The sequence below is a fragment of the Mesorhizobium sp. M7A.F.Ca.US.002.01.1.1 genome (genome assembly GCF_004022955.1).
GTDB classification, from domain to species: domain Bacteria; phylum Pseudomonadota; class Alphaproteobacteria; order Rhizobiales; family Rhizobiaceae; genus Mesorhizobium; species Mesorhizobium ciceri.
Genome location: NZ_RZQE01000009.1, coordinates 1 through 45,115, shown reverse-complemented (window position 1 = coordinate 45,115; position 45,115 = coordinate 1). Strand labels below are relative to the sequence as shown.

At 64.2% G+C, this 45,115-nt stretch carries 54 protein-coding genes and 1 pseudogene; 26 read left to right on the top strand and 29 right to left on the bottom strand.

Translation table 11 applies throughout. The annotated features are described in order from the left end of the window. Positions 1-405, top strand: a 405-nt coding sequence (locus EN932_RS02700; RefSeq protein WP_128368711.1) for a hypothetical protein, incomplete at its 5' end; no start/stop codon positions are given. A 307-nt stretch (positions 406-712) separates the two neighbouring features. Here EN932_RS02700 and EN932_RS02695 read toward each other — a convergent pair. Together EN932_RS02695 and EN932_RS02690 are read right to left on the bottom strand one after the other, a co-directional pair. After that, complete coding sequence (locus tag EN932_RS02695) at positions 713-1,372, bottom strand: response regulator transcription factor (RefSeq protein ID WP_013528674.1); 660 nt, start codon at positions 1,370-1,372, stop codon at positions 713-715. Continuing rightward, entirely contained in the window at positions 1,369-2,763 is a 1,395-nt protein-coding gene (locus EN932_RS02690; RefSeq protein WP_127368938.1) for a sensor histidine kinase, read from the bottom strand. The genes EN932_RS02695 and EN932_RS02690 overlap by 4 nt, the downstream gene beginning before the upstream one ends. Before the next feature lie 169 nt (positions 2,764-2,932). Here EN932_RS02690 and EN932_RS02685 point away from each other — a divergent pair, with 169 nt between their 5' ends. From EN932_RS02685 to EN932_RS02660, 6 genes are all read left to right on the top strand, one after another. Further along, positions 2,933-3,274: a hypothetical protein gene (locus EN932_RS02685; protein WP_013528672.1), complete on the top strand. Its 342-nt coding sequence runs from the start codon at positions 2,933-2,935 to the stop codon at positions 3,272-3,274. A 14-nt stretch (positions 3,275-3,288) separates the two neighbouring features. Beyond that, positions 3,289-4,002 carry a phosphatase PAP2 family protein gene (locus EN932_RS02680; protein ID WP_027161239.1) on the top strand — a complete coding sequence of 238 codons (714 nt, stop codon included), beginning with the start codon at positions 3,289-3,291 and terminating at the stop codon, positions 4,000-4,002. A gap of 266 nt (positions 4,003-4,268) precedes the next feature. Then, positions 4,269-4,547 carry a helix-turn-helix transcriptional regulator gene (locus EN932_RS02675; RefSeq protein ID WP_013528670.1) on the top strand — a complete coding sequence of 93 codons (279 nt, stop codon included), beginning with the start codon at positions 4,269-4,271 and terminating at the stop codon, positions 4,545-4,547. 69 nt (positions 4,548-4,616) lie between these two features. Further along, positions 4,617-6,350 (top strand): SulP family inorganic anion transporter, encoded by a 1,734-nt coding sequence (locus EN932_RS02670; RefSeq protein ID WP_127370244.1) that lies wholly within the window; start codon positions 4,617-4,619, stop codon positions 6,348-6,350. Positions 6,351-6,631: 281 nt separating this feature from the next. Beyond that, positions 6,632-7,861: an AAA family ATPase gene (locus EN932_RS02665; RefSeq protein WP_127385256.1), complete on the top strand. Its 1,230-nt coding sequence runs from the start codon at positions 6,632-6,634 to the stop codon at positions 7,859-7,861. Further along, positions 7,830-8,423: a hypothetical protein gene (locus tag EN932_RS02660; protein ID WP_127370052.1), complete on the top strand. Its 594-nt coding sequence runs from the start codon at positions 7,830-7,832 to the stop codon at positions 8,421-8,423. The genes EN932_RS02665 and EN932_RS02660 overlap by 32 nt, the downstream gene beginning before the upstream one ends. 284 nt (positions 8,424-8,707) lie before the next feature. On the opposite strand, the gene EN932_RS02655 is transcribed toward EN932_RS02660, so the two are convergent. Further along, positions 8,708-9,568 carry an ATP/GTP-binding protein gene (locus EN932_RS02655; protein WP_127370051.1) on the bottom strand — a complete coding sequence of 287 codons (861 nt, stop codon included), beginning with the start codon at positions 9,566-9,568 and terminating at the stop codon, positions 8,708-8,710. A gap of 112 nt (positions 9,569-9,680) precedes the next feature. Here EN932_RS02655 and EN932_RS02650 point away from each other — a divergent pair, with 112 nt between their 5' ends. Further along, entirely contained in the window at positions 9,681-10,481 is an 801-nt protein-coding gene (locus EN932_RS02650) for a helix-turn-helix transcriptional regulator (protein WP_127366869.1), read from the top strand. Between the two features lie 21 nt (positions 10,482-10,502). On the opposite strand, the gene EN932_RS02645 is transcribed toward EN932_RS02650, so the two are convergent. Genes EN932_RS02645 through EN932_RS02630 form a run of 4 tightly spaced genes read right to left on the bottom strand, consistent with a single transcriptional unit; the run spans position 10,503 to position 11,976 of the window. After that, positions 10,503-10,943: a hypothetical protein gene (locus EN932_RS02645; protein ID WP_164890420.1), complete on the bottom strand. Its 441-nt coding sequence runs from the start codon at positions 10,941-10,943 to the stop codon at positions 10,503-10,505. A gap of 22 nt (positions 10,944-10,965) precedes the next feature. Continuing rightward, the gene (locus tag EN932_RS02640; RefSeq protein ID WP_024502204.1) at positions 10,966-11,484 is read right to left on the bottom strand and encodes a hypothetical protein; all 519 of its coding nucleotides are present in this window, start codon (positions 11,482-11,484) and stop codon (positions 10,966-10,968) included. Continuing rightward, positions 11,477-11,821 (bottom strand): hypothetical protein, encoded by a 345-nt coding sequence (locus EN932_RS02635; RefSeq protein WP_013528664.1) that lies wholly within the window; start codon positions 11,819-11,821, stop codon positions 11,477-11,479. The genes EN932_RS02640 and EN932_RS02635 overlap by 8 nt, the downstream gene beginning before the upstream one ends. An 11-nt stretch (positions 11,822-11,832) precedes the next feature. Then, positions 11,833-11,976, bottom strand: coding sequence for a hypothetical protein (locus EN932_RS02630; RefSeq protein WP_023813481.1), 144 nt, complete (start codon positions 11,974-11,976; stop codon positions 11,833-11,835). Between the two features lie 179 nt (positions 11,977-12,155). Here EN932_RS02630 and EN932_RS02625 point away from each other — a divergent pair, with 179 nt between their 5' ends. Further along, positions 12,156-13,127, top strand: a complete 972-nt coding sequence (locus EN932_RS02625; protein ID WP_013528662.1) for an AraC family transcriptional regulator — start codon at positions 12,156-12,158, stop codon at positions 13,125-13,127. A gap of 65 nt (positions 13,128-13,192) precedes the next feature. On the opposite strand, the gene EN932_RS02620 is transcribed toward EN932_RS02625, so the two are convergent. From EN932_RS02620 to EN932_RS02610, 3 genes are all read right to left on the bottom strand, one after another. After that, on the bottom strand, positions 13,193-13,999 hold the full coding sequence (locus tag EN932_RS02620; protein WP_128368709.1) for a lipo-like protein: 807 nt from the start codon (positions 13,997-13,999) through the stop codon (positions 13,193-13,195). A gap of 91 nt (positions 14,000-14,090) precedes the next feature. Further along, the gene (locus EN932_RS02615; RefSeq protein ID WP_127369661.1) at positions 14,091-15,023 is read right to left on the bottom strand and encodes a CHAD domain-containing protein; all 933 of its coding nucleotides are present in this window, start codon (positions 15,021-15,023) and stop codon (positions 14,091-14,093) included. Beyond that, positions 15,020-15,493, bottom strand: a complete 474-nt coding sequence (locus EN932_RS02610; RefSeq protein WP_127385255.1) for a CYTH domain-containing protein — start codon at positions 15,491-15,493, stop codon at positions 15,020-15,022. The genes EN932_RS02615 and EN932_RS02610 overlap by 4 nt, the downstream gene beginning before the upstream one ends. A 90-nt stretch (positions 15,494-15,583) precedes the next feature. Here EN932_RS02610 and EN932_RS02605 point away from each other — a divergent pair, with 90 nt between their 5' ends. Genes EN932_RS02605 through EN932_RS02590 form a run of 4 tightly spaced genes read left to right on the top strand, consistent with a single transcriptional unit; the run spans position 15,584 to position 19,282 of the window. Then, positions 15,584-16,282: a CerR family C-terminal domain-containing protein gene (locus EN932_RS02605; RefSeq protein ID WP_063169644.1), complete on the top strand. Its 699-nt coding sequence runs from the start codon at positions 15,584-15,586 to the stop codon at positions 16,280-16,282. Further along, positions 16,279-17,232 carry an HlyD family efflux transporter periplasmic adaptor subunit gene (locus tag EN932_RS02600; RefSeq protein WP_027161228.1) on the top strand — a complete coding sequence of 318 codons (954 nt, stop codon included), beginning with the start codon at positions 16,279-16,281 and terminating at the stop codon, positions 17,230-17,232. Before EN932_RS02605 ends, EN932_RS02600 begins: the two co-directional genes overlap by 4 nt. Continuing rightward, positions 17,229-18,149 (top strand): ABC transporter ATP-binding protein, encoded by a 921-nt coding sequence (locus tag EN932_RS02595; protein ID WP_127365454.1) that lies wholly within the window; start codon positions 17,229-17,231, stop codon positions 18,147-18,149. Before EN932_RS02600 ends, EN932_RS02595 begins: the two co-directional genes overlap by 4 nt. Then, complete coding sequence (locus tag EN932_RS02590) at positions 18,146-19,282, top strand: ABC transporter permease (protein WP_127385254.1); 1,137 nt, start codon at positions 18,146-18,148, stop codon at positions 19,280-19,282. The genes EN932_RS02595 and EN932_RS02590 overlap by 4 nt, the downstream gene beginning before the upstream one ends. Positions 19,283-19,387: 105 nt before the next feature. On the opposite strand, the gene EN932_RS02585 is transcribed toward EN932_RS02590, so the two are convergent. The 3 genes from EN932_RS02585 to EN932_RS02575 all read right to left on the bottom strand — a co-directional run bounded on the left by EN932_RS02585 (position 19,388) and on the right by EN932_RS02575 (position 21,682). Beyond that, complete coding sequence (locus EN932_RS02585; RefSeq protein WP_127365453.1) at positions 19,388-19,987, bottom strand: DNA-3-methyladenine glycosylase; 600 nt, start codon at positions 19,985-19,987, stop codon at positions 19,388-19,390. Positions 19,988-20,078: 91 nt separating this feature from the next. Beyond that, positions 20,079-21,062: a threonine/serine dehydratase gene (locus EN932_RS02580; protein ID WP_027161221.1), complete on the bottom strand. Its 984-nt coding sequence runs from the start codon at positions 21,060-21,062 to the stop codon at positions 20,079-20,081. 296 nt (positions 21,063-21,358) lie between these two features. Next, entirely contained in the window at positions 21,359-21,682 is a 324-nt protein-coding gene (locus EN932_RS02575) for a hypothetical protein (protein ID WP_024502197.1), read from the bottom strand. Between the two features lie 175 nt (positions 21,683-21,857). Between EN932_RS02575 and mbfA the strand changes: the two genes are divergently transcribed. Then, entirely contained in the window at positions 21,858-22,841 is a 984-nt protein-coding gene (mbfA, locus tag EN932_RS02570; protein WP_013528652.1) for an iron exporter MbfA, read from the top strand. A 13-nt stretch (positions 22,842-22,854) separates the two neighbouring features. Here mbfA and EN932_RS02565 read toward each other — a convergent pair whose 3' ends face one another. The 3 genes from EN932_RS02565 to EN932_RS02555 all read right to left on the bottom strand — a co-directional run bounded on the left by EN932_RS02565 (position 22,855) and on the right by EN932_RS02555 (position 23,808). Beyond that, positions 22,855-23,199, bottom strand: a complete 345-nt coding sequence (locus tag EN932_RS02565; protein WP_013528651.1) for an antibiotic biosynthesis monooxygenase — start codon at positions 23,197-23,199, stop codon at positions 22,855-22,857. Continuing rightward, positions 23,196-23,528 carry an NIPSNAP family protein gene (locus EN932_RS02560; RefSeq protein WP_127369863.1) on the bottom strand — a complete coding sequence of 111 codons (333 nt, stop codon included), beginning with the start codon at positions 23,526-23,528 and terminating at the stop codon, positions 23,196-23,198. The genes EN932_RS02565 and EN932_RS02560 overlap by 4 nt, the downstream gene beginning before the upstream one ends. A 64-nt stretch (positions 23,529-23,592) precedes the next feature. Beyond that, positions 23,593-23,808, bottom strand: coding sequence for a DUF1127 domain-containing protein (locus EN932_RS02555; RefSeq protein WP_127369862.1), 216 nt, complete (start codon positions 23,806-23,808; stop codon positions 23,593-23,595). A 68-nt stretch (positions 23,809-23,876) separates the two neighbouring features. Here EN932_RS02555 and EN932_RS02550 point away from each other — a divergent pair, with 68 nt between their 5' ends. Then, on the top strand, positions 23,877-24,551 hold the full coding sequence (locus EN932_RS02550; RefSeq protein ID WP_013528648.1) for a winged helix-turn-helix domain-containing protein: 675 nt from the start codon (positions 23,877-23,879) through the stop codon (positions 24,549-24,551). Between the two features lie 76 nt (positions 24,552-24,627). Here the strand turns inward: EN932_RS02550 and ligD are convergent, their stop codons facing one another. From ligD to EN932_RS02535, 3 genes are read right to left on the bottom strand one after another with little or no spacing between them, the layout of a single operon-like run. Further along, on the bottom strand, positions 24,628-27,141 hold the full coding sequence (gene ligD, locus EN932_RS02545) for a DNA ligase D (protein WP_127368648.1): 2,514 nt from the start codon (positions 27,139-27,141) through the stop codon (positions 24,628-24,630). Positions 27,142-27,154: 13 nt separating this feature from the next. Then, on the bottom strand, positions 27,155-28,024 hold the full coding sequence (locus EN932_RS02540) for a Ku protein (RefSeq protein ID WP_013528646.1): 870 nt from the start codon (positions 28,022-28,024) through the stop codon (positions 27,155-27,157). A 12-nt stretch (positions 28,025-28,036) separates the two neighbouring features. Next, complete coding sequence (locus tag EN932_RS02535; protein WP_127218916.1) at positions 28,037-28,252, bottom strand: hypothetical protein; 216 nt, start codon at positions 28,250-28,252, stop codon at positions 28,037-28,039. Between the two features lie 149 nt (positions 28,253-28,401). On the opposite strand from EN932_RS02535, the gene EN932_RS02530 reads away from it, so the two are divergent. Further along, on the top strand, positions 28,402-28,542 hold the full coding sequence (locus tag EN932_RS02530; RefSeq protein WP_013528645.1) for a hypothetical protein: 141 nt from the start codon (positions 28,402-28,404) through the stop codon (positions 28,540-28,542). Positions 28,543-28,796: 254 nt separating this feature from the next. After that, the gene (locus EN932_RS02525; protein WP_275953346.1) at positions 28,797-29,183 is read left to right on the top strand and encodes a DCC1-like thiol-disulfide oxidoreductase family protein; all 387 of its coding nucleotides are present in this window, start codon (positions 28,797-28,799) and stop codon (positions 29,181-29,183) included. A 13-nt stretch (positions 29,184-29,196) separates the two neighbouring features. On the opposite strand, the gene EN932_RS02520 is transcribed toward EN932_RS02525, so the two are convergent. Genes EN932_RS02520 through EN932_RS02510 form a run of 3 tightly spaced genes read right to left on the bottom strand, consistent with a single transcriptional unit; the run spans position 29,197 to position 32,671 of the window. Then, entirely contained in the window at positions 29,197-29,580 is a 384-nt protein-coding gene (locus tag EN932_RS02520) for a DUF1850 domain-containing protein (RefSeq protein ID WP_063173466.1), read from the bottom strand. After that, positions 29,577-31,697 carry a TRAP transporter permease gene (locus EN932_RS02515; RefSeq protein WP_127368649.1) on the bottom strand — a complete coding sequence of 707 codons (2,121 nt, stop codon included), beginning with the start codon at positions 31,695-31,697 and terminating at the stop codon, positions 29,577-29,579. The genes EN932_RS02520 and EN932_RS02515 overlap by 4 nt, the downstream gene beginning before the upstream one ends. A 14-nt stretch (positions 31,698-31,711) precedes the next feature. After that, positions 31,712-32,671 carry a TAXI family TRAP transporter solute-binding subunit gene (locus EN932_RS02510; protein WP_024502189.1) on the bottom strand — a complete coding sequence of 320 codons (960 nt, stop codon included), beginning with the start codon at positions 32,669-32,671 and terminating at the stop codon, positions 31,712-31,714. Positions 32,672-32,927: 256 nt separating this feature from the next. Between EN932_RS02510 and EN932_RS02505 the strand changes: the two genes are divergently transcribed. Both EN932_RS02505 and EN932_RS02500 read left to right on the top strand, forming a co-directional pair. Next, entirely contained in the window at positions 32,928-33,281 is a 354-nt protein-coding gene (locus EN932_RS02505; RefSeq protein ID WP_013528640.1) for a YciI family protein, read from the top strand. After that, positions 33,281-34,525, top strand: a complete 1,245-nt coding sequence (locus EN932_RS02500) for an RNA polymerase sigma factor (RefSeq protein WP_127365457.1) — start codon at positions 33,281-33,283, stop codon at positions 34,523-34,525. Before EN932_RS02505 ends, EN932_RS02500 begins: the two co-directional genes overlap by 1 nt. Before the next feature lie 3 nt (positions 34,526-34,528). Here EN932_RS02500 and EN932_RS02495 read toward each other — a convergent pair whose 3' ends face one another. From EN932_RS02495 to hrcA, 6 genes are all read right to left on the bottom strand, one after another. After that, positions 34,529-35,155, bottom strand: a complete 627-nt coding sequence (locus EN932_RS02495; RefSeq protein ID WP_127368650.1) for a glutathione S-transferase family protein — start codon at positions 35,153-35,155, stop codon at positions 34,529-34,531. A 129-nt stretch (positions 35,156-35,284) separates the two neighbouring features. Continuing rightward, on the bottom strand, positions 35,285-36,265 hold the full coding sequence (gene cysK / locus EN932_RS02490) for a cysteine synthase A (RefSeq protein ID WP_013528637.1): 981 nt from the start codon (positions 36,263-36,265) through the stop codon (positions 35,285-35,287). 196 nt (positions 36,266-36,461) lie between these two features. Continuing rightward, positions 36,462-37,079, bottom strand: coding sequence for a LysE family translocator (locus EN932_RS02485; RefSeq protein WP_013528636.1), 618 nt, complete (start codon positions 37,077-37,079; stop codon positions 36,462-36,464). Positions 37,080-37,351: 272 nt separating this feature from the next. Continuing rightward, the gene (locus EN932_RS02480) at positions 37,352-38,704 is read right to left on the bottom strand and encodes a sorbosone dehydrogenase family protein (RefSeq protein WP_128368708.1); all 1,353 of its coding nucleotides are present in this window, start codon (positions 38,702-38,704) and stop codon (positions 37,352-37,354) included. Positions 38,705-38,802: 98 nt separating this feature from the next. Next, positions 38,803-39,000, bottom strand: a complete 198-nt coding sequence (locus tag EN932_RS02475; RefSeq protein WP_013528634.1) for a hypothetical protein — start codon at positions 38,998-39,000, stop codon at positions 38,803-38,805. 24 nt (positions 39,001-39,024) lie between these two features. After that, the gene (hrcA, locus tag EN932_RS02470; protein WP_027161211.1) at positions 39,025-40,122 is read right to left on the bottom strand and encodes a heat-inducible transcriptional repressor HrcA; all 1,098 of its coding nucleotides are present in this window, start codon (positions 40,120-40,122) and stop codon (positions 39,025-39,027) included. Positions 40,123-40,279: 157 nt separating this feature from the next. Here hrcA and rph point away from each other — a divergent pair, with 157 nt between their 5' ends. From rph to EN932_RS02435, 6 genes and pseudogenes are all read left to right on the top strand, one after another. Beyond that, a complete protein-coding gene (gene rph, locus EN932_RS02465; protein ID WP_013528632.1) occupies positions 40,280-40,996 on the top strand; it encodes a ribonuclease PH in 717 nt (238 codons plus the stop codon). Between the two features lie 183 nt (positions 40,997-41,179). After that, on the top strand, positions 41,180-41,590 hold the full coding sequence (locus EN932_RS02455; protein WP_127369521.1) for a VOC family protein: 411 nt from the start codon (positions 41,180-41,182) through the stop codon (positions 41,588-41,590). Further along, a complete protein-coding gene (rdgB, locus tag EN932_RS02450; RefSeq protein ID WP_024502184.1) occupies positions 41,590-42,237 on the top strand; it encodes an RdgB/HAM1 family non-canonical purine NTP pyrophosphatase in 648 nt (215 codons plus the stop codon). Before EN932_RS02455 ends, rdgB begins: the two co-directional genes overlap by 1 nt. Continuing rightward, on the top strand, positions 42,234-43,397 hold the full coding sequence (gene hemW / locus EN932_RS02445) for a radical SAM family heme chaperone HemW (protein ID WP_127369520.1): 1,164 nt from the start codon (positions 42,234-42,236) through the stop codon (positions 43,395-43,397). The genes rdgB and hemW overlap by 4 nt, the downstream gene beginning before the upstream one ends. A gap of 3 nt (positions 43,398-43,400) precedes the next feature. After that, complete coding sequence (locus tag EN932_RS02440; RefSeq protein WP_127369519.1) at positions 43,401-43,724, top strand: low molecular weight protein tyrosine phosphatase family protein; 324 nt, start codon at positions 43,401-43,403, stop codon at positions 43,722-43,724. Positions 43,725-43,749: 25 nt separating this feature from the next. After that, positions 43,750-44,186: pseudogene (locus EN932_RS02435) on the top strand (EamA family transporter). Positions 44,187-44,259: 73 nt separating this feature from the next. On the opposite strand, the gene EN932_RS02430 reads toward EN932_RS02435, so the two are convergent. Then, positions 44,260-44,448: a hypothetical protein gene (locus EN932_RS02430; RefSeq protein ID WP_013528626.1), complete on the bottom strand. Its 189-nt coding sequence runs from the start codon at positions 44,446-44,448 to the stop codon at positions 44,260-44,262. Positions 44,449-44,582: 134 nt separating this feature from the next. On the opposite strand from EN932_RS02430, the gene rsmI reads away from it, so the two are divergent. Then, positions 44,583-45,115 (top strand): 16S rRNA (cytidine(1402)-2'-O)-methyltransferase (rsmI, locus tag EN932_RS02425; protein WP_128368707.1); only part of this gene is annotated, 533 nt, incomplete at its 3' end.

Here is a 45,115-nt window from a genome sequence, read left to right as displayed (position 1 = left end):
GTCCTGGACGGCTCCGTTTCCGGCATCCACACCGCCAGCGCATACGCCAAGGGTGGCGGTAACAGTGGCGGCGGTGGTGGTGGCAACAGTGGGGGCGGCAACGGCGGCAATTCCGGCGGAAGCAATAGCGGGAACAGCGGCAACGGCAATGGGAATAACGGCAACAGCGGCAATAACGGCAACAACGGCAAATCAGGATCCAGTCAGGGTAAGAGCGGGAGCCATGTCAATGCAAAGACCGGTGACAAGGTCGACGTGACCGGCAACAAGATCACAGTCAGGCATCCCGACGGCATAACGGAAAAGCTCGAGAACGGTCGTTTCAGCATGAAGGACGCTCTCGGTCGCACGATCATCGACCGCCAGGCCACGCCGGCCGATGCCAATCGTCTCAAGGCCTTGTGAAGCTGGCCAACAGGCAACGGTCAGCTTTGCACGTCACCTCCGCCGCCCCCCGGCGGAGGTGACCTCGTTTCCGGCCGGCATCGTCCCGGTTTTCGGCACCGCAATGGCTGCGGTCCCGAGGCGCGACGCGCTTTTGCGCAATCCGGGACGGGAAACCGCTGCGCATTTCCCCAGACCTGACCCAAGCAGTTCTAGAAAAAGTGTGAAGCGGTTTTCCCGGGAAATGCGCGTAGCGCTTTTCCCTTGGGAATTGCGTCAAAACAAAGAGTTAGAGCAGCTCGCCGTTTCCGTGAAACGGTGAAATGCTTTAGGAGGGCCTGTCGCGGTCGCGCCACTCACGCATCATCAAGGCCGCTTCGGTGCGATTTCGCACATTGAGCTTCGACAGCACTCCGGTCATGTGATGTTTGACGGTCTTCTCCTGCAACTCAAGCCGCAAGGCGACTTCCTTGTTGCTCAGCCCCTCCGCCACCAGCCGCAGGATTTCCGTTTGCCGATCGGTGAGCTGCCGCAGCCGTTCCGCCAAGCCGTCGGTCGGCTGCTGGGACTGGAGATCCGAAAGCAGCCGGGCCGATAGTGTCGGCGAGAGATAGCTTTCGCCGGCTGCGACATTGCGCAGGATGTCGGCGAGGCCGCGCGATCCGACGCCTTTGAGGACATAGCCATTCACCCCTGCGTTCAGCGCCTTGGTCACATCGGCATTGGCCTCCGAGACGGTCAGCATGACGATCTTCTGGGCGGGATGGTTGGCGAGGATGCTTGCGACCGCGCTCAGCCCGCCGCCCGGCATCGAGATGTCGAGCAGCAAGATGTCGGGCCGCATCGTCGCGGCGAGGCGTTCGGCATCCTGCGCCGTGGCGCCCTCGCCAACCATCTCGAAGCCTCCGATCTCCGACAGGCTGCGCGTCACACCTTCGCGAAAGAGGGGATGATCGTCGACAATGGCAATGCGAATGGTCCCAGTCATGCTTGCTCCTCGACCGACAGACGGATCACCAAACGCGTACCTTGCGGCCCGGTCAAGGTTTCGAACTGTCCGCCAATGCTTTCGACCCGTTCCCTGAGGCCGGCGAGCCCGAGGCCCTCGACCCGTGCCGTCGGATCGAAACCCGGCCCGCGGTCCGACACTTCGACAAAAAGCCTGCCACCTTTCATCCCGGCACTCACCGCCTGATCCTTGCCTAGCCCGTGGTGATAGGCATTGTTCAGCCCTTCCTGGACGAAACGATAGATGCTGATCTTCTCGGAGGCGCCGGGTTCAGGCAACTGTCCGGCCAGCGTCAGCGTCACCGACGTTCCCGTCCTCTGTTCGTGTTCCTTGACGGCCAGCCGCAGAATGTCGGTTGCGGCAGCCGTCTCGATCTGCGGCAGGACAAGGCCGGTGCAGATGCCGCGTATTTCGCGCATCGCATCCTCCAGCGTCTTGCGAATCATCGTGACCTCGGTCGAGCGGCTTGCGCCTGAATGGCCATCGCTGGAAAATATCGGGCTGTCCATGCGCAGCGCCGCCAGGGCCACGAGTTGGGCCGGGCCGTCATGCAGGTCGGCGCCGATGCGGCGCAGATATCTTTCGTTGAGCGCGGTGGCGCGGCGCGAGGCCTGTTGCACGCGCAGTCGCAAGGCACTGTTTTGCGCCACCAGGCCCTGCAGTTCCGACACCTGGCGGCGCAGCGCCCCACGCTGGTCGTCGATGGTGCGGCTGCCGCGCACGACGATGCCCGACAGGAGCAGGAATGCCGCCAGGGTCGCGCCGGCCACGATCAGCCAGCTCGACCACAGAGCGGAAGCCAGGGTGGCCTGGAAATCGTCGGCGATCTCATAGAACTCGGTAACCGCCACCACCTCGCCCGACCAGGGCTCGCGCACGGGATTGTAGATCTCCAGCAATGGCAAGCCGGTCGCCTTCTCCTCGCTCTCATCCTCATCGAAAGTATTGAATTCAGCGACGACATTGCCTTCGAAAGCGGAACGCAGATTGTCGCTCGGAGCGAAGCGGCGGCCGATCAGGGCCGTCTCCTTGGCATAGAGGACCGTCCCGTCGCGGCGCCAGAGCATGAACGATTCGAGGCGCTTGCCGAGCGCGCCCTGGCCAAGCGTCTCGTCCAGCGCCTGCTTGACGGAATCGCTGAGCTCCTGCTCCTTGCGCAAGTCGGGAAGCAGCGGCGCAATCACGCTGTCGACATAGAGCGCCGTCGTGGCGGCCGAATTGCGGATGACGCCCTCTCTGATCTGCGCCGTCACCCAGGCGCCCACCACCAGCATGACGGCCAGCAGGCCAAAACCGCCGGCAACGACGAATTGCAAGGCAAGAGAGAGTTCGCTCCAGCGTCGCGTCAAGTTCTGCAGAATACGAATCATGAACCCCTGACCGCCCTTCAATCGACTGGCTGGACGATGTCGGTACATTGAGCCTCCGTCTTGCCATTGCCAAGAGCTTCGTTTGGTCGAGCGCTTGACGTCCCGGCGCGCTTCGGAAACAACGTCCGCGACACATGCGGCGGGAGCCGCTTCGAGAGGGGACGGAACGTTGAGTTTTTCGGGACTGCTGCAGCTCGGCTTTTCAACGGTCATTTTCCTGCTGGCGGCGACAGCCGCCAAGCAATGGGGCCTGGCGCCGAGCCTCGGCAAGATCGCGCTGACGCTGGCGCTCTATTCGCTGGGCAATTTGATCATGCTGCGGCTGATCCGCGAATTCGGCATGTCGGTGTCGTTCAGCCTGTCTGCCGTCATCCAGCTGGTCTCGGTGAACGTCGTGGCACTGGTCTTCTTCGGCGAGCGCGTCAACGCGCTGCAGGCGACCGGCATCATGCTGGCGATCGCCGCAGTGGCGCTGATCACGCTCGGACCCTATCTGCAAGGCCGGCTGTAACGGGCGGATTGCCGATGAAGAATGCCGCGAACGCTTTGCTCAACCGGGTCGAATTCCCGGTGCTGCTGGCCGGCTTGGTCATCGCGGCCGGCCTTTGGGGATTCGAGGAGCTGATGGAGATGGCGCGCGCCACCACCCCGCACGCCTTCGACACCGAAATCCTGCTCGCCTTCCGCCAGGCGGGGCGGCCTGACAGCCCGATCGGCCCGCTGTGGCTGCAAGGGGCGATGCGCGACATCACAAGCCTTGGCAGCGGCAGCGTGCTGGTGCTGATCGTGACGGCGGTAATCGTCTATCTCCTGCTTATCCGCAGGCCGGCGACCGCCCTTTTCATCTTCGTGGCGGTGGCCGGCGGTCAGGTGCTGTCGAGCCTGCTGAAAGCCGGAATCGACCGGCCGCGCCCCGAACTCGTCTCGCATCTCGTCAACGAAACGACGCTGTCTTTTCCCAGCGGCCACGCCATGCTGTCGGCGGTGACCTATCTGACGCTCGGCGCGCTGGCGGCACGCTTCCTGCCCGGTCGAACGACGAAGATCTATGTGCTGTCGCTGGCGGTGCTGACGACGCTGCTGGTCGGCATCAGCCGCGTCTATCTCGGCGTCCACTGGCCGTCGGATGTGCTGGCCGGCTGGTGCGCCGGCTTCGTCTGGGCGATGCTGTGCTGGCTCGCTGCCCGGACGTGGCAGCGATGGCGTGGGCAGCACCCGGACGGCGAGACTGGAGACTAGATCAGCCGGTTGATCAGCCCGTGCCCGCAGCCGGCCAACAGGAAAACCGCCGACAGCAAGGCTGCCGATGTCATGAAAGTCTTGAAGATATTCAACCGCGTTACTCCCTGCCCAGATGGAAGACCTTAGCGCAATCCCGGGAAAGTATCTAAAAATGGTCAGTCAGGCGCCGCCCCTTACGTCTCAAACATTCATCCTAATGCTTGAAACATCAGAATAATGATATTATACCTTACTCCTGCAGACTCAGACGGGGATTCCGGCCGATGATCACTGCCGCGCAGATGCGCGCCGCAAGGGCGCTGGCCGGCATCGATCAGAAGACGCTCGCCGAGCGCGCCGGCGTTTCGCTTCCGACTATCCAGCGCATGGAGGCGAGCGATGGCGTGGTCAGGGGCGTGGTCGACACGCTGATGAAGGTCATCCAGGCCCTCGACGAGGCCGGGGTGGAGCTGATCGGCGAGAATCAGGCCAGCGAGCGCGGCGGCCGGGGCGTGCGCCTCAAGCCTGCCGTGCCGCCGGATCCCAAGGCTGAGCCGGCATAAAGTCGCGACGGCGACCGCCGACAGCCCTGCCGACGATCCCGCCGCCTTTCAGGGTGCGAAAGGCAGTCCATGGATCAGACGCAGCGGGCAGGGCATGAACCGGCCCACAGATCGGCCCAAAGGTCGGCAAAGCCGACATTTTCCGAATTGTTCACGCCAAAACTCGTGACGGTCTGGCGCGAGGGCTACACGTTCGCCGACTTCAAGGCGGACGCCATTGCCGGGCTGACGGTGGCCATTGTCGCGCTGCCCTTGTCGATGGCCATCGCGATCGCCTCGGGAGTCACGCCCGAGCGCGGCCTCTACACCTCGATTGTCGGCGGCTTCATCATTTCGGCGCTCGGCGGCAGCCGCTTCCAGATCGGCGGCCCGGCCGGCGCCTTCATCGTGCTGGTGGCCGCGACGGTTGCCCGGGTCGGTATCGACGGGCTGCTGCTGGCAACGATGATGGCAGGGGGCTTCCTGCTCGCCATCGGCTATCTCCGTCTCGGCACCTACATCAAGTTCATTCCCTATCCGGTGACGGTCGGCTTCACCGCCGGCATCGCCGTCATCATCTTTTCCGGACAGATCGTCGAACTGTTCGGGCTGAAGCTTGCCGGCAAGGAGCCCGGACCGCTGGTGCCGAAGCTGATCGCGGTCGGCGAGGCGGCCGGCACCATCAACCCGGCGGCGATCTTGGTGGCGGTGTTGACCATCGCCACCATCGCCGGCCTGAAGCGCTGGCGGCCGACATGGCCCGCAATGCTCATCGCCATCGGGCTGGCATCGCTGGTCGTGGCGCTTCTCGCGCTCCCGGCGGAGACGATCGGCACCCGCTTTGGCGGTATACCGCGCAGCCTGCAAATGCCCGCTTTGCCGCCGATCAGCCTGGACCGGATGATTGACGTGCTGCCGGATGCGATTGCCTTCGCCTTGCTGGGCGCCATCGAATCGCTACTTTCGGCGGTGGTCGCCGACGGGATGACGGGCCGCCGGCATCGTTCCAACTGCGAACTGGTGGCGCAAGGCTTCGCCAACATCGCATCCGCCCTGTTCGGCGGCATTTGCGCCACCGGCACCATCGCCCGCACGGCGACCAATGTGCGGGCCGGCGCCCACGGACCGGTTTCGGGCATCGTCCACGCCGCCATCCTGCTCGCCTTGATGCTGGTGGCGGCGCCGCTCGCCAGCTATATCCCGCTCGCCGCCCTGGCCGGCGTGCTGGCGGTCGTGTGCTGGAATATGTTCGAGAAACAGGCCTTCGCCACCTTGCTGCGTGCCTCGCGCGGCGATGCGCTGGTGCTGATGGCGACCTTTCTGCTCGTCATCTTCCGCGATCTCACCGAAGGCATCGTCGTCGGCTTCGTGCTGGGGTCGATCCTGTTCATCGACCGCATGGCCAAGTCGATTGCGGTCGAGGCCGATCAGCCGCTGGTGCAGGAGGATGTCGCCGACAGCACCAAGGCCTACGATGCCAGCGAGGCGACCGACGCCGACACCGTCGTCTATCGCATTTCGGGCGCCTTCTTCTTCGGCGCCGCATCGACCGTCGGCACCGTGCTCGACCGCATAGCCGACCAGCGCAGGAACTTCATCCTCGACTGCTCGGCCGTACCGTTCTTCGATTCGACGGCGGCCAACGTCATCGAAGGCGCCGCCCACAAGGCGAAACGCGCCGGTGTCCGCTTCATCATATCAGGCGCCGCGCCGCAGATACGACGCATGCTGATCACCCACGGCGTCAAGCGCCCGCTGGTGACCTACGCCGCCTCGATCAAGGATGCGCGGGCGCAGCTGAAAGGGAAGCTGGAGGCGGGATAGGGGCCGGGATTTGCCGGCCGGTGGCCATTGTCAGGACAAGGTGTCCACCTGTTGAATGCCAACTTCTTGACGTTGAGCTGACTCACGCACGGCGCGACGTGAACAACCGCACTGCGCCTCTTTTTGGTCATTTCGAGAACCAACCTCCGATTCCGAAAGCTGGCATCCATCCACGTTGCGCCGCCAATGCTCAATCCTCGGTGAGCATGAAGCGATCCTGTAATCGAATTATTGACGAAATGTCGTTATAGATTCTATTATATCCCCAAGTGAGGTATCCCATGCTCTACAAGCTAGAGGTCGAAAACTTCTTCTCCATCCGCGATCCGCAGGTGCTCGACCTGTCGGTGGATGGAAAAGTGCCCGATCCTGAAGGCCGTTATGCCCCCATCTTCGAGGGTGCGGACGTGCGCGCGCCGAAGGTCGTCGCCCTCTATGGCGCGAACGCCTCGGGTAAAACGACGGTGCTGCGCGCGCTCGAATTCGTCGTGACGATGATCCGCGACAGCGTAGCGCGCACGGTGCCAGGCTTCGCTGGCATCGAGCGGTTCAACGACGTGGAATCCGGCAGTCGGCCGATCCGGTTCGCGATCGAGCTGGGCGGCATCATAAACCTGACGCCGGAAGTCTTTCAGCGCGCCACGAGCGGCGAAAAGGTCGAGCAAGGCACTTACCGCTACGAACTGGAAATCGAACTCAAAGAAGGGCTCGCGGTGCGGATCGCGTCCGAGTCGCTGCGCCAGAGGCCGAACGGCCAAGGGAAATGGCAGCGCGTCTATGAGCGCGATGCCGAGGGCAAGGTGAAGGACTCTAAAACCTTCAGCCTCTCGGGCTTCCAGCACCTCGTGAAGACGCTCGCCGGCAATCACACGGTGCTGTCATCATTCGCGAAATTCCAGCACCCGACCGCGCAGCTTCTTGTGGATACGGCGCGCAAGGCCTTCTTCCAAATTGAGCCTGTGCACTCCTTCGTCGATCGCGACGTGATCGACTATCTAAAGAACCAGCCCAACGTCGTCTCGCGGCTGAAGGATGAGCTAAGCCGCATAGATGTGGGTGTGGAAGGGATGCGCTTTCAGCATACGGACAACGGGCCGCTGCTGCTGTTTAAGCACGCGGGTCTTGCGGTCGAAATGCCTTGGCTGATGGAAAGCCACGGCACGCGGGCCTTTATCAAGATGTTCCCTTTCATCATGAGCGCACTCGATACCGGCGGAATCGCCGCGATCGACGAAATGGACGCGGCCATTCACCCGAACATGCTGCCCGAGCTGGTGCGCTGGTTCTATGCGGCCTCGGGACGTAACAAGTTCGACGCGCAGCTATGGCTCTCCTGCCATTCGGCCTCGCTGCTCGATGACCTCAACAAGGAGGAAATCGTGATCTGCGAGAAGGACCGGCAGGGCCGCAGCCACCTTTACAGCCTCATGGACGTGAAGGTGCGCCGCGACGAGAACCATTACCGCAAATATCTGAGCGGTGCATACGGCGGGGTTCCACACCTCGGATGAGCCGTCGTCGCCCGCCAATATCGAGCTTCGCCGTCCGGTTTATATTGGCTGCGAGGGAGCGTCAGAAGTCGGTTATGCCGGCTTTCTGCAAGATCTGATCCGCGATGCCAATTTGCCGGTGCACCTGCACGTTGACGAATTGGGGCCGGGGACCGGCGATCCGCTGTCGCGTATCGAGATGGCGGTGCTGCGCCTGAAGCTGCTCCAGAGAAAACGCCGTGCGCCCGCGGAACGCTTCGCGCTTTTGGATTTTGACCAGGCCGAGCGCGATCCGCAGCGCGCCGAGCGAACGCGCAAGCTCGCGGCCGACAACGGAATCACGATTCTCTGGCAACGGCCCTGCTTTGAGGCAATGCTGCTGCGCCATCTGGAGGGCAAGGCGGCCAACCGCCCGCCCGATACGCCGGGGGCGGTTAAGGCGCTCGAAAAGGAATGGCCGGAATACAAAAAGCCCATGACGCGCGCCAACCTGGCGCGCCGGATTAATCGGGATGCCGTCCTGCGGGCGGCAGGTGTCGAGGCCGAACTACAAGCCTTGCTCCGCAGTATCGGGGTGCTCTAGCGATCGGGATACGCGACTTCCGCGCTGTATGGTCGCCGGCGGCGGTGAACCGGTGGCGACGGAAGCTTCGCCACAAGCACGTCCCGAACCGGACGTTCCGCTCCCGGCCCAAAGGCGAGATCAAAATATCTGCTCGGCAATGTCGGCTATTGGCGCTTGGCACAAGGTGGGCCGATCCGGGGACGTCGTTAATTGGCCACGATACGATCCTCGCCGACTAACGACAGTCCATCGGCCGTTGGCGAACGTCTCGCAGCTCTGCCCTGAGGCGCCGATCATGGCTCTCAATCGAGCTTCAGCGCCACAACCTCGCCTTCGTTCATCAACGGCACATAAAGGATCGACTTGCCATCGGTGCCGATGTCGGCGCTGCCCGGCTTGAACTGCGCCACCACCTCCGGCGCGCCGCCCGCATGATAGCGGTAGAGCGTGCCGGTCATGTAGGCGGTGGCGTAGATGGTGTCGCCGATGGCTACGACGCCGTCGAGATCGGCGAATTTCTGGGCGGCCGGCAAGGGCGAAACCACCTTGCTGGCGATGTCGACCGACAGCAGGCCGCCAAGCTCCGTCGTGCTGAAGTCGGGCTTGATGCCCTTGCCCCAGGAGGCGACGATCAATCGGCCGCCACCGGCAAAGACGCCGTTGGGCGAAGCCAATGCCCCGTCCTTAACGAACAGCTCCGGCCGGTCGCCATCGATGCGGTAGATGGCGTCGGCCAGCATGTCGGTGACATAGACCTTGCCGGATTGGTCCGATGTCACGTCGTTGAGGAAGACCGCGTTCGGCACCGAGATGCTGGCGACCAGCTTGCCGCTGGCGAGGTCGACGACGCGGACTTTCGTGATGTCGGCGACATAGAGCTTGCCGCCCGAGATCGCCATACCCTTGGGTGCGTCCATGCCGTCGGTCCAGTGCTGGGTGACCGTCTTGCCGTCCAGCGACAGCACGGAGAGATAACCGTTGCCGTCGGCCTCGCCGGGATTGCCTGATATGTTGGAAACGATGATGCGATTGTCAGCGGCGTCGAACAGGGCCGATTCCGGCTGTTCGAGCCCGGTGGCGCGCCAGAGTTCGCCGGCCTCCGCGGCGGGCACTGCGGCAATGCCGATGACGGCGATAAAGGCTGAGGGGATGAGGGTGTTCATGACTGCTCTCCTGAGATGACGAGGCAGAGCTATGGCTTTCGATACTTTCCGGAAAGGCCTGCACCGCTAGTATCGAATATCGATACGAAACTAGCGGCAAGAGGTGCATCCGATGAACGGTCTGATCTTCCAGGCGCTGAAGCGGACGTTGAAGGCGAAGGGCGTCACCTATCGCGCGCTGGCCGAACGCATGGGCGTTTCCGAACCGACGGTGAAGCGTATCTTCCATGAGCGCAATTGCAAGCTCGACCGGCTGATGGAGATTTGCGCTGCGGCCGGTGTCGAACTGGAAAACGTGCTCGGCTCGATGAACCGGGGGCCTGGGCCGGTCAACCACATCGCGCCGGAGATCGAGCGCAAGCTCGCCGGCCGGCCGGCGCTGCTGTTCATCTTCGTCATGCTGTCAGAAAAGTTCACGCCCGAAGGCATCATGCGCTCGCAAGGCCTGAGCGAGGCTTCGATGTTCCTCTATCTGCGCGATCTCGAGGAACTCGGCCTGATCGCGCTCGGACGGGGTCTTTCGGCGAGACTGCTGGTCGAGACGCCGATCCAGTGGAACTTCGAAGGGCCGCTCAGGCCGCTGTTCGAGATGACCAACAAGAATTTCATCGGCTGGGCCATCACCCATATCGACAAGGAAGCGACCTTCGTCAGCTTCTCCAGGCGGATGCGGCCGGAGACGGCTGAAATGGTGCGGCGCGAGGCGGAGGATCTCGCCGACCGCGCCAAGCTGCTCGCCCATCACGACCAGCACACGACGCCGGAGGATGGCCTGATCGGCTACAAATGGACGTTTGCCTTTGGCGCGACGCCATTTCCGGCAATCATGCCGATCGGGCCACACGCGCGAGATGCCGGGGCGAGGCCTGATACGCCCGCCGCCGCGAAAGGACGGCGGCCGCTGCCGGCCTGACCAGGCACCGCGTCAATCGTCTCAGCACGATTGCATCTGACGGCTGAGCTTGCCGCGCACGACCCTGGCAGTGCCGACCGCCACCATTTTTGCCGCTGTCTTGCCCCCCGGACCCGCCATGCGACCGGCGACGCCGACCGCGCCATTGACGGCGCCCATCGTCTTCATCTGCCCGACCGTCTCGTTCATCCGCGCCCGGCAGTCCCGCATTTTCCTGGTCGCCTCGACTGCAGCCAGGGCCTCGCCAAGGCCTGCCGGCGAGTCCGGGCCGGCCGCCAACTCCGCCAATTGCGCATGCTGGTCTGGCGTGATCGGCGGGCTGGCGGCCGTCTGGCTGCAGCCGGAGGCCAGCAGGCAGATCAGCATCGCGATCGGGCTGCCTCGCCCGGCACGTGCCGTGGCTGGAAAAATATCGCGATGTTCGGTCTCGAGGCTCCCGCCCGGAGTTGCTTTTCCGGCCACCCGTTTCCTGTTGCCCAACATCCTATTGCCCCACCGCCGGGCCGAGGATGAGGCTGCGGATTTTTGGCGTCAGCGGCCTGACGACGTCGGCGAAGGGATCGCCCTCAGTCCGCAAAATCATCAAGCCTTCGACCTCTTCGTCGATGGCGTCGATGGTCTCCGTCTTCTGTGCCTCGGTCAGCTCCCTCATGCCGGATATGGCATTTCTGAGCTTGGCGAAAATGGCATCGAGTTCCGCGACCGGCATCGTCGCCAGGAACCCGCGCATGGTCTCGCCAAGCGCGACCTTCCAGCTGTCGGCGGTGAAACCGGCTGTGCCGATCAAGCCCTTGTCCGCGGCATCGCGCTCGTACCAGTCGGCGGCGATCTCCTCGTCATAGGCGAACTGACCGAATTCGGGCTGCAAGGCCTCGATCAGGCCGACGACCGCCGACGCATCCCGCGCTGTCAGGGCCAAGGCCTGCGGGCTGTCGAAGATCATGCCGGCAAGTGCGAGCGCGCCGGCCAGCCGGCGCATGGCTGCGAAACGCCGCTCAGCCATAACAATCCTCCGCAATGCCGGCCCGGGCACTGCTCGTTGCCTGGGACTGCAGAACCGAGCCGCCGATCGAGGCGGCCTGGCCGGCAATGACCCCACCATTGCCAGCCAGACCGCCAAGACCCCCCGCCATCGACAGCACACCGCCGAGCAGAGCCGCATTGGTCTGCGCCTTCGCCGCCTTCTTGGCCGCATCGGCGCAGGCCGTTTCCGTCGTCGGTTCGTTCCGGGCCTTCTTGCTGCCGGCCGCGCTCGCGATCGATGCCGGCCTGTCGTCGACCTGGCCCGTTTGGCAGCCCGCCAGGGCAATGGTCAGGGCCAGGAAAATGCTCTTTTTCATGGTGCTGCTCATCATCGGGCAGCGCGCGGCGGCAGCTTGGCCTCGCGATGATCGGTCACTGCGTTGCCCAAGGCGATCGACAGCAGATAGACACGCGGATTGAACCCTGCCGCAGCCAGTGCCGACAGCGTCTTGAACAGTTGCAAATGAAACATCGTGCCCCCCTTTGGATTGCCGCCAATGCGGTTCCGGTTCCGGAATCGCGCCGCAAACTAGGGGCATAAAAGGGGGGCAGCTTGGACAGAACGGCACTGAAAGCGGCCAAAACGGCCCGGGATTGACGTTTTGCAGGCTCCGGCGCATATGACCGCGCTCTTGGGCATGGGGGGTGTCGATGACTGCGACGATGGGGACGTCAGCCTCATTCAGGCTGGCGACGGAGATGTTTCCGGAGCGGGATCGCGTCGAGATCACGCGTGAGGTTTACGGCCGCACGGTTCTGAGGGTGGACCTCGATCCGCTGGCGCCGGCGCAGATCGACATGCGGGTGCGCGCGTTGCCAGGCCTCGGCATCGCCACCGGCAGCTCATCGGAATTCCGGGTGCATCGTACGTCGTCGCTGATCGACAATGACGACTTCGTTCTTCTGGCGGCCCTCGACGGGGGCAGTGTGATGAAGCATCGCGGCCGCGAGGAGGCGGTCGGCAACGGCCAGGCGCTGATGATGAGCGGTGAAGAGGTTGGCCTCAACCTGATCGGCGCCGGCGGGTTTCGCTTCGTCAATCTGAGTTTTTCGCGCAAGCAGCTTTCGCCTCTGATCGGCGATCCGGCCGCGGTTCTTATGCGGCCCTTGCCGACCCAAAGCGGGGCGATGCGGCTGTTGCTCGACTATATCAGCTCGATCCAGGAGGTCGGAGACGAGTTGACTGCGGAGGCCTGCCACCTTGCGGCGGCGCATGTCTTCGACCTTGCCGCACTCGCCATGGGCGCGACCAGGGATGCGGCCCAGATCGCACGCGGCCGCGGCGTCAGCGTTGCCCGCTTGCGCGCCATCAAGGCCGATATCGTCGCGCATGGTGGCCACGTCGACCTGTCGGCGCAGGACGTCGCCGCCCGCCACGGACTGTCGGCCCGCTACGTCCGCAAGCTGTTCGAGAGCGATGGCACATCCTTGATTGATTTCATGATGACCCAACGGCTGGCGCGCGCGCATCGCATGCTCGGCGATCCTCGCCATGCCGGACGCAGCATCACCGCGATCGCCTACGAGGCCGGCTTCAACGACCTTTCCTATTTCAACCGGGCGTTCCGTCGCCGTTATGACGCCACACCCTCGGACGTGCGGGCCGCGGCTTGCAAGCACTGACGCCCGGCCGCCGGCCAGCGCTCCTGTGCCGGGCCATGCACGCGGCTGGACTCATTTGATCGCGTTTACTCGGCGGCCTTGGCCCCGGGATCGGCAAGCTTGTCGTCCCAGGTCACCGCCCGGTAGTCGAAACCATATTCCAGCGTCGGCTTGACGATGCGGAAATAGGGCGACAGGTCGAAATCGCGCGGCGTGTAGAGCGAGTGGTGGCGGATGTGCAGGATTTCCTTGCGCGAATAGTTCGACTGCGCCGAGGCGCGGCCGGCCGCACGGGTGATCTCGGGCAGGATCGGATAGCGGATCTGGCCATAGGCCTCGGCAATCAGCGTCGAGCAGATCGCCCGTGTCGGATCGCCGGAACCGAAGGCCAGCATGCGGCGGCGCCAGCGCACCGGCACCGGCGGTGTCGGGAAGAAAAAACGCAGCATGTCGAAAATGTTCTTGAGGTCGTATTTCAGGCCGAGCTTGCCGATCATGAAGGCGACGACCTTGTCGCGATCCTCCGGCGCCAGCCCACTCGCCCGGCAGATGCGGGTGTTGTAGGTGCGGTAGCGCGACAATGGAACGGCGACGCAGCCTTCGCCGATCGTGACCTCGATCAGGCGCGGCCGCTCCGAGCCGTCCGCCGGCGCGGGCAAGGCATCGCCGATATAGAAGGCCGCATGCGACCAGGTCGACTGGGTCAGGTACTTGATCGCCGCCGAGATCTTCTGGTTGCCCTCGATCAGCAGGATGTCGCCGGGCTCAAGCGTGCGACGCAGCGTTTCGGCATCGGAGGGGGTGTAGGGCTCGTAGCCGGACGATTCTTCCTGCAGCCGGCCGGCAAGCCAGCGGCCAAGTCGATCCAGAAGCGTGTCGCCGGGCTCGGTCATACTCCATGGCGATTAGCATGGGCGGGTAATGAGGGCTAGCGCACGCCTTTCTTCCCCCCGTCCGGACCGAGAGGAAGAGCGCCAAGTCATCCTACGATGCCGCGGCCTCTTCCGGCGGCGCAGCCAGATCGTCGCGCGCCTTGCGGGCCAGTTTGCGTGTCGAGCGTTTGGGACTGTCGCCGAACAGCTCGGCCGCCTCGGCAAGGCAGCTCTTCTTCAGCTGCTTTTCCGACCGCTTCAAAAGCTTGGCCAGAAGTTTCGTGTCCTCGGGCGGCCCGAGCAGCCGGTCGTCGGCCTCGAGCAGGGCGCGCATCACCAGCACATCGTGCAGGTCGCCCAGCCGCTCGCCCAGTTCGTCGACCGCCTTGCGCCTTGCCTTGATCGGTGTCGGCCACAGCCTGCCGAGCAGCGACAGATGCATGCCGTGGGTCTTGGCCGCCTTGCGCAGATCGTGGAAATCATCGGCCGCTCCCCGCGATTCGGCCTTGTCGAGCGCCTTCCTGGCGCGGCGCAACGTGACGCGGGCGCCTTCGGCAAGCACGTCGGCCGCCTGTTCCGGCTGGTCGGGCAAGGCCAGCGTGCCGATGCGGTGCAGGCCCTCCTCGCAGGCGGCGGTCGCCGCACCGATCGCCGCTTCGAGTCCTGTACCTTCGTGCAATTCATGCTGGCGCGCGATCAGCCTGTCGCGAACCGCGCCCAGCCCATCGTCGGCGCTCTCCTTGGGAAAGCTTGCCGCCAGGCGGTCGATGGTTTCGATCAGCGCTGTCGCCTCGCGCGGGCCGGCAAGCAGGGCCGCCACGTTGCGGTAGCACTGGTTTTCTGTCTCACAGAATGTTTCGTCACCGGAACGAACAAGCCGCAACAAGGCGCGAGCGCTCTTCAGCCGCTTGCGGCATTTGTGCAGCGCCTGTTCCGGCCGGCTCCGTGCGGCGTCAAGATGATGCAGCGCCTTGCCGATCTCCTCGGCAAGGATTCTCCTGACCTCGCCGGTCAGCGGCAGGCGCGGATCGATGCGAAAGCTCATGCGGCGATCTCCGGAATCCCACCAAGGGCGAGCGACGCGTTGTAGAATTTCTGCTCGCCGGTGACTTCACGGCCGAGCCAGTCGGGCAGCATTTCGTCCGGCACGTCCTCCGGCGTCTCAAGTTCGGCGACCACAAGTCCCGCAAGCGGTCCGCCAAAGACATCGACTTCGTAGAGATAGCCACGGTGCCTAACATGGTGACGTGTCTTCTCGATGACACGTCCGATGGCGAAGTCCAGCATCTCCACCGCCTCCGACAGCGGGATCGGGTATTCGAATTCGTCGCGCTCGCGCGCTTTGCTGCCGAATTTGAGCGTCAGCTTGGCGGAAGTGCCGTCGCTGATGCGGATGCGCACTGTGCGCCCGGGGCCGGCAGCGAGATAGAACTGGAGAATGCGGATATTGGCCTCGGCCAACTCCCGCCATGCGGTGTTGGTGACCAGGAATTTTCGTTCGACTTCCTTGCCCATGGCCGCGCACTAAAGCGTTTGCCGCCGTCGATGGCAAGACAATGACGAACAGAAGTTGACTTTAATCAATCGATTGATTAAAATGTGCTCATGATCAAACTACCTGAGCCCAAAGTTCTTCGTCGCGAGCCCGCCGAGATGACGCGCGCGGCGCTTGTCCAGGCGGCACTGAAGCTGTTCGGACGGCAGGGCTTCGACGGCACCTCGACGCGCGAGATCGCCGCCGAGGCGCGAGCCAATATCGGCTCGATCGCCTATCATTTCGGCGGCAAGGAGGGTCTTCGCACGGCCGCCGCCGACTTTATCGTCGAGACCATCCAGACGGTCGCCGGCCCGGCGCTCGGCAATGCGCAGGCGCCCGCGCCGGTCGGTCCGGAGGCAGCGCAGGCGCAGCTCTTCGCGGCGCTGGAGCGAATGGTCGGCTTTGTCGTGGCCAGTCCGCAGGCCGGTGAGATCGTGCAGTTCATCCTGCGCGAACTTTCCCATCCAACGGCAGCCCTCGATCGTATCTATGACGGTGTCTTCGAGCCGAGCCATCGCCGGCTGTGCCAGCTGTGGGAACAGGCAACTGGCGAGCCCGCCGAAAGCGAGGCCACAAGGCTCACCGTGTTCACGCTGATCGGCCAGGTCATCTATTTCCGCATCGGCCGTGAGGCGGTGATGCGCCGCATGGGCTGGCCCGATATCGGCGCCGCGGAGGCCGCCAAGGTGGTGGCGGTCACATCGGGCAATCTCAAGGCCATATTGGCCGCCAGAAAAGGGGCAAAGACAAAGGGGCAAAGACCATGAGCTTTCTGTGTTCGCTGCCGCTCGCCGCGCAGCTCTTCTCGGCCTGTGCCCCGGCAGCACCGCTGGCCGTCGGCTATGTCGAAGGCGACTACGTGCTGCTGGCGCCGATCGAGGTGGCGCAGGTCGAGACCGTCACGGTCAAGCGCGGCGACCGTGTGGTGCCCGGCACGACCGTGGTGACGCTGGAAAGTGCCGACGCAAAAATCGCTGTCGCGCAGGCGCAGGCCGGCCTTGCCCAGGCGCAGGCGCAATTGGCCGACCTGCAGATCGGCAAGCGGCCGGAAGAGATCGCCGTGCTGAAGGCCGAGGTCGATATGGCCAGCGCCCAGGCCGCCGACGCCAAGCGCAAATACGACCGCGCCGCCGATCTGTTCAAGCGCGGCGCCGGCACGCAAGCGGATTTCGACACCGCGTCGGCCACGCTCGAAACGGCCAATGCGCAGGTCGGCCAGGCCAAATCCAATCTCGCCGTCGGCGGCCTGCCGGCGCGCCCCGAGACGATCAAGGCCGCCGACAATCAGGTCAAGCAGGCGCAGGCCGCGTTGGAGCAGGCGCAGTGGCGGCTGTCGAAGCGCGTCCTGGCAGCCCCTTCGCCGGGCCGCGTCAACGATGTCATCCGCAATCCGGGCGATACATCAGGTCCGACCGCGCCGGTCATCTCGATCCTGCCCGACGGCGCGGTGAAGCTCAGCGTCTATATCCCGGAGAGCGCCTTCTCCTCGGTCAAGGTCGGCACCTTGCTCGGCGTCCATTGCGACGGCTGCGGCCCGGATGTGAAGGCGCGCGTCAGCTACGTCTCGCCAGATCCCGAGTTCACCCCGCCGGTGATCTATTCGCTTGAGAACCGGCAGAAGCTGGTCTACCTCGTCGAGGCGCGGCCGGAGGGCGATGCCGGCCCGCTGCAGCCCGGCCAGATCGTCGATGTCGATCTGGCGGACAGCGCAAGATGAACGCCATCGACGTACACGGCCTGGTCAAGCGCTTTGGCGACAAGACCGTCGTCGACCATGTGACGATGTCGGTTGCCGAGGGCGAGATCGTCGGCTTTCTCGGCCCCAACGGTTCGGGCAAAACGACCACCATCCGCATCATGTGCGGCCTGCTGACGCCGGACGAGGGCGAAGGCACGGTGCTCGGTTTCAACATCCGCACCGACAGCCTGCGCATCAAGCGCGAAGTCGGCTACATGACGCAGAAATTCTCGTTCTACGAGGATCTGACGATCGGCGAGAATCTCGAATTCGTGGCGCGGCTCTACCGGCTGAAGCCGGTCGAGGAGCATGTCGCGAGCACGTTGGAGGACCTCGGCCTGACGTCGCGCCGCAACCAGCTGGCCGGCACCTTGTCGGGCGGCTGGAAGCAGCGGCTGGCGCTGGCCGCCTGCATCATGCACAAGCCGAAATTGCTGCTGCTCGACGAGCCTACGGCCGGTGTCGACCCGAAGGCGCGGCGCGAGTTCTGGGACGAGATCCATCGCCTCGCCAGCGGCGGGCTGACCGTGCTGGTCTCCACCCACTATATGGACGAAGCCGAGCGCTGCCACCGCATCAGCTACATCTCCTATGGCAAGATGCTGGCCACCGGCACTGTCGCCGAAGTGGTGAAAAATGCCGGGCTGACCACCTTCGTCCTGCAGGGTCCGCGCCTCGATCAGGTCGCCGAAGCGCTTCAGGGCCGCCCCGGCGTCGATCAGGTGGCGCCGTTCGGCGCGACGCTGCATGTCGTCGGCTCCGACCAGAAGAAGCTCGAAGCCGCGCTTGCCGATGTCGAGAGAGAGCACAAGGGCGTGAAAGTTTCGCCCGGCGAAACCAGCCTCGAGGACGTCTTCATCCAGTTCATGTCCGGCTCGAAGGACAACATGGCATGAACAGCGTCTTTTCCTTCGCCCGGCTTGGCGCCTTGCTGATCAAGGAATTCATCCAGATGCGGCGCGACCGCATCACCTTCGCCATGATGCTCGGCGTGCCGCTGATACAATTGGTGCTTTTCGGCTACGCCATCAACAACGACCCGAAAAGCCTGCCGGCAGCACTCGTGGCGACGAGCAACGATCCCTATACGCGCGCCATTGTCGCGGCGCTGCAGACCACCGGTTACTATCGTTTCGACCATGTCGCGCAAAGTGCCGCCGAGGCCGAGTTCCTGATATCGCGCGGCGACGTTGCCTTCGTCGTCACCATCCCGGCCGATTTCGCCAGGAGAGTGGAGAGCGGCAACAACCCGCAGATACTCATCGAGGCCGACGCCACCGACCCGGCGGTGGCCAGCGGCGCCATCTCGACGCTCGGCACAGTCGCCAGCCAGGCGCTGCTGAGGGCGCAAGGCACGCAGGAAGCCGCCGCCGAGGCCGCCAAGGGTCAGCTCGATGTCGTCGTACACCGGCGCTACAATCCCGAAGGCATCTCGCAATACAACATCGTGCCCGGCCTGCTGGGCGTCATCCTGCAGATGACCATGGTGATGATGACCTCGATCGCGCTGACACGCGAGACCGAGCGCGGAACGATGGAGAACCTGCTGGCGATGCCGTCCAGCCCGCTCGAGATCATGATGGGCAAGGTGCTGCCCTATCTGGCGGTCGGCGGCGTGCAGGTGGTGGTGGTGCTGGCGGCGGCGAAACTTCTGTTCGCCATCCCCTTCACCGGATCGATGTCGCTGCTCCTGACGGCCGTGCTGATCTTCGTGCTGGCGCTGGTGCTGCTCGGCTACACGATTTCGACCATCGCCCGCACGCAGATGCAGGCGCTCCAACTCACCTTCTTCTTCTTCCTGCCGTCGATCATGCTGTCCGGCTTCATGTTCCCGTATCGCGGCATGCCGGACTGGGCACAAATCTTCGGCGAGATCTTCCCGCTGACGCATTTCCTGCGCATCACCCGCGCGGTGATGCTGAAGGGGGCCGAACTGCCGGCCGTGGCAACGGAGATTGGCTGGCTGGTGGTGTTCGTGGCTTTGTTTGCCGGCGTAGCATTGGTACGATTCAGGCGGACGCTGGATTAGACGCCGCACGACCTCCAGTCTTGCTACCAGCCTTCGCTCCTTGCTCCGCCCGTGGATGACGAAGGGAGAAATGCTTTCGCCAATCTCCATGGTTTATAACTGCCACTAACCGTTGAGCGATTTCGGGCCGCTGACGAAGGCGCTCCCCTTGACGTAAAACCGCAGCGGGCGATCGGCATCCTTTGTAATGCCGATCCGGATGCCTTGGGCGATGTCGCCGGCTTGATGCTCGTCGGTTGCCAGCCATAGCGGGCCTTTGCGGCAGAGATCGAGCCCGTCGAGCGAACGATCGATCCGCAACGCCTGGGCCAGCCTTCCCGGTCCTCGCGCAAGGTCGCGCAAGCGGTCGATGCCGCGATTGAGCCGCATGAGCGCAATGCCTTCGAGCGGTTCGAGCGCCCTGATGAGCACGCCGGTTCCGACCCCTGCCATCTCGCTCGAGACGTTGAGCATGTAGGAGATGCCGTAGGCGAGATAGACATAGGCGTGCCCAGCGTCGAGAAACAGCGAACGGTTGCGCGGGGTCATCCCCCGATAGCCGTGCCCGGCGGCGTCACCGGTCACATAGGCCTCGGTCTCGACGATGCGGCCGCTGGCGATGCCTTCGGGCAGTTCGCGCACCACGATCTTGCCGATGAGAGTGCGGGCAAGGGATGCTGTATCGTCGGGCAGCTCAGAACGCGTGAGCGGGCGGTAGATGACCATGTTCAGCCCGCCGACGATTTGGAGGCGGGCGAGGAGTGATCCAAGGCGAAACCTGCCTCAGATCCATGTCGGACCCCTTGGACATCTCGTCTCAAGCCGCCGCCATGATCCCGGCATAAGTGCCGAAATCGACATTGCCGCCGGACAGCACCACGGCAACGCATTTGCCGGACAGTTCGATCTCGCCCGACGACAGCGCCGCCAACGCCACGCAGCCGCCGGGCTCGACCACCAGCTTGAGATAGGCCATGGCGTCGCGCATCGCCTGTGCCGTCGCCTTGTCGGAGACGGCGATGCCGCCTGCCAGGTTCCTGCGGTTGATCTCGAAGGTGATCAGGCCGGGCTCCGCGGTCAGGATCGCGTCGCAGATCGACGCGTGGCCGGGTTCGTTCGACACCCTGGCGCCGGCGGCCAGCGACCGGCGGGTGTCGTCGAAATGCTCGGGCTCCACCGCCCAGACCGCAGTGTTGGGCGAGGCGTCCTTGACGGCAACCGAAATGCCGCTGGTCAGGCCGCCGCCGCCGCAGGGAATGACGACCGCGTCGAGGTCGACGCCAAGCGCTTTTGCCTGGCGCATCAATTCGAGGCCGATCGTGCCTTGGCCCGCAATGATGGCCGGGTCGTCGAAGGGTGGCACCAGCACCATGCCTCTTTCCACGTAAGGGCGAACCACGCTCATGCGGTCGTCGCGAAAGCGGTCGAACGGCACCACCTCCGCCCCCATCTTGCGGACGTTAGCGATCTTCATCGCCGGCGCGTCTGAAGGCATGGCGATGACCGCCTTGACGCCGAACATCGCGGCCGAAGCGGCGACACCCTGCGCATGATTGCCCGACGAGAAGGCGACGACGCCCTGGCTGCGTTCTTCGTCGCTCAGCGACGACAGCTTGTTGTAGGCACCACGGAACTTGAACGAGCCGGTACGCTGCAGCGTCTCCGGCTTGAACAGGATGCGGCCGCCGAAGCGCTTGTTCAGCTCCTGCGATTCGATCAACGGGGTTTCGACGATCAGGCCGGCGAGACGCGCGGCGGCGGCGTGGATGTCGGCGATGCCGGGAGGGGTGGTGGCGGTCATGTGAGGTCCAGTGGACAGGGGTCTTTCCATGATGCCCGCAAAGGGAGGCGGCGCACCATGGGAAAAATGTGACCGTTACAAGGTTTAGCGAGGCGGTCGCCAACGCCTCGGCTGCACGCCCCCCTCTGGCCTGCCGGACATCTCCCCACGGGTGGGGAGATCGGCTGAGTATCCGCTTTCGCCAATTTCCAACGTTGAAGAAGGGGCACACCTAATGAAGCTGACAATCTCCCCCTCGTGGGGGAGATGTCCGGCAGGACAGAGGGGGGCGCCGTCCCGCCGCCGTCTCACGAGTTTCACCCCAACAGCGTCCTCTGCCTCTTGCTCCCGCCCAGCTTGCGCCAGTTGTTGAAGCGGTGGCTGGCGGCGGCAAAGGATATCTTCATCTGCTGGGCGACCGAATAGCGCGACTTGCCCTCGTCGAACATGCGGTAGCAGCACTCGACGCCTTCCTCGGTCAGTTTGCCGTCCGGCGCCTTGTTGTGCGGATTGGCGGGGTCGAATTTCTCGACCTGCTGCTCGACCAGGCCTTTCAGGCGCTGCAGATCGGCCTCGATGCTGGCGATGAGATCGAGAACGGGCTTTGGGTCATAGGGATGCGGAGGCTGTTTTGCCGTCATCTGCGGGTTCCTTGTTCTGGCTGGGTTGAATTATATAGGTGAACATTCACTGATAATGAAGGGGTCGGCCCGGCATGCGAGCTTCAACAATTCTTGACCGCGACCCAAGCGCGCAATTGACCGGAGGCACCTTGAGCCCTAGTTTAGAACTATTCTAAACTAGGGTGAATTCCTCATGCTTTCCCGTGTTTTCGGCTTCGGCCGCCGCCCCTTCGAATCGCTTTCCGAACAGGAGATCCTGGCGCTGGCCATTTCGTCCGAGGAGGATGACGGTCGCATCTATCGGGCTTATGCCGACGGCCTGACGGAAAACTTCCCCCAATCGGCAAAAGTGTTCGAGGAGATGGCCGAGGAAGAGGATGGCCATCGCGATTCGCTGATCGAGCTTTTCCGCAAGCGTTTCGGCGAGCGCATTCCGCTGATCCGGCGCGAACATGTGAAGGGCTATTACGAGCGCAAGCCCGACTGGCTGGTCCGGCCGCTCGGCATCGAGCACGTGCGCAGCCAGGCCGAGGCGATGGAGCGGCAAGCCTACCTTTTCTATGTCGAGGCTGCCAAGCGCACGGCGGATGCCTCGACGCGAAAACTGCTCGACGATCTGGCGGTGGCCGAACTGGGCCATGAGACACTGGCGCAGCGGCTGGAGCAGAAACATGTGCCGGGCGAAGTGAAGGACGAAGAGACCGCCGCCGAGCAGCGCCAGTTCATCCTCACCTATGTGCAACCAGGGCTGGCCGGGCTGATGGACGGATCGGTGTCCACACTGGCGCCGATCTTTGCTGCCGCCTTTGCCACGCATGACACCTGGCAGACGCTGCTGGTCGGGCTTGCCGCCTCGATCGGCGCCGGCATTTCGATGGGCTTCACCGAAGTCGCTTCAGACGACGGCAAGCTGTCGGGCCGCGGCTCGCCGCTCAAGCGCGGTCTGACCGTCGGCATCATGACGACGCTGGGCGGTCTCGGGCATGCACTCCCCTATCTCATTCCGCATTTCTGGACGGCGACCGGGGTTGCCGCGGTGGTGGTGTTCTTCGAATTGTGGGCGATCGCTTTTGTCCAGAACCGCTACATGCAGACGCCCTTCCTGCGCGCCGCCTTCCAGGTGGTGCTGGGCGGCGCCCTGGTGTTCGCGGCCGGCGTGCTGATCGGGAATGCGTGAGTAGCCGCCTCACTCACCCATTCACCGCCCGACTGTCGGCCGGCGCCTCGTCCCTTTCCGTCAGCCCATAGTCCCTCACGACATGGGCGATGCGCAATCGGTAGCCGGCAAAGATGCCGCCGCGACCGGCCTTCTGCGCCTGCCGGTGTTCCTCGGTGTTGCGCCAGTCCTTCACGGCTTCCTCATCTCGCCAGAACGACAGCGACAGGATGCGGTTCGGATCGGCCAGACTCTGAAAACGCTCGATAGAGAGAAAGCCGTCAATGCCGTCGAGCAGCGGACGCAGGTCCGCGGCGATGCTCAGATAGGCATCGCGCCGACCCTCCGCCGGCTCGACCTCGAAGATGACGGCAATCACGGCAGCACCAGTTTCGCGTGCGGGCCTGAGGCCCGTTTCAGGAACATGCGATCCTCCTTCAGGATGAATCTCTCGCGTTTGGCGAACTCGTAGTTTGCCTTGCCGGCGGGATCGGCGGCAAGCCGGGCGCGATAGGCTTCGTAGGCGGCCAGGCTTTCGATGTTATAGGCCGCATAGGCGGTCGTCGCCGAGCCCTCATGCGGCGCGTAATAGCCGATCAGATCGGCGCCGCAGCGCGGAATGGCCTGGCCCCAGTTGCGCGCATACTCCTCGAAGGCCGCCTTGCCGAACGGGTCGATCTCGTAGCGGATGAAGCAGGTGATGGTCATTGTGGTCTCCTCGGGGCTGCGTCAATAGTTTGAACGGCATCGAAACGTCGTGCCGACTGGTCTGCTAGGGCTGCCAGAAGGACTTCGCGCATTCGCGGCGCACGTCTTGCCGCGTCAGGCCAAGGTCGCGCAGCTGATGGTCGTCGATCTCGGCAAGGTCGAGACGCTGCAGATGGCGGTCATACCAGCGGGCCAGCAGCCGCGAACGCAACCAGCTGACGAACGGGAAGAACCGACGGCTGTGGAGCGGGGCTGAGGGGAGAGCGGTTCGTGCGGCCATCGTCGTCTCCTTGATCTCACCGGAGAATAGTGATTATCTGACAAGAACGCTTCGATGAGGAACGAACTATGCGCGAAGGACCCGACATCGCCCGCATCGCCAGCCTGGTCGGCGACCCGGCACGCGCAAACATGCTAAATGCCCTGATGGGCGGCACGGCGCTGACGGCAAGCGAGCTGGCGCTCGAGGCCGGCGTCTCGCTGCCGACCGCCAGCTCGCACCTGGGCAAACTGATGGAAGGTGGGCTGCTCACGGTGGCGAGCCAGGGCCGGCATCGCTATTACGGCCTCGCCGGACCGCAGGTGGCGGGCATGATCGAAGCCATCACAGGCGTCGCGGAAGCCGTCGGTCCAAAGCGTGTGCGGCCGGGTCCGCGCGATGCAGCGATGCGCGTGGCGCGCGTCTGCTACGATCACCTCGCCGGCGAGCAGGCAGTGGCGATGCTCGACCGGCTCGTCGCCAAGAACGTACTGGTCCGCGACGAACAAGAGATCAGGCTCGGGCCATCGGCGGCTTCGCACTTCGCCGCGATCGGCATCGACGTCTACACCAAGCCGCGCCGGCCGGTATGCCGCGCCTGCCTCGACTGGAGCGTGCGCCGTTCGCACCTCGCCGGCACGCTGGGCGCCGCCATCCTCGACAAGATCCTTGCCGAGAAATGGGCGCGCCGCGAGAAGGACAGCCGCGCGGTGATTTTCTCGCTGCCGGGCAAGCAGGCTTTCGAGAAGGTGTTTCTGAGCTGAGGAGCCGACGCTGATTTCGTCACGCTGGCAGGCCAGAGGGCGCGCGAAGGATCGCTGCGCTGGGAAATTGCGCGAACTACCCCCGCTTCAACGCCTTCCCCTGCTTGAAAAATTCCCTCCACGGATCGGCTTTCGCCAGCTGCTTCAGCGTCGTCTTGTCGCCGATCGGGAAAGCGTTCGGCGGCAAGCCGGCCTCGATCTCTGGCCAGGTCACCGGCATCGACACGGTGGCGCCCTTCTTGGCGCGCGAGGAATAGGGCGCGACCGTCGTCGAGCCCTTGCCGTTGCGCAGATAGTCGACGAAGATCTTTCCCGTGCGCGCTTTTTTCGACAGCGTCGCCGTGTAGCGATCGGGGGCACCCTGCTCCAACGCGCGGGCAAAGTCATGGGCGAAGCCCTTCACCGCGTCCCATTCGGCAGACGGCTTCAGCGGCACCAGCACGTGATAGCCCTTGCCGCCCGAGGTCTTGACGAAATTCGGCAGCGACAGCTCGTCGAGCTTGCCTCTGATATCGAGCGCCGCCTCGCGCACCGCCTTCACGTCGACGCCTTCATCCGGGTCGAGATCGAAGATGATCTGGTCGGGCTTTTCGATCTCATCGATCGTGCACCCCCAGATGTGGATCTCGACCACGCCATACTGGACCAGTGCGGCAACACCATCGAAATCCCGGATGAACAGGATCTCCTCGCCGTCGGTCGGGTCCTTCATGCGCGCGATCTTATCGCTCATGCCAGCCGAGGCATGTTTCTGGAAGAAACGCTGGCCGCCGACACCGTCCGGCGCCCGCACCAGGCTGAGCGGCCGGTTGACCACGAACTGTTCCATGCGCGGCCAAACCTGTGCGTAATGATCGAGCAGGCCCTGCTTGGATATGTTTTCGTCCGGCCACAGCAGCTTGTCGGGATGCGAGAGTTTGACCGTGGTCGTGATCGACCCGGCGGCTTTGCCGCCTGATGCCGGCTTGGCCGTGCTCTTGCCTGTCGATGGCTTGCCTGTCGCCGCTTTGGGCTTTTCCTGCACGACTTCCTCCGCCGGCTTGTCCTCGCGCAACCCCTGGAACGAGGCGTGGCGTATTATACGGTCCGAGGTCCAGCTGCGAAACTCCACTTCGCCGACAAGTTCAGGCTTGACCCAGACCAGGCCCTTGCCCTTCGGCACGGCGGTGGAGAAGGGCGATGATTTTGCCGTCAACGCATCGAGTTTTGCCTTCAGCTCATTGGCGCCCTTGCCCGAAAAACCAGTGCCGACGCGGCCGGCATAATGCAGCTTGCCGCCCTCGTGGAAGCCGACCAGGATCGAGCGCAGGCCGCGCCCGGTCTTGTCCGACGGCAGGTAGCCGCCAATGACGAACTCCTGCCGCGCCGTGCATTTCGACTTCACCCAGGTTGGGCCGCGGCCGCTGCGATACGGTGCATCGGCACGCTTGGAGACGACGCCTTCCAGGCCCATCCGGCAGGCATGCTCCAGCATGATCTTGCCGGGTTCGGCGAAATGGTCGCTGAAGCGGACCGCCGCATTGTCGGGCTGTTCGCCGAGCAGTTCCTGCAAGGCCTGCTTGCGCTCGACCAGCGGCTCGCGCCGCAAATCCCTTCCATCGAGGCGCATCAGGTCGAACACGTAATAGATGAAGCGATTGGTCCGCTTCGCCGACAGGTCTTGCTGCAGCAGCGCGAAGGACGAAACACCACTGTCGGCCAACACCACCACCTCGCCATCGAGGATGGCGTCGCTGCACTTCAGCCCGGCCAACTCCGCGACGATCTCGCCGCCGAATTTCTTCGTCCAGTCGAGGCCGGTGCGGGTCAGCAGCCGCACATCGGTGCCGGCGATCTGCGCCTGCATGCGATAGCCGTCGAACTTCACCTCATGCAGCCAGTCCTTGCCCGGCGGCGCATCGCGCTCGAGCGTGGCCAGCTGCGGCTCGATAAAGTCGAGGCGTTTGCCGGCTTTTGTCTTGACGGCGGCCGGCTTGTTGGAATGCCAGACTTTCGGCTTCTCGCCCTTCGCGGTCTTGCCCTCGCCGACCTCCTCGATGGTCAGGCCCGATTTCACCGATTCAGGCGCTTCCTTGAGGATGTCCTCGCCGGGACGCGCTGCGGCATCGTCCGACTTGATCAGCAGCCAGTTGTCGCGCTTTTCACCCGCACGCGGCTTCAGCCGCACCAGATGCCATGCCCCATGCAGCTTGTGTCCCCTGAGCTCGAAGCTGATATGGCCCTTTTTCATCGCCTTGGCCGGGTCGATCTCGGGAATCCAGGTGCCCTCGTCCCAAACGATAACCGAACCGCCGCCATATTCGCCCTTGGGAATGGTGCCTTCGAACGGCGCATAGTCGATCGGGTGATCCTCGACATGGACAGCCAGTCGCTTCTCATGCGGGTCGAGGCTCGGGCCGCGCGTCACCGCCCAGCTCCACAGCACGCCGTCATGCTCGAGCCGCAAGTCGTAATGCAACCGCGTCGCGGCATGCTTGTGGATGACGAAGATGCCGCCCGCGCCGCCCTGCTTGGTCCGGGCGACCTTGCCGGCCGGTTCGGCGGTTTTCTTGAAATCGCGCTTGGAATGATATTGTTCGAGGCTGGCCATTCGTTGGGGTTCCTCACGCCGATTTGCGTTTGGGCGCGCTGGCTTTCGACTTGGCGCGTTTGGCCGCTGGCCTGGCCTTCGCCGACGAAGATGTTTTCGATGACCCGGAGTCCGACAGGCTCTTCTTCAGCGCGTCGAACAGATTGACGACATTGGAAGGTTTGGGCGCGGCCTTAGCCTTCGGCGCCTTGTGGCCGGCCTTCTTGGCGCGGATCAGCTCCAGCAGCGCGTCCTCGTATTTGTCGTCGAATTTCGAGGGATCGAACTTCGTCTTCTTCTTGTCGATGATCAACTCGGCCAGATCGGTCATCTCCTGATCGGTCTTCACGGGCTCGATGTCGCCGAAGACGGTGTCCGGTTGCCGCACCGTGTTGTCGTAGCGCAGCGTCGTCAGCACCATGCCCTTGCCGAGCGGTTCGATCACCACCGGCCGTTCGCGTCGGTAGAGCACGATACGCGCCAGCCCGGCCATCTTCTTGCCCGCCATCGCATCGCGAATGACGGCGAACGCCTCTTCCGACACCTTGTCGGCCGGCGCCACATAGTAGGGCGTGTCGAGATAGATCTGCTGGATCGAAGCTTTGTCGACGAAGCCGTCGAGCGCCATCGTGTGCGAGGATTCGATCTGCACCGCCTCGATCTCGTCTTCCTCGATATGGATGAAATTGCCATCGTCGAGTTCATAACCCTTGATCTCGTCCTCCTCCTCCAACGGCTTGCCGGTTTCGGCATCGACATAGAGGCGCTTCACCGTGTTGCCGGTCTTGCGGTTGAGAATGCGAAACGAGACCCGCTCCGTATGGGTGACGACATTGGTCAGTTCGACGGCACAGGTGACCAGCGAAAGCTTCAGATAGCCTCTCCAGGCCGGACGCGGCGCCATGATATCTTCCCTTCAGAACCAGATGAAGGTGAGAACGGACAGATCGCGCTCCAGTTCCGCGCTCCCGCGCCGATCTGGATGCCAAGGGGCCGCCTGGTTGGTTCTGGCCGCCAGCACGGAAATTTCGCGGGCTCGGCAAAAGTTGAAACAGAACCGCGCGCAGGCGACATTCAAACGAAACATATGTGATGCAAAAGTCACATTGGCCGGAATGCCAACCAACTGCACGGAAAGACCCCGAATCAGCCGCATTCCAGCCACGAAGCAAGGCATTTTCGACCAGATATTAACATCACGTTCACCGACTATTCACGCCTCGACGCTATGATGACCGCAATTCGGAAGGGACATCCGAAAATCGGGACAGGGACAAGGTAATGAACTTCCTCGCGCACCTCATCGGCTATGCCGCCGCCATCCGCGAATTCGTCGCGCCGACCTACCGGCCCGAACGCTATTACATGCGCGGCCCCGGCCCGGCCTGCGCCCGTCGCGGCAACTCGCTGGGCGCGCACTGATCATGGCTTTCGAAAATCGCCACAACAGCCGGATCTGCAGGCCGGCCGCCTCTACCCGCGCCACCACCTATCGCGCCGAGCGTCCCGCTCTCGCCGACAGGCGCCGTGCGACATCGCCACGGCTTTGATACCATCGCTGGCCGGCTTAGTGTCATAGGACACGAGCAGCCGAGGCCAGCGTGACGGACCATCCTCAACCAGTTCGACCCCAGTCAACTCGTCCCTTCGAAACAGTTCTCGACTCACGCCATCCATTGATCGTTTTCGATGGCGTCTGCGTGCTCTGCTCCGGTTTCGTGCGCATGGTGGTCAGGCTCGACCGCCAAGGCCGTTTCCGCTTCGCCACCGCGCAGTCGCCCTTCGGTGAAGCGCTGTTCCGGAAGCATGGACTGCGCACCGACTCTTACGAAACCAATCTCGTCCTGATCGACGGCGTCGCCTTCACGCGGCTGGACAGTTTTGTCGCCGTCATGGCGGAACTCGGCTGGCCTTGGCGGGCGGCCAAAGCACTGTTGCTGTTGCCGCGCCCGCTGCGTGGTTGGCTCTATGATCGCATCGCCAGGAACCGCTACGCCCTGTTCGGCAGGAAGGACGCTTGCGACATTCCTTCTCCGGAGCTGCGCGAGCGGTTCCTTGGCTGAGGGTGGCTATGCGCTACCGCGGCTGGCTCGTGCCATCCGGCCGGCACGGCTCGAGCACGATCGGTCCGCCTGCCGTCCTCCCCAATTCCCGGCAGCCCTGAACCGTGCACAGTGTCCAGCCGTCGCTGGTTGCACCTGAAGCGGCGAGCACGACGCGCCGCTGCGGGCCGACATCAGGCGCATAGCTCCACCAACCCTCCTTCAGCACAGCGCCTTCCGGTGGCTCCATGCCGGCGCCCGAGCCCTCGATCCGGGCTTCGACCACCTGCAGGCCGGAGGACGTGACCTTCCAGTCTTCTTGCCAGCGCGTCCGTTCCACCGAATGCGTCCAGGACAGCGTGAAGGCGGCGACGGAGAGCGTTACCGTCTTGCCCGCGGCCAGGAGGCATAGGCTCATGTTCTGACTGAAGCCTGCCGCGCGCGAAAACAGTGCCAGCCGATCCAGGCCAGCGCCAGCACCCAGCCGGCCTCGTCGGTGAGCGGCACCGCGGCGACCAGCAGCACGCCGGCCGCGAAGGCGACGAGCCGCTCCCACCACGCCATGCGGGTGACCAGAAAACCGACGGCGGCGGCACCCCACAGCACGATGCCCATGCACGCCTTGGCGACGATGTAGCCGACCTCGACGGGATAGCCGAACTGGGCGGCGATCGGACCTGCGTCCTGCAGCATCAGCGCCGGCGTGTAGACCGCCATGAACGGCACGACGAAGCCGGCAATGGCCAGCTTGGTCGCCTGGATGCCGATTTTCAGGCCGCTTTCCCTGGCCATCGGTGCGGCGGCGAACGCCGCCAGCGCCACCGGGGGCGTCAAATCGGCCATGATGCCGAAATAGAACACGAACATGTGGCTGACCAGCAGCGGCACGCCAAGCTCGAGCAGCGCCGGCCCGGCCAGCGACGAGGTGATGATGTAGTTGGGAATGGTGGGAATGCCCATGCCCAGCACCAGGCAGGTGACCATGGTCAGCACCAGCGACAGGAACAAATTGTCCTCGCCGATCGAGATGATCCAGCCGATGAAGGTCGAAGCGATGCCGGTCAGCGTCAGCGTGCCGATGACGATGCCGACAATGGCGCAGGCAATGCCGACCGGCAGCGCGTTCTTGGCGCCTTCGGCGAGCGAGTCGACACAGATTTGCAACGTCTCGCGGCCGCCCTTGAACGTGAAGCAGGCGACGACCAGTGCGGCGATCACCAGGCCGAGGAGGTTGACGCCGAACTTCATGAACGAAGCGGCGGCAAGCCCGAGCGCGATCCAGAAGACGATGCGGAAGGCCAGCGGCCCGATCGCTGCCGCCAACGGCGTGCCGAGGATGAGCACGATGGTCAGCGCCAGGCCCATCGTGCCGGCGAAGATCGGCGTATAGCCGGCAAACAGCAGGTAGATGAGCGCGGCCAGCGGCAGCACCAGCGGCCAGTGTTGCCGCACCGCGTCCCACGGATTGGGCAGCTCGGCCTTGGCCATGCCGTGCAGGCCCGCCTTGCCGGCTTCCAGATGCACCTGCCAGAAGCAGGCGCCGAAATAGAGCAGCGCCGGGATGATCGCCGCCTTGACCACTTCGGCATAAGGCACGTTCAGCGTCTCGGCCATGATGAAGGCGACCGCACCCATTACCGGCGGCATGATCTGGCCGCCCATCGAGGAGGTCGCCTCGACGGCGCCGGCAAAAGCCGAGCGGAAGCCGAAGCGCTTCATCAGCGGGATGGTGAACTGGCCGCTGGCCACCACATTGGCGACGCCCGAGCCGGAAATGGTGCCCATCAGCGCCGAGGACAGGACGCAGACCTGCGCCGGGCCGCCGCGCCACGAGCCGACCAGGCCAAGCGCGAAATCGTTGAACAGCGCGATCATGCCGGCGCGTTCTAGAAAGGCGGCAAAGACGACGAAGATGAAGATGTAGGCGGCCGAGACATAGATCGGCGTGCCGTAGATGCCTTCGGTGCCGTAGGCGAAGGTGTCGACGAGCTGGGCGAAATCATAGCCGCGATGGATGAGCGGCGGCGGCAAATGGTTGCCGAAAAAGCAGTAGGCGAGAAAGATGAAAGCGATGACCGCCAGCGGCAGCCCCATCAGCCGCCGCGCTGCCTCGAAGACCAGCACCACCAGCACCGCGCCGAAGATGAGGTCCGGCGTGGTCAGGAAGCCGGAGCGGCGGATCAGATCGGTGTAGAACACCCAATTGTAGAGGCCGGTGCCGAAGCCGAGCGCCCCGAGCGTCCAGAACGCGGCTTTCGCCGGCATGCTCTTGGCGCGTAGATTGGCGATCAGGCCAAAGCCGAGCAGCAGCAGGAAGCCGACATGCATGGCCCGCACCACTTGGCTCGGAATGCTGCCATAGGCGGCGACATAGATCTGGAACACGGAAAAGGCGACGGCGATGAGAAAGGCGGCCTTGCCCGCAAGGCCGTCGCCGAAGCCCGGCGGCAGCCCTTCGACCTGTTCTTCGACGGCAGGCAGATGGAAGGTGGCGGATTTGCCGTCGGTTGACGTTCCAGACGTTGCTTCGGTCATCCGACGGACCCGCCCTACTTCAACAAGCCCTTCTCCTTGTAGTACCGCTCGGCACCGGGGTGCAGCGGCACCGGCATGCCGTCGAGCGCCTTGGCCGGGTCGATCGCCTTGGCGGCGGCATGTGCCGCAGCCAGTTGGTCGAGATGGTCGAACATCAGCTTGGTCATCTGGTAGGCGGTCTCGTCGGAGACATCGGCGCGGGTGATGAGGAAATTGCCGACGGCGGCGGTGGCGACATCCTCGCTCTGGCCTTCATAAGTGCCCTTGGGAATGACCACCGACAGATAGGGCGCGCCGATCTTGGCGACGTCCTCGGCCGGCACCGCCACGACATTGATCGGCACGGAGGTGGCGAGGTCGCGGATCGAGGCGACGCCGAGCCCGGCCGATTGCAGCGTGGCGTCGAGCTGCCGGTTCTTGATCAGCTCGACCGATTCGGCGAAGGGCAGATACTCGACCCGGCCGAGATCCTCATACTTCAACCCGGCGGCGGCGAAGATGGCGCGGGCATTGAGCTCGGTGCCGGAGGCCGGCGCGCCGACCGACAGGCTCTTGCCCTTGAGGTCGGCCAGCGTCTTGATGCCGGACTCCCGGCTGGCGACGATCTGGATGTAGTTGGGATAGATGGCTGCGATGCCGCGCAACTTATCGAGCTTGCCGGGGAAACCGGCCTCGGCATTGCCTTCGGCGGCCAGCTTGACGGAATCGCCCAGCGCAAACGCGATCTCGCCCTTGCCCTGCTGCAACAGATTGAGGTTTTCGACCGAAGCCTTTGTTGCCTGCACCTGGGTGCGGGCGCCTTCGATGCCCTTGCCGTAGATTTCCGACAGTGCCACGCCGAGCGGATAATAGACGCCAGATGTGCCGCCGGTGAGCACATTGATGAATTCCTGCGCCTTGGCGGAAACAGCGCCTAGGCCAAGCGACAGCGCCACGGCGCCGGCCGCAACAAGTTTCGTCCTGAAATGGAACATCTGATTTCCTCCCTGAAATAGCAGCCGCATCACCTCCCTGACGCGAACAGAAGCGAGTTTAGACAGCGAGATGGAAATGCCAACCCGCAATCCCATGCGTTAGACGAATGGTTGAGTGCGGATGCACAGATGGCCGCTTGCGTGAAATGTCTTCGGAGCCGAAAGATTTTTCCAATGCCTGTCGAAATCGGCCAGGGCCGCGCGACATACGTCCGGCTCGCAAACGAAGCAGCCTTCGAAACAACGGGAGAAGACCATGCGATACATGCTTTTGATCTACGTCAATGAAGCCGCGATGGCGGCCGCGCCGACCGATAAGACCTACGAGATCAGCGCTGCCTATGGCGCGTATACCGATGCGTTGAAGAAATCCGGCGCCTGGCTGGCCGGCGACCGGCTGAAGCCGACCCAGGCCGCCACTTCGGTGCGGATGGTCAATGGCAAGACCAACGTGCTCGATGGCCCCTATGCCGACACCAAGGAGCAGCTTGCGGGCTTCTACATGATCGAGGCCGAGGATGCCGATGCCGCTATCGCCTGGGCGGCGCGCTGCCCCGCGGCCAGCGCCGGCACGGTCGAGCTGCGGCCGATCTGGGAACAGACCATGTGATGGAAAGTGGCCTGGAGATCGCGCGGGCGGCAGCGGAAACCGCCGCCCGGCAAAGCTACGGCAAGCTTGTCGCCTGGCTCGCGGCCCGCACGCGCGACGTGGCCGCAGCCGAGGACGCGCTGGCCGATGCCTTTGCCGCCGCCCTCGAACGCTGGCCAAGAACCGGCGTACCCAAGAAACCGGAAGCCTGGCTGCTGGCGGTGGCAAGGCGGCGCCGCGTCGATGCGGTGCGGCGCCGGCTGACCAGCGAGGCCGGCCGCGAGCATCTCAAGCTGATTGCCGAGGAAGCGGAGGCGCGCATGACCGACGAAGACCTGCCCGACGAGCGGCTGCGGCTGATGTTCGCCTGCGCCCATCCGGCGATCGAATCGAGCGTGCGTTCGCCGCTCATCCTGCAGACGGTGCTGGGGTTCGACGCCGCGACGATCGCTTCCGCCTTCCTGGTCTCGCCGGCAACGATGGGCCAGCGCCTGGTGCGAGCCAAGTCCCGCATCCGTGAAACCGGTATTCCGTTCCGCGTGCCGGAGCAGGCCGAACTCGGCGAACGGCTGGATGCGGTGCTGGAAGCGATCTACGCCGCCTTCGCCGAAGGCTGGTCCGACCCGGCGGGCACCGAGACGCGAGGGCGCAATCTGGCGACCGAAGGCATTTGGCTCGGCCGGCTGGTGGCTTCGCTGTTGCCGGAGGAGCCGGAGGCGCTGGGCCTCCTGTCGCTGATGCTGTTTGCTGAGTCGCGCCGCGCCGCACGGCGCAGCGCCGCCGGCGACTTCGTGCCGCTGGCGGAACAGGATTGCCTTCTATGGGACCGCGCCCTGATCGATGAGGCGGAGGCGCTGCTTTCCAACGCCGCGGCCAAGGGCATCATCGGCCGCTACCAGCTTGAGGCGGCCGTGCAGTCCGCGCATGCGGCACGACGGCTGACCGGCCGCACCGACTGGGCGGCGATCCGCGAGCTCTACGATGCGTTGCTTTCGATCGCAGGATCGCCGGTGGTGGCGATAAACCGCGCGGTGGCGATCGCCGAGGCCGAGGGCGCAGTGGCGGGATTGGCGGCCCTCTACGTGCTGGGCGACGACAAACGGCTTGATGACTATCAGCCCTATTGGGCCGCACGCGCCGGTCTCCTGGCCAGGCTTGGTCAGGTACCGCAAGCCTGCGAAGCCTATGACCGGGCGATCGGCCTCGAGCGCGACCCGGCGGTGCGCCGCTTCCTGCAGGAAAAGCGGGCAGTGCTCAGAAATTGAGCTTCAGCCCGGCCACATCTCGTGCGAGGTGTTGAGCGTCTTCATCAGCGGATGGTCGCGCAGCCGCGCCCACAGGCGTTCAATGTTCGGCCATGCCGTCCACGCGCTGTCGATGTCGGGATGCCAGGCCACCAGCATGACCAGATAGATGTCGGCCAGCGACATCCGGTCGCCGACCAGCCAGTCACGGCCTTCGAGCGCGGCATCCAGAACGGCAAAGCCACGGTCCATCTCGGCCACGGCTGCCTGCTTGACCGCCTTGGTGCCTTCGGGATCGGCAGTGTAGCGGTATGCGTAGTAGAAACGCAGCACCGCCGGATAGAGCACCGACGACATGAAGGCCATCCAGCGCAGGAAATCGGCGCGGGCAGGCGCGTCTGCTGCCGGCGCCAAATTGGCATCGGGATGACGCTCGGCAAGCAGGATGCAGATCGCCGCCGATTCCGTCATCGAGCTTCCGTCCGGCAAGGTCAGCACCGGCACCTGGTTCAACGGACTGATGTCGAGGAAGGCGGGGTCGGGCCGGTCGGTCTTCGGCACGTCGATCTGCTCGAACTGTGCATTCGCCAACGCCAGCGCTGCCTCGACGACGAAGCCGCCGCTGCCAGGACGGGTATAAAGCTTGTACATGAAATTCTCCCCCGGCCGCGCAAAGCAGGCCGGGGCGATATGAACCGGAAGCGGTGCCGCGCTCAAGCCGCCGATGGCGGCCACGCGCGTGTTTTCAGCGGGCCAGCTTGGACGCGAAGGAGCGTCGGACTACGATCCCAGCCCCTCGAACAGGATTGTCGACAGATAGCGCTCGGCGAAGGACGGGATGACCACCACAAGATTTTTGCCCTTGTTCTCCGGCCGCGAGCCGACGACGATGGCCGCCTGCAGGGCGGCGCCCGAAGAGATGCCGACCGGCACGCCTTCGAGGCGGGCGACGAGGCGGGCATTGGCCACCGAATCCTCGTTCGACACCTTGACGATCTCGTCATAGATCGTCGTGTCGAGGATCTTGGGCGCAAAACCGGCGCCGATGCCCTGGATCTTGTGCGGGCCGGGCTGGCCGCCCGACAGAACCGGCGAGGAGTCGGGCTCGACAGCGACGACATGCACGGAGGGCTTGCGCTTCTTCAGCACCTGGCCGACGCCGGTGATGGTGCCGCCGGTGCCGATGCCGGCGACGAAGATATCGACCTCGCCATGCGTATCGTTCCAGATTTCCTCGGCCGTCGTCGTGCGGTGGATTTCCGGATTGGCCGGGTTCTCGAACTGCTGCGGGATGATCGCATTGGGGATCGTCGCTGCCAGTTCGTCGGCCTTGGCGATGGCGCCTTTCATGCCTTTCGGACCCTCGGTCAGCACCAGCTCGGCGCCGAGCAGCGCCAGCATTTTCCGGCGCTCGACCGACATTGTTTCGGGCATCGTCAGGATCAGCTTGTAGCCCTTGGCCGCGGCGGCGAAGGCAAGCGCGATGCCGGTGTTGCCCGACGTCGGTTCGATCAGCGTTGTCTTGCCGGGAGAAATCTTGCCTGATGCCTCAAGCGCCTCGATCATCGCCACGCCAATGCGGTCCTTGACCGAGGCGATCGGATTGAAGAATTCGAGCTTGGCGATGAGATTGGCGACGATGCCCTTTTCCCTGGCGAACTTGTCGAGCCGCACCAGGGGCGTGTCGCCGATCGTATCGGTGATGGAATTGTAGACGCGGCCGCGGCCGGGCACGCGGGCTGATGTGGCGGACTTGTTCATTTGTTTCGCTCCCAGAACTTCAGGCGAGTAAGGATTTCAGGCAGTGGAATTGCAGCCGGCAAGATAGGGCCTTCGGTCGCGCAAGATAGACTGTCGGCTGAAAATATCCGAGTGGGACCTGTCTCTAAAACCGTGCCGTCCCGGAAAAGCATTTCTCGCAAAGGCCTGTTTGCGAAATGCTTTGGCCGAAAGCTCTCTATTGCCGAGCGGCAATCGCTGCAGCAGCACCGACCATGAAGCCGGCCGCCGTGCGGTTCAGCGCCTTGAGCGCGCGGGGCGATTTCAGAAACCAGCGCGCCTTGGCCGCCAGCGCCAGATACGGCACCAGCACCACCAACAGCACGACAACGGTCAGCGCGACGAGGATGCCGTAATCCGCCAGCGTGATGGTTTTCAGGTCGACGATGGTCGGCGTGATCGCGAGATAGAAGATCATCGTCTTCGGATTGCCGAGGGTAACGGTCAGGCCGGCGGCAAAGCTCGACAGCAAGCCGCCCTTGCCTTTTCCGGCCTCGACGGTCTCGGGCGTGATGCCGCTGTTCCAGAAGCGCCAGCCGAGAAAGGCGAGATAGGCGACGCCGAGCCATTTGATGGCCAGGAAAACCATGCCGAAGGATTGTGCGACGAAGGCGAGGCCAAGCACCACGGCGGTCAGATAGGTGATGTCGCCAACCATCAGGCCAAACGACATCGCCAGCGACGATCGGAAGCCTGAGCCGAGCGCACGGGCGACCAGCGCGGTGATGCCGGGACCAGGAATCGCGGCGGCGATGCCGAGGGCCGCACTATAGGCGAGGAATCCGGTAAGGGTCATGGCACTGGTCTCGGATCAGAGCGTTTTATTGCATGGGACAGGCCAAGATTGAATTTCCTGGGGCCGGATTCTATTGCACCAGATATCGAGGGCTCGCCTTACGAAGCCCCCTCATCCGGCCGCTTCGCGGCCACCTTCTCCCCGAGGGGAGAAGAGACGGGCGCCAGCGTCTGCTGACTCCTCTCCCCTCGGGGAGAGGTCGGATTGTCCCGAATTGCTCTTCGCAATTCGGTTGGCAATCCGGGTGAGGGGGCCTGCGTTACCTGAGCAGATCAGGACGGACCGTCGCCATGGGTGACACGCCAGATGGTGCCGTTGCCGTCCTCGCTGACGATCAGCGCACCGTCGCTCGCAATCGCCACGCCGACCGGCCGGCCCCAGACCTCACCGTTGGAAACAACGAAGCCGGTGATGAAATCCTCATACGCGCCGGTCGGCTTGCCGTCCTTGAACAGCAACCGCACCACCTTGTAGCCGGTCCTGTTGCCGCGGTTCCATGAACCATGCAGAGCGACGAACGCATCGCCCTTGTATTCAGCTGGAAAGCTCTTCCCCTCGTAAAAGGCGATGGTGAGCGGCGCCGAATGCGCCTGCATCAGCACATCGGGAACGGTCGTTTTGCCGGCAAGATCGGGGCGCTCACCCTTGTGGCGCGGATCCTCATTGTTGCCGATATAGTACCAGGGCCAGCCATAGAAGGCACCCTCCTTGACCACGGTCGCGTATTCGGGCGGCACATTGTCGCCAAGCGCATCGCGTTCGTTGACGACGCACCACAGCGCGCCGGTCGCCGGCTGCACAGTCATACCCGAGCAGTTGCGCAGGCCGGCGGCAAAGATGCGGCCGTTCTTGCCATCGGGATCGAAGGCCAGCACGTCGGCGCGGCCGTCTTCAGAACCCCAGGCTGCACCCAGCGGCTGCGATTTCGCCCAGGCATCGAGTCCGCCTTTCGGCTCCCGGCCCATGTCCTCGGCGACATTCGATCCCGAGCCGACCGAAAGGTAAAGCGTCTTGCCGTCCGGCGAGAAGGCGATATCGCGGGTCCAGTGATGACTGGCGGGGGTGTTGCCGACGATGGTTTCCGGGTCGCCGGAGGCCTTCAGGTCGCCATTGCGGTAGGCAAAGCGCACGATGCTGTCGCTGTTGGCGACATAGACCCATTGCGGGTCAGCGCCCGGCGGATAGAAGGCAATGCCATAGGGCCGGTTGAGATTGCCGGCAAAGATGCCGTCCTGCGCCGGCTTCGCACTGCCTTCGGCGAGGCGATAGATGCGGACCTGGTTGGCTTTGCTGTCGGCGACGAACAGGTCGCCATTCGGTGCGACGCGTACGACGCGTGGATTGTCGATGCCCGATGCAACCAGCTCGGCCGAGAAACCCGGCGGCAGTTGCAGCTTCGCGTCTGCCGGCATGTCCGCGATGCCGGCGCTGTTCGAGGTCGACCGGGTGGCATTGGGCTTGGGCAGATCATCCGGTCTGATCAGGCGGCGGGTGCCCGGCTTGTCCGCTCGCCAGTCGCCGAAGGCAGCCGCGCCTTTCAGCACCGGTTCGTCCGCCTGCTGGGCGAATGAAGCGGTCGAGAGAAACAGTGCGGCGGAAAGTGCGGGGCCGGCAAAACGCATCATTCGGTCCTCCAGTGTTCGGGCGTGAAAACAGGAACGACCGGTTTCGTCGATCGTTCCACGGCACACGATGAGGTGAAGGAAGCTTGCGGTTTTCCGGTTCAGGTCCCGGCGGCGTAGAAATCGTCGTCGAGGCGTTTTTCCAACTCGACGAGGTCGGCCGGCAGCGGCAGGCCCATGGCGCGCATTTCCCGTAGCTTTTCGCGCAGCTGCTCCTGGATCTCGTGCTGGTCTTCCGGCTGGTTGACCATCTCCTCCAGCAGCAGGCTGATCCGGGCCTTGAATTCTTCGAGCGCCATCGTCGTCTCCTCGGTTGGATCAGCTCAGCGCAGCATGCGTGAAATCAGCTGCGCCGTATAGTCGACCATTGGGACGATGCGCGCGTAATTCAGCCGGGTCGGGCCGATGACGCCGAGCGCGCCGACGACGCGGGCATCCTTGTCGCGATAGGGGGCGACGACCAGCGACGAGCCCGACAGCGAAAACAGCTTGTTTTCCGAGCCGATGAAGATGCGCACACCCGAGCCCTGCTCGGCGAGGTCAAGCAGCTGGATAAGCCCGTCCTGCGTCTCCATGTCCTCGAACAGATGGCGCAGCAGCTCGATGTCGGCCTGGGCGGTAACGTTTTCAAGCAGATTGGCACGCCCGCGCACGATGAGCCGTGCCGGCAGGCCGCTGTCGGCGCCGGCCCACACCGCCAGCCCCTTCTCCACCAGGTCCTGCGACAGCGTGTCGAGCGCGGCCCTGGTTTCTTCCTTGATGCGAGCGATCTCGATCCGCGCCTCGGCAAGCGTGCGACCGCGTATATGGGCGTTGAGGAAATTCGAGGCCTCGTGCAGTTGCGAGACGGTGATGCCGGCGGGCAGGTCGACGACGCGGTTTTCGACGTCGCCATTCTGCGACACCAGCACCGCCAGCGCCTTCGTCGGCTCAAGCTGGATGAATTCGATGTGCTTCAGCGCCACCTCGTTCTTGGCGGCCAGCACCAGGCCGGCGCCGCGCGACATGCCCGACAGCATCTGGCTGGCCTCGGTCAGCATGTGCTCCAGCGTCGCACCGGAGCCGGACGCCCGCACCTGTGCCTCGATGGCGCGGCGCTCCTCGTCGGAAAGGTCGCCAAGCTCCATGAAGGCATCGACGAAGAAACGCAGGCCGGCCTGCGTTGGCAGCCGGCCGGCCGAAATGTGCGGCGCGTAGATCAGGCCGAGATGCTCGAGGTCGCTCATCACGTTGCGGATGGTCGCCGGCGACAGCGAGGACGGCAGGATACGCGACAGGCTGCGCGATCCCACCGGTTCACCGTCCCTGAGATAGGAATCGACGATGCGCCGGAAGATGTCGCGGGAACGCATGTCGAGCGCCTGGAATACTGGCGACTGAAGCGCGGGCGACTGCGAACTCGGATCGACTGCCTTGGTCATACGGCCAAAAACCTCCGGCCCAAGGATATAGACTTACACCGCACCCGCGCAACCCGGTGTCTGTGTCCGATCGTCAGCCCATTTTCCTTTGCGCCACGCGTCCCATGCGGTTACAAGCCGGCCAAGATTCCGAAAAATGACAAGAAAGCAGCCCTGAATGCGCCCTTCCAAACGCCAATTCGACGAAATGCGTGCCATCTCCTTCGAGCGTGGCGTCTCCAAGCATGCCGAAGGCTCATGCCTGGTGAAGTTCGGCGACACGCATGTCCTGTGCACGGCCAGCCTCGAGGAAAAAGTGCCGGGTTGGATGCGCAACTCCGGCAAGGGCTGGGTGACGGCGGAATACGGCATGCTGCCGCGCTCGACCGGCGAGCGCATGCGCCGTGAGGCTTCGGCCGGCAAGCAGGGCGGCCGCACGCTGGAAATCCAGCGGCTGATCGGCCGCTCCTTGCGCGCCGTGGTCGATTTGCAGGCGCTGGGCGAACAGCAGATCACCGTCGACTGCGACGTCATCCAGGCCGATGGCGGCACCCGCACCGCCTCGATCACCGGCGGCTGGGTGGCGCTGTATGACTGCCTGCGCTGGATGGAAGCCCGCCAGATGGCCAGCGTCGCCAAGGTGCTGAAGGACCATGTCGCGGCGATCTCCTGCGGCATCCATGACGGCCAGCCGGTCATCGACCTCGACTATATCGAGGATTCCGCAGCCGGCACCGACGCCAATTTCGTCATGACCGGCAAGGGTGGCATCGTCGAGATCCAGGGCACCGCCGAGGGCGAGCCTTTCTCCGAGGAGCAGTTCGCGGACTTGATGGGCCTGGCCAAGAAAGGCATCCAGCGCCTGGTGAGTTTGCAGCAGATGGCGGTGGCTTAGTTTTTAGATGTCGAGCCTGAGCGCCCCCCTCTGGCCTGCCGGCCATCTCCCCCTCAAGTGGGGAGATCGGATGTCGTCTAGGGCTTCGCCAATCTCCGGCGTTGTAGGGTGCGCGACAATGCAGAAGCTGCCAATCTCCCCACCTGAGGGGGAGATGGCCGGCAGGCCAGAGGGGGGCGCCTCGTGACACCCTCCGCGATCCTGGAATCGGCCCTCTACGTCACAGACCTGCCCGCCGCCGAAACCTTCTACACCGACATCCTCGGCCTCAATCTCCTCGGCAAGGTCGACGGCCGCCACCTCTTCTTCCGCTGCGGCCCCGGCGTGCTGCTCGTCTTCAACGCCGAGGCAACCAAAATCCCGCCGGCGCCTGACGCGAGGCTGCCGGTGCCACCGCACGGCGCGGTCGGCCAAGGTCATCTCTGCTTTACGGCGACCGCCGATGAAATCGCCGGCTGGAAAACCCATCTGGAGGCAAAGAAGATCGCCATCGAGAGCGAATTCGAGTGGCCGCAGGGCGGCCGTTCGATCTATATACGCGACCCCTCGGGCAATTCGATCGAATTTGCCGAGCCAAGAATCTGGGGCCTTTGATGCATTCTCTCGATGGCAAGAAGATCGTCGTCGCCAGCCATAATGAGGGCAAGCTGCGCGAATTCGCCGACCTGATGGGACCGTTCGGCTTCGAAGCGAAGTCGGCCAGGGAGTATGGCCTGCCGGAGCCGGACGAGACCGGCACCACCTTCGAGGAGAACGCCTACATCAAGGCGCTCGCCGCCGCCAAGGCGACCGGCCTGCCGGCGCTGTCGGACGATTCCGGCCTGTGCGTCGACGCGCTTGACGGCGCGCCCGGCGTCTACACCGCCAACTGGGCCGAAACCCCGGACGGTTCGCGTGACTTCGGCATGGCCATGCAACGCACCGAAGTGGCGCTGCAGGAGGTCGGCGCCGCCTTGCCGGAGCAGCGCAAGGGACGCTTTGTCGCCGTCATCTGCCTGGCGTTTCCCGACGGCGAGGCGGAATATTATCGCGGCGAGGCCGAGGGCACGCTGGTCTGGCCACCGCGCGGCGAGCTCGGCTTCGGCTACGATCCTGTGTTCCTGCCCGATGGCTTCGAAAAAACCTTCGGCGAAATGAGCGCCGAGGAAAAGCATGGCTGGAAGCCCGGCCAGGCCACGGCGCTGTCGCACCGCGCCCGCGCCTTCCAGAAATTCGCCCAAGCTCGATTGGGCTCGGCATGAGCATGCTGCTCGACCGGGCGCCCGGCTTCGGCGTCTATGTCCACTGGCCGTTCTGCGCGGCCAAATGCCCCTATTGCGACTTCAACAGCCATGTTCGCCACCAGCCGGTCGACCAGGAGCGCTTTGCCGCCGCCTTCGAGGCCGAACTGGCGACGATGCGCGAGCGCACCGGGCCGCGCGAGGTGACCAGCGTTTTTCTAGGCGGCGGCACGCCCTCGCTGATGAAGCCGGAAACCGTGGCCAGGGTTCTGGACGCCGTGGCGAAGAACTGGACGGTGCCTGCCGGCATCGAGGTGACGCTGGAGGCCAATCCGTCCTCGGTCGAGGCCGAGCGCTTTCGCGGCTACCGGGCAGCCGGCGTCAATCGCGTGTCGCTCGGCGTGCAGGCGCTGAACAACAAGGATTTGCGCTTCCTCGGCCGTTTGCACAATGTCGAACAGGCCCTGCACGCCATCGGCTTCGCGCGGGAAATATTCCCAAGGCTGTCCTTCGACCTGATCTACGCCCGCCCCGGCCAGACGCCGGAGGCTTGGGCATCGGAGCTGGAACAGGCGATCGGCCATGCCGCCGACCATCTGTCGCTCTACCAGCTGACCATCGAGGAAGGCACGCCCTTCCACGCGCTGCATGCGGCAAAGAAATTCGTCATCCCCGACAACGACCATGCCGCCGACCTCTATGCGCTGACGCAGGAGATCACCACGGCGCACGGCCTGCCGGCCTACGAGATTTCCAACCACGCCAGGCCGGGCGCCGAGAGCCGGCACAACCTGACCTATTGGCGCTATGGCGAATATGTCGGCGTCGGGCCGGGCGCGCATGGCCGCTTCGTCGAGAACGGCCGCCGCACGGTGACAATCGCCGAGCGGATGCCGGAAACCTGGGCCAATCTGGTCGAGGCCAAGGGCCATGGCGTCACCGGCGGCGAGATCCTGACGCGCTCGGAAGAGGCCGACGAATTCCTGCTGATGGGCCTGCGGCTGGCCGAAGGCATCGATCTCTCCCGCTACGAGGCGTTCTCCGGGCGCGGCCTGTCGAGCGCGCGGCTGTCGATGCTGCAGGGCGAAGGGCTGGTGGCGCCGATCGGCAATGCGCGCCTGCGCGCCACGGCCGCCGGCATGATCGTGCTCGACGCGGTGGTCGCCGATCTGGCGCGCTAACCCTTGAAGAACGTCCTTTTCGTCTGCAGCCAGAACCGCTTGCGCAGCCCGACCGCCGAACAGGTGTTTTCAACGCGCCGTGATATCGAGGTGGCCTCGGCCGGAACCAACCACGATGCCGACACGCCGCTGACGCATGAGCTGGTCGCTTGGGCCGACATCATCTTCGTCATGGAAAAGGCGCACCGCACCAAGCTGCAGAAGAAATTCAGGGCCAGCCTGAAGAAGGCGCGTGTGATCTGCCTCGACATACCTGACAATTATGAATTCATGGATCTGGAGTTGATTGGCCTTCTGAAGGCACGCATTTCGCGGTATCTCGGTTAAGACGCCATCCGCGAAGGCCACCCGCATGAACCTGACCGTATCCTCCTGGCAATTCTGGGCACTGCTCTCGGCTGCATTCGCTGCCCTGACGGCGATCTTCGCCAGGTCGGCATCGAGAACATCAATTCCGATTTCGCCACCTTCATCCGCACGATCATCATCCTGATCGTGCTCGGTGCCATCCTGCTCGCCAGCGGCCAATTCCAGTCGCCGGCTACGATCTCGGGAAAGACCTGGGCTTTCCTCGCCCTGTCCGGTCTGGCGACCGGCGCTTCATGGCTCTGCTATTTTCGCGCCCTGAAGATCGGCAATGCGGCGCAGGTGGCGCCGATCGACAAGCTAAGCGTCGTGCTTGTGGCGGTGTTTGGCGCGGCCTTTCTCGGCGAGCGGTTGTCCGGAGCGAACTGGCTTGGCGTCGCCCTTATCGCGGCGGGTGCTGTGCTGGTCGCCTATCGAGGGTAGTTGCGCGCCATGGCGTGCGTTCTTCGTTTCAAGACGGGTGATGAAGATATCGAAGCGATTGGGCATCGTCCGGTCAGTGCTCCGTCGTGCTGTCGGGTTTGTTGTCGGAAAGGCTGACGTTCGTCGGCAAGGTGCTGGCGACGCGCTCTTCGGTCAGGCTGTGCTCGGTCTTGGCAGACGGGCGCTTGTCCCTGGGGGTGGCAACGCGGTTGCGGCCGGCATAGTAGGGTTCGAAAGCGTCTTGTATCTTGAGGCTGTCCATCCTGTCCTCCTCCGGAATCAGGGGGCTAATCTGCCAACGCCGGTTTGGTTCCCCACTGTGGCAAAGGAAAGGCGAATTCCCTACATCGGCATCAGCTTTTGCAAGCCCGCGTCAGCCGTGCCAAACAGGGCTGAATGGAGAAGTCGTCAGTGACCGCAGAGACGGGCAAGCGCAGCTATGTGGTCGGGCAGACCGAGATCGCGGCCCGGCCGCTGGAGCCGGCGCTCTATCTGGTGGCGACGCCGATCGGCAATCTCGCCGACATCACGCTGCGCGCGCTGGAGACGCTGGCCGCCGCCGACATCGTCGCTTGCGAAGACACACGGGTGTCGCGCGTGCTGCTCGACCGTTATGGCATCCGCCGCCGCACCACAGCCTATCATGAGCATAATGCAGGCGAGGCCGGGCCGAAGCTGATCGCGGCGCTGCAGGCCGGACAGAGCGTGGCGCTGATCTCCGATGCCGGCACGCCGCTGGTGTCCGATCCCGGCTACCGGCTGGTCGGCGAGGCGCTCGACCACGGCATTCGCGTCGTGCCTATCCCCGGCCCATCGGCGCCGCTCGCGGCGTTGACCGCATCCGGCCTGCCCTCCGATGCCTTCATGTTCGCCGGATTTTTACCGGTGAAGACCGGGCAGCGGCTGACGCGGCTGGAGGCACTGAAAGC

What these genes read in the sequence shown, in the direction of transcription:
- EN932_RS02650 (WP_127366869.1), top strand. Translation starts at nt 9,681, where the DNA reads ATGAACGGTCTGATCTTCCAGGCGCTGAAGCGGACGTTGAAGGCGAAG.
- EN932_RS02430 (WP_013528626.1), bottom strand. Translation starts at nt 44,448, where the DNA reads ATGGACAGCCTCAAGATACAAGACGCTTTCGAACCCTACTATGCCGGC.
- EN932_RS02655 (WP_127370051.1), bottom strand. Translation starts at nt 9,568, where the DNA reads ATGAACACCCTCATCCCCTCAGCCTTTATCGCCGTCATCGGCATTGCC.
- EN932_RS02515 (WP_127368649.1), bottom strand. Translation starts at nt 31,697, where the DNA reads ATGACCGAAGCAACGTCTGGAACGTCAACCGACGGCAAATCCGCCACC.
- EN932_RS02560 (WP_127369863.1), bottom strand. Translation starts at nt 23,528, where the DNA reads ATGACCATCACCTGCTTCATCCGCTACGAGATCGACCCGTTCGGCAAG.
- EN932_RS02590 (WP_127385254.1), top strand. Translation starts at nt 18,146, where the DNA reads ATGAACAGCGTCTTTTCCTTCGCCCGGCTTGGCGCCTTGCTGATCAAG.
- EN932_RS02690 (WP_127368938.1), bottom strand. Translation starts at nt 2,763, where the DNA reads ATGATTCGTATTCTGCAGAACTTGACGCGACGCTGGAGCGAACTCTCT.
- EN932_RS02550 (WP_013528648.1), top strand. Translation starts at nt 23,877, where the DNA reads ATGCGCGAAGGACCCGACATCGCCCGCATCGCCAGCCTGGTCGGCGAC.
- EN932_RS02695 (WP_013528674.1), bottom strand. Translation starts at nt 1,372, where the DNA reads ATGACTGGGACCATTCGCATTGCCATTGTCGACGATCATCCCCTCTTT.
- cysK (WP_013528637.1), bottom strand. Translation starts at nt 36,265, where the DNA reads ATGAACAAGTCCGCCACATCAGCCCGCGTGCCCGGCCGCGGCCGCGTC.
- EN932_RS02485 (WP_013528636.1), bottom strand. Translation starts at nt 37,079, where the DNA reads ATGACCCTTACCGGATTCCTCGCCTATAGTGCGGCCCTCGGCATCGCC.
- EN932_RS02640 (WP_024502204.1), bottom strand. Translation starts at nt 11,484, where the DNA reads ATGGCTGAGCGGCGTTTCGCAGCCATGCGCCGGCTGGCCGGCGCGCTC.
- EN932_RS02555 (WP_127369862.1), bottom strand. Translation starts at nt 23,808, where the DNA reads ATGGCCGCACGAACCGCTCTCCCCTCAGCCCCGCTCCACAGCCGTCGG.
- hemW (WP_127369520.1), top strand. Translation starts at nt 42,234, where the DNA reads ATGAGCATGCTGCTCGACCGGGCGCCCGGCTTCGGCGTCTATGTCCAC.
- hrcA (WP_027161211.1), bottom strand. Translation starts at nt 40,122, where the DNA reads ATGACCAAGGCAGTCGATCCGAGTTCGCAGTCGCCCGCGCTTCAGTCG.
- EN932_RS02615 (WP_127369661.1), bottom strand. Translation starts at nt 15,023, where the DNA reads ATGAGCTTTCGCATCGATCCGCGCCTGCCGCTGACCGGCGAGGTCAGG.
- EN932_RS02530 (WP_013528645.1), top strand. Translation starts at nt 28,402, where the DNA reads ATGAACTTCCTCGCGCACCTCATCGGCTATGCCGCCGCCATCCGCGAA.
- EN932_RS02600 (WP_027161228.1), top strand. Translation starts at nt 16,279, where the DNA reads ATGAGCTTTCTGTGTTCGCTGCCGCTCGCCGCGCAGCTCTTCTCGGCC.
- EN932_RS02520 (WP_063173466.1), bottom strand. Translation starts at nt 29,580, where the DNA reads ATGAGCCTATGCCTCCTGGCCGCGGGCAAGACGGTAACGCTCTCCGTC.
- EN932_RS02540 (WP_013528646.1), bottom strand. Translation starts at nt 28,024, where the DNA reads ATGGCGCCGCGTCCGGCCTGGAGAGGCTATCTGAAGCTTTCGCTGGTC.
- rdgB (WP_024502184.1), top strand. Translation starts at nt 41,590, where the DNA reads ATGCATTCTCTCGATGGCAAGAAGATCGTCGTCGCCAGCCATAATGAG.
- EN932_RS02670 (WP_127370244.1), top strand. Translation starts at nt 4,617, where the DNA reads ATGGATCAGACGCAGCGGGCAGGGCATGAACCGGCCCACAGATCGGCC.
- EN932_RS02505 (WP_013528640.1), top strand. Translation starts at nt 32,928, where the DNA reads ATGCGATACATGCTTTTGATCTACGTCAATGAAGCCGCGATGGCGGCC.
- EN932_RS02475 (WP_013528634.1), bottom strand. Translation starts at nt 39,000, where the DNA reads ATGGCGCTCGAAGAATTCAAGGCCCGGATCAGCCTGCTGCTGGAGGAG.
- EN932_RS02675 (WP_013528670.1), top strand. Translation starts at nt 4,269, where the DNA reads ATGATCACTGCCGCGCAGATGCGCGCCGCAAGGGCGCTGGCCGGCATC.
- EN932_RS02575 (WP_024502197.1), bottom strand. Translation starts at nt 21,682, where the DNA reads ATGACGGCAAAACAGCCTCCGCATCCCTATGACCCAAAGCCCGTTCTC.
- EN932_RS02495 (WP_127368650.1), bottom strand. Translation starts at nt 35,155, where the DNA reads ATGTACAAGCTTTATACCCGTCCTGGCAGCGGCGGCTTCGTCGTCGAG.
- EN932_RS02620 (WP_128368709.1), bottom strand. Translation starts at nt 13,999, where the DNA reads ATGACCGAGCCCGGCGACACGCTTCTGGATCGACTTGGCCGCTGGCTT.
- EN932_RS02585 (WP_127365453.1), bottom strand. Translation starts at nt 19,987, where the DNA reads ATGGTCATCTACCGCCCGCTCACGCGTTCTGAGCTGCCCGACGATACA.
- EN932_RS02605 (WP_063169644.1), top strand. Translation starts at nt 15,584, where the DNA reads ATGATCAAACTACCTGAGCCCAAAGTTCTTCGTCGCGAGCCCGCCGAG.
- mbfA (WP_013528652.1), top strand. Translation starts at nt 21,858, where the DNA reads ATGCTTTCCCGTGTTTTCGGCTTCGGCCGCCGCCCCTTCGAATCGCTT.
- EN932_RS02510 (WP_024502189.1), bottom strand. Translation starts at nt 32,671, where the DNA reads ATGTTCCATTTCAGGACGAAACTTGTTGCGGCCGGCGCCGTGGCGCTG.
- EN932_RS02665 (WP_127385256.1), top strand. Translation starts at nt 6,632, where the DNA reads ATGCTCTACAAGCTAGAGGTCGAAAACTTCTTCTCCATCCGCGATCCG.
- EN932_RS02630 (WP_023813481.1), bottom strand. Translation starts at nt 11,976, where the DNA reads ATGTTTCATTTGCAACTGTTCAAGACGCTGTCGGCACTGGCTGCGGCA.
- ligD (WP_127368648.1), bottom strand. Translation starts at nt 27,141, where the DNA reads ATGGCCAGCCTCGAACAATATCATTCCAAGCGCGATTTCAAGAAAACC.
- EN932_RS02480 (WP_128368708.1), bottom strand. Translation starts at nt 38,704, where the DNA reads ATGATGCGTTTTGCCGGCCCCGCACTTTCCGCCGCACTGTTTCTCTCG.
- EN932_RS02680 (WP_027161239.1), top strand. Translation starts at nt 3,289, where the DNA reads ATGAAGAATGCCGCGAACGCTTTGCTCAACCGGGTCGAATTCCCGGTG.
- EN932_RS02635 (WP_013528664.1), bottom strand. Translation starts at nt 11,821, where the DNA reads ATGAAAAAGAGCATTTTCCTGGCCCTGACCATTGCCCTGGCGGGCTGC.
- rph (WP_013528632.1), top strand. Translation starts at nt 40,280, where the DNA reads ATGCGCCCTTCCAAACGCCAATTCGACGAAATGCGTGCCATCTCCTTC.
- EN932_RS02595 (WP_127365454.1), top strand. Translation starts at nt 17,229, where the DNA reads ATGAACGCCATCGACGTACACGGCCTGGTCAAGCGCTTTGGCGACAAG.
- EN932_RS02500 (WP_127365457.1), top strand. Translation starts at nt 33,281, where the DNA reads ATGGAAAGTGGCCTGGAGATCGCGCGGGCGGCAGCGGAAACCGCCGCC.
- EN932_RS02625 (WP_013528662.1), top strand. Translation starts at nt 12,156, where the DNA reads ATGACTGCGACGATGGGGACGTCAGCCTCATTCAGGCTGGCGACGGAG.
- EN932_RS02610 (WP_127385255.1), bottom strand. Translation starts at nt 15,493, where the DNA reads ATGGGCAAGGAAGTCGAACGAAAATTCCTGGTCACCAACACCGCATGG.
- EN932_RS02580 (WP_027161221.1), bottom strand. Translation starts at nt 21,062, where the DNA reads ATGACCGCCACCACCCCTCCCGGCATCGCCGACATCCACGCCGCCGCC.